This is a genomic window from Listeria cornellensis FSL F6-0969, assembly GCF_000525855.1.
In the GTDB taxonomy this organism is placed as follows: Bacteria; Bacillota; Bacilli; order Lactobacillales; family Listeriaceae; genus Listeria_A; species Listeria_A cornellensis.
In genome coordinates, this window is record NZ_AODE01000019.1 from 173,015 (window position 1) to 230,685 (window position 57,671).

General features: G+C 41.1%; 54 protein-coding genes, 1 tRNA gene, 7 pseudogenes, 1 riboswitch and 1 other annotated feature (2 of these 64 running past the window's edge). Of the genes and pseudogenes, 17 read left to right on the forward strand and 45 right to left on the reverse strand.

Annotation, left to right across the window (positions count from 1 at the left end; genetic code table 11):
- The 9 genes from PCORN_RS08750 to PCORN_RS08785 all read right to left on the reverse strand — a co-directional run.
- Positions 1–281 carry the 5' end (the start) of a PTS transporter subunit EIIC gene (locus tag PCORN_RS08750; RefSeq protein WP_036079446.1) on the reverse strand. It extends 1,183 nt beyond the left edge of the window, so 281 of the gene's 1,464 nt are visible here — the first part of the coding sequence; it begins with the start codon at positions 279–281; its stop codon lies off the left edge, out of view.
- A 15-nt stretch (positions 282–296) separates the two neighbouring features.
- Positions 297–1,184, reverse strand: coding sequence for an N-acetylmuramic acid 6-phosphate etherase (murQ, locus tag PCORN_RS08755; protein WP_036079447.1), 888 nt, complete (start codon positions 1,182–1,184; stop codon positions 297–299).
- A 136-nt stretch (positions 1,185–1,320) separates the two neighbouring features.
- Complete coding sequence (locus PCORN_RS08760; RefSeq protein WP_036079449.1) at positions 1,321–1,830, reverse strand: transglycosylase SLT domain-containing protein; 510 nt, start codon at positions 1,828–1,830, stop codon at positions 1,321–1,323.
- 4 nt (positions 1,831–1,834) lie between these two features.
- The gene (locus tag PCORN_RS20795) at positions 1,835–1,969 is read right to left on the reverse strand and encodes a hypothetical protein (protein ID WP_277620176.1); all 135 of its coding nucleotides are present in this window, start codon (positions 1,967–1,969) and stop codon (positions 1,835–1,837) included.
- A gap of 17 nt (positions 1,970–1,986) precedes the next feature.
- Positions 1,987–3,360 carry a sensor histidine kinase gene (locus tag PCORN_RS08765; protein ID WP_036079451.1) on the reverse strand — a complete coding sequence of 458 codons (1,374 nt, stop codon included), beginning with the start codon at positions 3,358–3,360 and terminating at the stop codon, positions 1,987–1,989.
- Complete coding sequence (locus tag PCORN_RS08770) at positions 3,353–4,000, reverse strand: response regulator transcription factor (RefSeq protein ID WP_036079453.1); 648 nt, start codon at positions 3,998–4,000, stop codon at positions 3,353–3,355. The genes PCORN_RS08765 and PCORN_RS08770 overlap by 8 nt, the downstream gene beginning before the upstream one ends.
- A 144-nt stretch (positions 4,001–4,144) precedes the next feature.
- Positions 4,145–6,559, reverse strand: a complete 2,415-nt coding sequence (gene leuS, locus PCORN_RS08775; protein WP_036079455.1) for a leucine--tRNA ligase — start codon at positions 6,557–6,559, stop codon at positions 4,145–4,147.
- 59 nt (positions 6,560–6,618) lie between these two features.
- Positions 6,619–6,830 (reverse strand) — a binding site (T-box leader).
- Positions 6,831–6,873: 43 nt separating this feature from the next.
- Positions 6,874–7,506, reverse strand: a complete 633-nt coding sequence (locus tag PCORN_RS08780) for a hypothetical protein (RefSeq protein ID WP_149024296.1) — start codon at positions 7,504–7,506, stop codon at positions 6,874–6,876.
- Between the two features lie 88 nt (positions 7,507–7,594).
- Positions 7,595–8,980, reverse strand: coding sequence for an amino acid permease (locus PCORN_RS08785; protein WP_036079459.1), 1,386 nt, complete (start codon positions 8,978–8,980; stop codon positions 7,595–7,597).
- 156 nt (positions 8,981–9,136) lie between these two features.
- Between PCORN_RS08785 and mnmL the strand changes: the two are divergent.
- The 4 genes and pseudogenes from mnmL to PCORN_RS20250 all read left to right on the forward strand — a co-directional run bounded on the left by mnmL (position 9,137) and on the right by PCORN_RS20250 (position 11,836).
- A pseudogene (gene mnmL / locus PCORN_RS08790) lies at positions 9,137–10,106 on the forward strand (tRNA modification radical SAM protein MnmL/YtqA).
- Positions 10,103–10,693 (forward strand): tRNA 5-(aminomethyl)-2-thiouridylate-methyltransferase MnmM, encoded by a 591-nt coding sequence (gene mnmM, locus PCORN_RS08795; RefSeq protein WP_036079461.1) that lies wholly within the window; start codon positions 10,103–10,105, stop codon positions 10,691–10,693. The pseudogene mnmL and the gene mnmM overlap by 4 nt, the downstream one beginning before the upstream one ends.
- Positions 10,694–10,775: 82 nt before the next feature.
- Positions 10,776–11,401, forward strand: a pseudogene (locus PCORN_RS20245) (MupG family TIM beta-alpha barrel fold protein); the annotation flags it as partial.
- A gap of 123 nt (positions 11,402–11,524) precedes the next feature.
- Complete coding sequence (locus PCORN_RS20250; RefSeq protein WP_241433144.1) at positions 11,525–11,836, forward strand: phospho-sugar glycosidase domain-containing protein; 312 nt, start codon at positions 11,525–11,527, stop codon at positions 11,834–11,836.
- An 81-nt stretch (positions 11,837–11,917) separates the two neighbouring features.
- Here the strand turns inward: PCORN_RS20250 and PCORN_RS08805 are convergent, their stop codons facing one another.
- The 7 genes and pseudogenes from PCORN_RS08805 to PCORN_RS08830 form a co-directional block, all read right to left on the reverse strand.
- The gene (locus PCORN_RS08805; protein ID WP_051999339.1) at positions 11,918–13,213 is read right to left on the reverse strand and encodes a nucleotide sugar dehydrogenase; all 1,296 of its coding nucleotides are present in this window, start codon (positions 13,211–13,213) and stop codon (positions 11,918–11,920) included.
- Between the two features lie 84 nt (positions 13,214–13,297).
- Positions 13,298–14,560, reverse strand: a complete 1,263-nt coding sequence (locus PCORN_RS08810) for a glycosyltransferase family 2 protein (RefSeq protein WP_036079463.1) — start codon at positions 14,558–14,560, stop codon at positions 13,298–13,300.
- Between the two features lie 815 nt (positions 14,561–15,375).
- Positions 15,376–17,242: pseudogene (gene asnB / locus PCORN_RS08815) on the reverse strand (asparagine synthase (glutamine-hydrolyzing)).
- Between the two features lie 196 nt (positions 17,243–17,438).
- The gene (locus PCORN_RS08820) at positions 17,439–18,215 is read right to left on the reverse strand and encodes a carbonic anhydrase (protein ID WP_036079465.1); all 777 of its coding nucleotides are present in this window, start codon (positions 18,213–18,215) and stop codon (positions 17,439–17,441) included.
- Positions 18,216–18,373: 158 nt separating this feature from the next.
- A pseudogene (gene metK / locus PCORN_RS08825) lies at positions 18,374–19,587 on the reverse strand (methionine adenosyltransferase).
- 191 nt (positions 19,588–19,778) lie between these two features.
- Positions 19,779–19,883: riboswitch (SAM riboswitch) on the reverse strand.
- A 185-nt stretch (positions 19,884–20,068) separates the two neighbouring features.
- Positions 20,069–20,263 carry a DUF1433 domain-containing protein gene (locus tag PCORN_RS18370; RefSeq protein ID WP_077913837.1) on the reverse strand — a complete coding sequence of 65 codons (195 nt, stop codon included), beginning with the start codon at positions 20,261–20,263 and terminating at the stop codon, positions 20,069–20,071.
- Positions 20,264–20,441: 178 nt separating this feature from the next.
- A complete protein-coding gene (locus PCORN_RS08830) occupies positions 20,442–20,717 on the reverse strand; it encodes a DUF1433 domain-containing protein (RefSeq protein WP_036079467.1) in 276 nt (91 codons plus the stop codon).
- 128 nt (positions 20,718–20,845) lie between these two features.
- On the opposite strand from PCORN_RS08830, the gene PCORN_RS08835 reads away from it, so the two are divergent.
- From PCORN_RS08835 to PCORN_RS20800, 3 genes are read left to right on the forward strand one after another with little or no spacing between them, the layout of a single operon-like run.
- Positions 20,846–21,712, forward strand: coding sequence for an alpha/beta fold hydrolase (locus tag PCORN_RS08835; RefSeq protein WP_036079469.1), 867 nt, complete (start codon positions 20,846–20,848; stop codon positions 21,710–21,712).
- A gap of 32 nt (positions 21,713–21,744) precedes the next feature.
- Positions 21,745–21,981, forward strand: a complete 237-nt coding sequence (locus PCORN_RS08840) for a hypothetical protein (RefSeq protein WP_036079471.1) — start codon at positions 21,745–21,747, stop codon at positions 21,979–21,981.
- 15 nt (positions 21,982–21,996) lie between these two features.
- Positions 21,997–22,125, forward strand: a complete 129-nt coding sequence (locus PCORN_RS20800; protein WP_277620177.1) for a hypothetical protein — start codon at positions 21,997–21,999, stop codon at positions 22,123–22,125.
- Between the two features lie 603 nt (positions 22,126–22,728).
- Here the strand turns inward: PCORN_RS20800 and PCORN_RS08850 are convergent.
- Entirely contained in the window at positions 22,729–23,070 is a 342-nt protein-coding gene (locus PCORN_RS08850) for a thiol-disulfide oxidoreductase DCC family protein (RefSeq protein ID WP_036079475.1), read from the reverse strand.
- A 125-nt stretch (positions 23,071–23,195) separates the two neighbouring features.
- Here PCORN_RS08850 and PCORN_RS08855 point away from each other — a divergent pair, with 125 nt between their 5' ends.
- Positions 23,196–23,477: a hypothetical protein gene (locus PCORN_RS08855; RefSeq protein WP_036079479.1), complete on the forward strand. Its 282-nt coding sequence runs from the start codon at positions 23,196–23,198 to the stop codon at positions 23,475–23,477.
- A gap of 54 nt (positions 23,478–23,531) precedes the next feature.
- On the opposite strand, the gene PCORN_RS08860 is transcribed toward PCORN_RS08855, so the two are convergent.
- Both PCORN_RS08860 and ytkD read right to left on the reverse strand, forming a co-directional pair.
- Positions 23,532–23,774: a DUF2584 domain-containing protein gene (locus tag PCORN_RS08860; RefSeq protein WP_036079485.1), complete on the reverse strand. Its 243-nt coding sequence runs from the start codon at positions 23,772–23,774 to the stop codon at positions 23,532–23,534.
- Positions 23,775–23,779: 5 nt separating this feature from the next.
- Positions 23,780–24,257, reverse strand: a pseudogene (gene ytkD, locus PCORN_RS08865) (RNA deprotection pyrophosphohydrolase).
- Positions 24,258–24,349: 92 nt separating this feature from the next.
- Here ytkD and yidD point away from each other — a divergent pair.
- Positions 24,350–24,586 carry a membrane protein insertion efficiency factor YidD gene (yidD, locus tag PCORN_RS18375; RefSeq protein WP_077913839.1) on the forward strand — a complete coding sequence of 79 codons (237 nt, stop codon included), beginning with the start codon at positions 24,350–24,352 and terminating at the stop codon, positions 24,584–24,586.
- A gap of 187 nt (positions 24,587–24,773) precedes the next feature.
- Entirely contained in the window at positions 24,774–25,724 is a 951-nt protein-coding gene (locus PCORN_RS08870; RefSeq protein ID WP_036079486.1) for a metal ABC transporter substrate-binding protein, read from the forward strand.
- Between the two features lie 45 nt (positions 25,725–25,769).
- Here PCORN_RS08870 and PCORN_RS08875 read toward each other — a convergent pair whose 3' ends face one another.
- The 7 genes from PCORN_RS08875 to PCORN_RS20260 are packed head-to-tail and all read right to left on the reverse strand — an operon-like array spanning position 25,770 to position 31,996.
- On the reverse strand, positions 25,770–27,176 hold the full coding sequence (locus PCORN_RS08875; RefSeq protein ID WP_036079488.1) for an o-succinylbenzoate--CoA ligase: 1,407 nt from the start codon (positions 27,174–27,176) through the stop codon (positions 25,770–25,772).
- A gap of 16 nt (positions 27,177–27,192) precedes the next feature.
- Positions 27,193–28,011, reverse strand: a complete 819-nt coding sequence (gene menB, locus PCORN_RS08880) for a 1,4-dihydroxy-2-naphthoyl-CoA synthase (RefSeq protein ID WP_036079490.1) — start codon at positions 28,009–28,011, stop codon at positions 27,193–27,195.
- Positions 28,011–28,835 carry a 2-succinyl-6-hydroxy-2,4-cyclohexadiene-1-carboxylate synthase gene (menH, locus tag PCORN_RS08885; protein ID WP_036079492.1) on the reverse strand — a complete coding sequence of 275 codons (825 nt, stop codon included), beginning with the start codon at positions 28,833–28,835 and terminating at the stop codon, positions 28,011–28,013. The genes menB and menH overlap by 1 nt, the downstream gene beginning before the upstream one ends.
- 2 nt (positions 28,836–28,837) lie before the next feature.
- The gene (menD, locus tag PCORN_RS08890) at positions 28,838–30,580 is read right to left on the reverse strand and encodes a 2-succinyl-5-enolpyruvyl-6-hydroxy-3-cyclohexene-1-carboxylic-acid synthase (protein ID WP_036079494.1); all 1,743 of its coding nucleotides are present in this window, start codon (positions 30,578–30,580) and stop codon (positions 28,838–28,840) included.
- Positions 30,567–31,577 carry an isochorismate synthase gene (locus tag PCORN_RS08895; protein WP_241433130.1) on the reverse strand — a complete coding sequence of 337 codons (1,011 nt, stop codon included), beginning with the start codon at positions 31,575–31,577 and terminating at the stop codon, positions 30,567–30,569. Before PCORN_RS08895 ends, menD begins: the two co-directional genes overlap by 14 nt.
- Positions 31,483–31,863 carry an isochorismate synthase gene (locus tag PCORN_RS20255; RefSeq protein WP_241433131.1) on the reverse strand — a complete coding sequence of 127 codons (381 nt, stop codon included), beginning with the start codon at positions 31,861–31,863 and terminating at the stop codon, positions 31,483–31,485. Before PCORN_RS20255 ends, PCORN_RS08895 begins: the two co-directional genes overlap by 95 nt.
- Positions 31,817–31,996: a hypothetical protein gene (locus tag PCORN_RS20260; RefSeq protein ID WP_241433132.1), complete on the reverse strand. Its 180-nt coding sequence runs from the start codon at positions 31,994–31,996 to the stop codon at positions 31,817–31,819. Before PCORN_RS20260 ends, PCORN_RS20255 begins: the two co-directional genes overlap by 47 nt.
- A gap of 163 nt (positions 31,997–32,159) precedes the next feature.
- On the opposite strand from PCORN_RS20260, the gene PCORN_RS08900 reads away from it, so the two are divergent.
- The gene (locus PCORN_RS08900) at positions 32,160–33,104 is read left to right on the forward strand and encodes a 1,4-dihydroxy-2-naphthoate polyprenyltransferase (RefSeq protein WP_036079495.1); all 945 of its coding nucleotides are present in this window, start codon (positions 32,160–32,162) and stop codon (positions 33,102–33,104) included.
- Between the two features lie 54 nt (positions 33,105–33,158).
- Here PCORN_RS08900 and PCORN_RS21300 read toward each other — a convergent pair whose 3' ends face one another.
- From PCORN_RS21300 to PCORN_RS08935, 6 genes are all read right to left on the reverse strand, one after another.
- Positions 33,159–34,841: an immunoglobulin-like domain-containing protein gene (locus PCORN_RS21300; RefSeq protein ID WP_420912026.1), complete on the reverse strand. Its 1,683-nt coding sequence runs from the start codon at positions 34,839–34,841 to the stop codon at positions 33,159–33,161.
- 1,240 nt (positions 34,842–36,081) lie between these two features.
- Positions 36,082–36,981: a right-handed parallel beta-helix repeat-containing protein gene (locus tag PCORN_RS08910; RefSeq protein WP_036079499.1), complete on the reverse strand. Its 900-nt coding sequence runs from the start codon at positions 36,979–36,981 to the stop codon at positions 36,082–36,084.
- 82 nt (positions 36,982–37,063) lie between these two features.
- Positions 37,064–39,028 carry an InlB B-repeat-containing protein gene (locus tag PCORN_RS08915; RefSeq protein WP_036079501.1) on the reverse strand — a complete coding sequence of 655 codons (1,965 nt, stop codon included), beginning with the start codon at positions 39,026–39,028 and terminating at the stop codon, positions 37,064–37,066.
- Positions 39,029–39,053: 25 nt separating this feature from the next.
- A complete protein-coding gene (locus PCORN_RS08920; RefSeq protein WP_036079502.1) occupies positions 39,054–39,338 on the reverse strand; it encodes a hypothetical protein in 285 nt (94 codons plus the stop codon).
- 418 nt (positions 39,339–39,756) lie between these two features.
- Complete coding sequence (locus PCORN_RS08925; RefSeq protein ID WP_036079504.1) at positions 39,757–40,143, reverse strand: InlB B-repeat-containing protein; 387 nt, start codon at positions 40,141–40,143, stop codon at positions 39,757–39,759.
- 377 nt (positions 40,144–40,520) lie between these two features.
- Positions 40,521–41,582: a glycosyltransferase family 4 protein gene (locus PCORN_RS08935; RefSeq protein WP_420912025.1), complete on the reverse strand. Its 1,062-nt coding sequence runs from the start codon at positions 41,580–41,582 to the stop codon at positions 40,521–40,523.
- Positions 41,583–41,924: 342 nt separating this feature from the next.
- On the opposite strand from PCORN_RS08935, the gene PCORN_RS08940 reads away from it, so the two are divergent.
- The 3 genes from PCORN_RS08940 (at position 41,925) to PCORN_RS08950 (ending at position 44,309) form a co-directional block, all read left to right on the forward strand.
- Positions 41,925–42,722, forward strand: a complete 798-nt coding sequence (locus PCORN_RS08940) for an LCP family glycopolymer transferase (RefSeq protein WP_241433133.1) — start codon at positions 41,925–41,927, stop codon at positions 42,720–42,722.
- Between the two features lie 159 nt (positions 42,723–42,881).
- Positions 42,882–43,631, forward strand: a complete 750-nt coding sequence (locus tag PCORN_RS08945) for an alpha/beta hydrolase (protein ID WP_036079506.1) — start codon at positions 42,882–42,884, stop codon at positions 43,629–43,631.
- A gap of 69 nt (positions 43,632–43,700) precedes the next feature.
- Entirely contained in the window at positions 43,701–44,309 is a 609-nt protein-coding gene (locus PCORN_RS08950; RefSeq protein WP_241433134.1) for a phosphatase PAP2 family protein, read from the forward strand.
- A 108-nt stretch (positions 44,310–44,417) separates the two neighbouring features.
- On the opposite strand, the gene PCORN_RS19010 is transcribed toward PCORN_RS08950, so the two are convergent.
- The 3 genes and pseudogenes from PCORN_RS19010 to PCORN_RS08960 form a co-directional block, all read right to left on the reverse strand.
- On the reverse strand, positions 44,418–44,579 hold the full coding sequence (locus PCORN_RS19010; protein WP_103034833.1) for a lmo0937 family membrane protein: 162 nt from the start codon (positions 44,577–44,579) through the stop codon (positions 44,418–44,420).
- Positions 44,580–44,644: 65 nt separating this feature from the next.
- Positions 44,645–45,584, reverse strand: a pseudogene (locus tag PCORN_RS08955) (NADP-dependent oxidoreductase).
- 21 nt (positions 45,585–45,605) lie between these two features.
- On the reverse strand, positions 45,606–46,031 hold the full coding sequence (locus PCORN_RS08960) for a MarR family winged helix-turn-helix transcriptional regulator (RefSeq protein ID WP_051999341.1): 426 nt from the start codon (positions 46,029–46,031) through the stop codon (positions 45,606–45,608).
- 165 nt (positions 46,032–46,196) lie between these two features.
- On the opposite strand from PCORN_RS08960, the gene PCORN_RS08965 reads away from it, so the two are divergent.
- The 3 genes from PCORN_RS08965 to PCORN_RS08975 all read left to right on the forward strand — a co-directional run bounded on the left by PCORN_RS08965 (position 46,197) and on the right by PCORN_RS08975 (position 48,383).
- Entirely contained in the window at positions 46,197–47,459 is a 1,263-nt protein-coding gene (locus tag PCORN_RS08965) for a threonine/serine exporter family protein (RefSeq protein ID WP_036079508.1), read from the forward strand.
- Between the two features lie 53 nt (positions 47,460–47,512).
- On the forward strand, positions 47,513–48,244 hold the full coding sequence (locus PCORN_RS08970; protein WP_036079509.1) for a hypothetical protein: 732 nt from the start codon (positions 47,513–47,515) through the stop codon (positions 48,242–48,244).
- A gap of 66 nt (positions 48,245–48,310) precedes the next feature.
- A tRNA-Ala gene (locus PCORN_RS08975) sits at positions 48,311–48,383 on the forward strand.
- A 1,251-nt stretch (positions 48,384–49,634) separates the two neighbouring features.
- On the opposite strand, the pseudogene PCORN_RS18380 reads toward PCORN_RS08975, so the two are convergent.
- The 10 genes and pseudogenes from PCORN_RS18380 to PCORN_RS19815 form a co-directional block, all read right to left on the reverse strand.
- A pseudogene (locus PCORN_RS18380) lies at positions 49,635–51,835 on the reverse strand (putative mucin/carbohydrate-binding domain-containing protein); the annotation flags it as partial.
- 1,247 nt (positions 51,836–53,082) lie between these two features.
- Positions 53,083–53,301, reverse strand: a complete 219-nt coding sequence (locus PCORN_RS08985) for a hypothetical protein (RefSeq protein WP_036079511.1) — start codon at positions 53,299–53,301, stop codon at positions 53,083–53,085.
- The gene (locus tag PCORN_RS19805; RefSeq protein WP_206537435.1) at positions 53,298–53,930 is read right to left on the reverse strand and encodes a hypothetical protein; all 633 of its coding nucleotides are present in this window, start codon (positions 53,928–53,930) and stop codon (positions 53,298–53,300) included. Before PCORN_RS19805 ends, PCORN_RS08985 begins: the two co-directional genes overlap by 4 nt.
- Positions 53,931–53,937: 7 nt before the next feature.
- Entirely contained in the window at positions 53,938–54,417 is a 480-nt protein-coding gene (locus PCORN_RS19810; protein ID WP_206537436.1) for a DUF262 domain-containing protein, read from the reverse strand.
- Positions 54,418–54,747: 330 nt separating this feature from the next.
- Positions 54,748–55,146: a hypothetical protein gene (locus PCORN_RS08995; protein WP_036079513.1), complete on the reverse strand. Its 399-nt coding sequence runs from the start codon at positions 55,144–55,146 to the stop codon at positions 54,748–54,750.
- Positions 55,147–55,193: 47 nt separating this feature from the next.
- Positions 55,194–55,325 carry a hypothetical protein gene (locus PCORN_RS20805; protein ID WP_277620178.1) on the reverse strand — a complete coding sequence of 44 codons (132 nt, stop codon included), beginning with the start codon at positions 55,323–55,325 and terminating at the stop codon, positions 55,194–55,196.
- Positions 55,326–55,401: 76 nt separating this feature from the next.
- Positions 55,402–55,746, reverse strand: a complete 345-nt coding sequence (locus tag PCORN_RS09000; protein WP_051999342.1) for a hypothetical protein — start codon at positions 55,744–55,746, stop codon at positions 55,402–55,404.
- Positions 55,747–55,791: 45 nt separating this feature from the next.
- Positions 55,792–56,103: a hypothetical protein gene (locus tag PCORN_RS09005; RefSeq protein ID WP_036079515.1), complete on the reverse strand. Its 312-nt coding sequence runs from the start codon at positions 56,101–56,103 to the stop codon at positions 55,792–55,794.
- Between the two features lie 90 nt (positions 56,104–56,193).
- Positions 56,194–56,751 (reverse strand): imm11 family protein, encoded by a 558-nt coding sequence (locus PCORN_RS09010; RefSeq protein WP_051999343.1) that lies wholly within the window; start codon positions 56,749–56,751, stop codon positions 56,194–56,196.
- 12 nt (positions 56,752–56,763) lie between these two features.
- On the reverse strand, positions 56,764–57,671 hold the 3' portion of the coding sequence (locus tag PCORN_RS19815; RefSeq protein WP_338151768.1) for a T7SS effector LXG polymorphic toxin. Its footprint extends 382 nt past the window's final position; 908 of the gene's 1,290 nt are visible here — the last part of the coding sequence; its start codon lies off the right edge, out of view; it ends in the stop codon at positions 56,764–56,766.

Below are 57,671 nucleotides of genomic sequence, written 5' to 3' on the forward strand. Positions count from 1 at the left end.
TCTAGATTATCTGGCAATGTTTCGCCAAGTTTCACGCCTGCCATGTCACACATCGCGCCTGCTACTTTATTGACGAATCCAGGTCCAACAATGATTTGTAGCGTGTCATCTTCTACAACTCCAAGTACGCCAGGTGCTTTTTTCAGCCCTTCCACATTCACTTTATCAGTATCCTTAATCCCTAAACGTACGCGTGTCATACAATGTGCGATTTTAGAAACATTTCCGATACCGCCGACTTCTTCAAAAATCTTTTGGCCTAAATCGTGTTCTTTACTCATATTGCTTACCTCCCTTTAATCTAATGTGCGTCTGATAAAACCATCCGCTGCTGCTAATTTTTCCGTGGCTGTCGCAAGGTCTGTATTCGTTAAAATCATGACGATTGCTGGTTTCACGTGCTGTCCTGCTAATTCAAAATGCTTTTCCGCTGTTTCGTAGTCACATTCTGTCGCTTCCATGATGATACGTTTTGAGCGTTCTACCAATTTTTCATTCGTCGGCATCACGTCGACCATCAAGTTCTTGTATACTTTTCCGATTCCAATCATCGAAACCGTTGAAATCATATTTAAAACTAATTTTTGTGCTGTTCCAGCTTTCAAGCGCGTCGATCCTGTCAAAATTTCAGGTCCGCAATCCACTTCGATCGCTGTATCCGCGTGTTTTGAAATCGCTGCGTTCGTGTTACAAGACAAGGCACCAGTTTTCGCGCCAACTTCTTTCGCATAATCAAGCGCACCAATCACGTATGGCGTACGGCCACTCGCCGCGATGCCCAATACATAATCATCCGCTGTCAAAGCAATCCCTTGTAAATCTTCTTTACCCAAAACAGCCAAGTCTTCTGCACCTTCCACCGCTTGTAAAAATGCTTTCTCGCCGCCCGCGATTAGTCCAACAACCATCGTCGCTGGCACACCAAACGTCGGCACACATTCCGCCGCATCCAGAACACCAAGACGCCCACTCGTTCCTGCGCCAAGATAAATCAGACGTCCACCTTTTTTAAAACTCTCTATCACGCCTTTGATAACGGTTTCAATTGAAACAAGATTCGTGGCAATAACAACCGGTACTTTTGCATCTTCTTCATTCATAATCTGCAATGCTTCTTTTACCGTTAGCGTATCTAAAGATGTCGTTTTTTCATTTCGCTTTTCCGTGGATAAATTCTCTAACATAAAAACACCTCTTTCATACGTTTATTGTAACGCAAACGGAATTATATTTCAATAAATATTTTAAAATAATGAAATAAAGTTTCATTATCGAACAAAATAAAAGCAGCTCAACTGTTTCGTCAAGCCACTTCCTATCCTATTCCGATACTGCTAATTCTTTCACCTTAATATGCTTCTTGAAATTTTTCGCTAGTTTTTTATTGTAATTCGTATTTTGATCCGTCCAATCGGTTCCACGTTGGGTTGGCCAGCCAGATGTATTAGCGATATAGGTCAACATCTGAATACCTTCCAACCCTTTCACCTGTGCGCGGTCGTAAGCTCTCGTCATGTTCGTAATCGCGATTTCGATGTTCTCTTCGGGTTTCAATAGCTCATCTTCGGTCATTTCTTCTGGTGCTAACCCGCCACGATGTAACTGAAATAAGCCATAAGAAGTTCCTGCATCACCAATCGTTTTTGGGTCAAATCCACTTTCTGTTTCCGCAATCGAGAGAGGAATCCAAGCTGGTATATCGTGGTCTTTCGCCGTTTCTTTAATCATGTCCATCATTGCCACGCGCTGTTGGTGCTGATCATAGAAGTGAAACACAAGTGCGCCTGCCGCTAATACGCCTAATATAAAAATAAATGTCTCTCTTTTCATAGCCTTAACCTCTCATTGTTTGTATTTTCGTAAACTCTTGTGTCGGCATCGCCTCATGCGGTTGCCAAATTTGCAAAATCAGCAAGATCGCGAGGATGAAGACAAACACGATACTCATGACAATATTTTTTATTTTCATGCTTGCTTTCCCCTCTCTCACTTGGCTTGATCAAAAATAAGATAGAACGTTATCCAGCCATCTTCCAGTTGCGCGCCATACTCAAATTCATGTTGCTCCATCACGGTTTGCACAATCGCAAGCCCGAGCCCAGTCCCCGAAAAATTCTTATTGCGGGAAGCTTCTCGCACATAAAATGGCATCCAGATATGTTCCAATGTCTTCGGATCACGGATCGTTGTTTCATTTTTAATCGCAAAATAGACTTTATTGTCCCGCTCCGCCCACTCGATTTTCATTTGATTCGTCGTTGCATACTTCACTGCATTGGTGATGACATTATTAAACACCATCTCGAGTTTTGCCTTGTCCGCTAAAATAGCGATTTCTGGGCTAATTTCTGATTTTGTCCGAATATCTAGGCCCGTCGTTTCTTGATAGTTTGCGAGCAATTCCTCAAAAAGCATCCGAACTTGGATTTTTTCTAAGTGTAGCGGGTCTACTTCCATTTTCGAAAAACGCAATAATTCTTCGATGATCGCCGATATTTGATTGGTCTGCTTCACGATAGTCGCCATGTATGTCCCATCGTCCAAACCGTCCTGGATCCCCATGGTGTAGGCTTTAATCAGCGCGAGCGGCGTCTTCAATTCATGTGTTAAATCCGCCGTAAAATGCTTCAATTCTTTATTTCGGCGAAGCAAGGCATAGTGCGCCTTCTTCAAATCATCACTCATCACGTTAATACTCGTCGCTAAATCTTGCAATTCATCCCGCGTTTCAATGCTTACCTTCTCAAATTCCAACTTCGAAATCTGGTCGGCAACAATTTTCAGTTCTTCCAGCGGTTTCGTGATTTTTCGAGATAAAAAGCCAGTAAGCGCAACGACTAAGATAGAACCGAACAGCATCAACATCAAGTTAAATTCATTAATGATTTTAGCTGTTTCATCATAGTTGGCAATCGAAATTCCAGCCACGATAAGCAAGCCATCCTTCTCGTTTAAGCTAACTAAAAAACTCGATTTCTGCTTGCCTTGGTCGTATAATTTCGTAATAATCGCGCCTTTTTTGAGATCATCTAACGTTTCGCCAGTCACCCAAAAACGGTTCAGGGCAATGCGTTTTTGCGCCAAATCCAGCCGTAGCATTTCATTCAAATCGTCCACATCGTTGCTCATTTTTTCAGCTACAATCGTCACGTCATACTTTGATTCCAGTATTCCCAGATCATTTTCAATCTGCTCCTTACCCCACTTGTCGACCTCTTTCATTGCCTGCGTCACTTTTTGATTCATCTCGAAATGGTAGTACTTTGGTAAGAAAAATTGATTTACAAGCATCGATAGCGCAAAAACACCGATAACGACTGCCGAAATGCGCCATGTCAGTTTCCGGCCGAGTTTACTCATTGCCGACCCCGATACTATAGCCCATCCCGCGATGCGTCTTAATCAATCCGTCACCCACTTTTTCGCGAAGCCGCCTAATATGCGTGTCCACTGTGCGTTCTTCCCCTTCATAATCAATGCCCCAAACAATATCTAGCAGCTGATTCCGATTCAAAATCGCACCTTTATTTTGATATAAAACGCGCATTAATTCATATTCCGTCTTCGTGGCATTAATATCAATACCATTTTTAAATAATTTCTTGGCATATGTATCAATCGTAATATCCGCCACTTCAAAACAGTTCTGAAAGCCTGTCAAATTCTTCGCGCGCACTAGCAATGCCTTCGGAAAAAACGGCTTCTTGACGTAGTCATCCGCCCCAGCTTCCAGCGCGTAACATTCGTCCTCGCCCTCACTTTTCGCCGTCAACATCATCACTTTCACAGAGCCCGACGCCTTCATTTCCTTGCAAACCTCCACACCATTCACGCCTGGCATCATCCAATCCAACACGGCCAAATCCAACTTCTCACGATAAAATATTTCTAAAGCTTCCTCCCCGTTTTCCGCTTGAAAAACAGTAAAGCCTTCTTTTTCAAAATAAGCACATAAAATTTTCAACATATCTTTTTGGTCATCTGCAATTAATACATTCATTATTCATCATCCTAATGGTTCATTTTTTCCATCATACCATAGATTTATGACGCGAACTTGACAAAAGGCAAACCTTTAAAAATTCTTTAGAAACGAAAAAGTCCACCTAACCATGAATCTAGTTGGGTGGACCGCTTATTAGGTTTAATTAGCTACAATGTTTACCAATTTCCCAGGTACAGCGATGACTTTACGAACTGTTTTACCCGTTATTTCTTCGGTAATTTTGTCATTAGTGCGAGCGATTTGTTCTAGCTCATCTCGGCTCAAATCTTTTGCTACTGTGACCTTAGCTCTCACTTTTCCGTTTACTTGTAGCACTATTTCTACTTCGTCTTCTACCAATTTCGAAGCGTCAAACGTTGGCCATGACTCATACGTTATCGTTTCCGTATGACCAAGACGGTTCCATAGCTCTTCTGCCAAGTGCGGCGCGATTGGTGAAAGGAGTTGAACAAAACCTTCCGCGTATTTTTTCGGAACCGTCGTTGCTTTATATGCATCATTTATAAAAATCATCAACTGCGAAATGCCTGTATTGAAACGCAGATTTTCGTAGTGTTCAGAAACCATTTTCACCATTTGGTGGTAAGATTTCTCAAGGTCCAGATTGGCCTCTGTCGTGATTTTCGCGTTGATTTTTCCTGTTTCTTCCTCGATGAACAAGCGCCAAACGCGGTCTAGGAATTTGCGCGCTCCTTCTAGGCCATTTGCGTTCCAAGGAATCGATGCTTCAAGTGGTCCCATGAACATTTCGTAAAGGCGTAGTGTATCCGCGCCATATTGCTCAACTACGTCGTCTGGATTAACAACATTGCCACGAGACTTACTCATCTTCTCGTTATTATCGCCCAAAATCATGCCTTGGTTAAACAGTTTTTGGAATGGTTCTTTCGTTGGTACTACACCGATATCGTACAGGAATTTGTGCCAGAATCGCGCATATAGCAAATGCAGAACGGCGTGCTCTGCGCCACCGATATAGACATCGACTGGAAGCCATTTTTCAAGCTTTTCTTTATCCGCCAAAACTTCTTTGTTTTCTGGATCGATATAGCGCAAGAAGTACCAGCTAGAGCCTGCCCATTGCGGCATCGTATTCGTTTCGCGAACCCCTTTACGGCCATTGTCATCCACGACATTTACCCAGTCGGTCAAGTTCGCAAGTGGTGATTCGCCGGTTCCAGATGGTTTGATTTCGGTTGCTTTTGGAAGAAGCAGTGGCAATTCTTTTTCTGGAATCGTTGTTGTTTCGCCATCTTCCCAATGAATGACAGGGATCGGCTCGCCCCAATAACGCTGGCGACTGAACAACCAGTCACGCAGACGGAAACTGATTTTGCGTGTGCCTGCCTTATTTTCTTCTAGCCAATCAATGATTTTAGTAATCGCATCGTCTTTGTTTAGACCATTGAGAAATTCGGAATTAATGTGGTCGCCATCGCCGGTATAAGCTTCTTCTTCCACATTCCCGCCAGCAAGAACGGCTTTAATCGGCAAATGGAATTGTTTCGCAAAAGCGTAATCACGCTCATCATGTGCTGGAACCGCCATAATCGCACCAGTTCCATACTGAATCAAAACATAATCGGCGATCCAAATTGGCATTTCTTCGCCATTCACCGGATTAATCGCGTAAGCCCCTGTGAAAACGCCCGTCTTATCTTTCGCAAGATCTGTACGCTCCAACTCGCTTTTAAGCTCGACTTGCTTCTGATACGCTGTCACCGCTTCTTTTTGATCCGCCGTGACAATCTTATCCACCAAATCGTGCTCTGGTGCAAGAACTGCATACGTTGCTCCAAAAAGCGTATCCGGGCGCGTTGTAAATACGGTGAAGTTCGCATCGCTATCTTTCACTTGAAACGCGACTTCCGCACCTTCTGAACGCCCAATCCAGTTGCGCTGCATATCTTTAATGTTATCCGGCCAATCTACCAAATCCAAATCGTCCAGCAAACGATCCGCGTACGCCGTAATTTTTAGCATCCATTGACGCATCGGTTTACGGAAAACAGGATGTCCGCCGCGTTCACTTTTGCCATCGATGACTTCTTCATTCGCAAGCACCGTACCAAGCGCCGGACACCAGTTAACCGCAACTTCCGCCTCATATGCCAGCCCTTTTTCGTATAGTTTCGTAAAAATCCATTGCGTCCATTTATAGTAACTCGGGTCAGTCGTGTTGATTTCGCGGTCCCAATCATAAGAAAAACCTAGCGACTTGATTTGGCGCGTGAAATTCTCAATATTATGCGCTGTAAACTCAGCAGGATCATTCCCTGTGTCAATCGCGTACTGCTCCGCTGGTAGACCAAATGCATCCCAACCAATCGGGTGAAGCACGTTAAACCCTTGCATCCGCTTCATTCGCGAAATAATATCGGTCGCCGTGTACCCTTCCGGATGTCCAACATGGAGGCCTGAGCCTGATGGATAAGGAAACATATCGAGTGCATAAAAGTTCGACTTATCCGCGTCCTCCGTCGTTTTGAAAATCTTCTCGTTTTCCCATTTCTTCTGCCATTTCGGCTCCATCTCTTTGTGATTAAATGTCATAATCCATAACTCCCTTTCTATACTTGCTGCAAAAAAAAAAATCCCACAGCAAAAAAATGCCATGGGACGAGAGTAAAAAACCCCCGCGGTACCACCCAAATTAGTGTCTCCACTCAACTCAAGAATTCCTTAACGCGGAAAAAGGACGGCGGTTTTCACCACATCTATGCGTGCCGAGGCAAGTTCATACATCTTCGCGTGTGACTCGCACCAACCGTCACCTCTCTAAACGCCAAGAACCTGTACTACTGCTCCTCTTCTTTTGCTTCATCAATAGCTCTATTGTAGCTTATAAGGCGCACTTTGACAACCCTCTAAATTGGAGCTTTATCAAGCGCCGTCAACCAAATCATCTCGACTTTGTCATCCCAAAAACCAAAGCGTAATTCAATATTATTATCCCTATCTTCATACACCAGTTCCTGTTCATAACGATCGGATTTCGTTAAATTACGATAAGCTGAGCCATACGTACTCGTCACTTTATCGACAGAATCACCGAATTGGATACCACGACTTGTCGTTAATTTATCGCTACCATATTCGATATGTATCACCCTATTTTTATCGGCGTCTTCGATAGATACCCAGTATGTTGCCTTCTCTTTTTTCTTTGGAATGAGGACTTTTATCTCTTTTTGGAGACTTTTATCCGTGACTTCCTTCGATTTAAAATCTTTTTTCTGCGTCTCGGCGGCTAGCACCTGATCGATTTTAACCCCATTCACCGACTCCGAAGAAAGATCCGTTGAGGCAACCTGTTTATGAATTTCATGATACGGACTGCCCGTTACGAAAAACGTTTGCCTGAAAAAAATCGCCATCATTGCAATCAACAAAACAAGTGCTGCAAAGCCAATCCAATGTTTTCGAATGTTTATTTTCCCATAAAAAGCTGTGATGACCATCAAACAAATAATCGCCAGCACAAGATACACTATTATCATTTCCCCACTTCTTTCGTTTTTCCAAAGTAACCTAAAGATGTCTTAAAAATAGCATAAATACGCGGATAAAGCAACGATTGTCATACACCTATTTTGCCAATGGCTTGTATTTCATCAGTGGATATAATAGGAATCCTAGGAAGAATAGACCTAGACTAAGAGCGAACACGCGCCAATCCTCTGTTCCACTTTTGATAATCCAACAGGCGTATGTTAGTGCAAGCGCCGCGATGAAGCCGTCGAACCAACGTTTTCCAAGTGAATTTGTCTCGTATGTTGCGCCGGTTAGCGTCAATTTTAGCTGGAATAACGGCGAGATAAAATATTGGACGAGAAACGCGAGTGTCGAAACTTTGACCACGAAATCGTAAGCTGTTGCGATATTGCCAGAAAGTGTGGAAAGAATAAATAATTGGGACGCGCAACATGTCAAAATGAGGACAAGGACTGGCGTACCATTTTTATTCGTTTTAGCCAGAAACGGGAGGAAAAGTCCATTTTTTGCGGCTTGGTACGGCGCTTCGGAACTCATCATAATCCAACCGATTGCGGAGCCAAATAAGCAGACTAGTGCGAGTAAAGCCATGACTGCCGAACCACCGCTCCCCGTGACAACGTTTAGCGCATCGGCTAACGGACTCGCGGAATGTAATAGTTTGGATTTAGGGATGAGTCCAAGTGCAAGAATGGTAATTGTTGTGTAGAGACAAACCGAAATGATAAGGCCTGAAATGGTTGCAGCACGAACGGTTTTACCGGACTTAGCGCGTCCTGCAAACATCATGGCCGACTCGATTCCGATAAATGCCCAAAGCGTCACGATTGCCGCGCTGTTGACTTGGGATAACAAGCCTTGTTCTAGCCCACTCGTGTCTACAACCGGATGGTACCACTCGCCCATCACGGAGGATTGGAAAGCGAATAAACCGACAACGATAAATAGAAAGAAGCCGACGATTTTTGCAGCCGTGGCGATGAAATTAATCCGCCCAGCCCCGTTTACACCTTGAATGATGATTAGGCAAACACCCCATAAAAGCAGCGAGCAAATGATAAATGTCAGCAATTGGCCTAGCCCTAGTTGATAGGAACCCATCGTGAACACGACCTTTTTACTATTAAGTACTGGGAAAAAGACGGATAAGTATCCTGCAAATGAGGTGATGATGGACACATTTCCTGCCCAGTTAGCGACCCAGTAACTCCAAACAGCAATAAATCCTGCGAGCCGTTTTAGTTTTGGATTGCCAAATAATTCGAACGCATGGCTTTGCGCACCACTTGTTAAGTCTGGTCGTCGCACAGCCAAATTTCCGAATACGAGCGCGATCATTAAAACGCCGGTTCCAGTTAAAATCCACGCTAGCATAATCCCAAGCGGGCTTGCTACGGCCGCCATTTGCCGTGGTAACATGAAGATTCCTGATCCAATCATGTTCCCTACTACTAAAGATGTTAATACGAGATAGCCCATTTTTTTTGTTTGTTTTGTTCATTTTCTCTGCCCCCAAGTCAATTTAGCACATTACCAAGTTAAAGTATTTTTATATCATAGCATAATGATAACTCCTCCGCAACCCTGAAAAATATGATAAAATAGCAGGGATGATTATTTCAAGTTTGAAGGAGTTTGACAAAAATGAACCCATTTCCATATACGAACGATAATAAACGATACCACACGTGGAATTACTGCTTGCGTGACCATTTTGGCTACAAGGTTTTTAAAGTAGCGCTTGATGGGGGCTTTGATTGTCCAAACCGCGATGGTACAGTGGCGCACGGTGGTTGTACTTTTTGCAGTGCGGCGGGGTCTGGTGATTTCGCTGGGGATCGGGTGGATGATTTGCAAACCCAGTTCCATGCGATTAAGGACCGGATGCACACGAAATGGAAGGACGGCAAATATATGGCCTATTTCCAAGCGTTCACGAATACGCACGCCCCTGTTGCCGAACTGCGCGAAAAATACGAATCCGTGCTGACCGAGTCAGGCGTCGTGGGACTTTCAATTGCTACGCGCCCTGATTGCCTTCCTGATGACGTTGTAGACTACTTAGCCGAGTTAAACGAGCGAATCTACCTCTGGGTGGAACTTGGGCTCCAAAGTGCGCACAACGAGACTGGCGTGCTGATCAACCGAGCGCACGATTACGATTGCTACGTGGAAGGCGTTGAAAAATTACACGCTCGCGGCATTCGCGTTTGTACGCACATTATCAACGGCCTGCCCCGCGAAACACCAGAAATGATGATGGAAACCGTGCAAAAAGTCGTGAAAAGCGGCGTTGCAGGCATCAAAATCCACTTATTACACTTGCTAAAAGGCACACCAATGGTTCAGCAATACAAAAATGGTGAGCTGAAATTTTTTAACGAAAGACGATTATGTCAGCCTTGTTTGCGACCAGCTCGAAATTCTGCCTCCGGAGATGGTCATTCATCGCATTACAGGAGACGGTGCTATCGAAGACTTAATTGGCCCGATTTGGAGCTTGAATAAATGGGAAGTATTGAATTCGATTGACGCTGAACTCGTCAGGCGCGATAGTTGGCAAGGAAAATTTCACAAAATAGCAAAGGCTGGTAATGAAGCATGAACTTAAAAAGCATTTTACCATTCAGTCACGACCTGCTGACTCGTATTATTTTGCCTGGTGATACCGTCATCGATGCCACGATTGGAAACGGCCACGATACAGCTTTTTTAGCGGATTTAGTTGGCGTAAATGGTCACGTATTTGGCTTTGATATCCAGCAAGAAGCCATCGATACCACGACACAACTGCTCACCGAGAAACATGTTGCCGACCAAGTTACACTTCTACGCGAAAGTCACGCAAATATGGCGGAGCTCCTGCCACAACAAACCGAAATCAAAGCAGCTATTTTCAATCTCGGCTATCTTCCGGGCGGCGACAAAACAATCACGACACTCGCCGGCTCTACTTTAAAAGCCATTGATGCCGCCCTATCTCTACTTACCGTCGGCGGCATCGTGATTCTAGTCATTTACCATGGACATCCCGAAGGCCAAACTGAGAAATCAGCCGTGCTACATTATGCCGAAGCGCTTTCCCAAGAACAGTTTCACGTCTTAGAATACCGCTTCATCAATCAACGCAATAACCCACCTTTTGTGATTGCCATCGAAAAACGACAAATAAAACCAGTTTCCGCGAAATAAGGTGGGAACTGGTTTTTGTTTGAAATGAAATTTCACTAACTGTATACTTAACTTAAAATATCAAGAAAGTAGGGTGGTTCACATGTTCGGTATCTCGATTTATTTATCCAGCGACCATGATTTTGAAACAACAATCCAGCAAGCATCCAAAAACGGCTTTTCGCTCATTTTCAGTTCCTTACATATTCCGGAAGAAAATCCTGCAAACTATCGCTACCTGCTCACACGACTAGGCGCTGCAGCAAACGCGCATGACATGCAATTAATTCTCGATATTTCTTCTGAATCACTGGCGCACATCGGCCTCAAGATTGACAATGCCGACCAACTACCGAACTAGGCGTCACTGGTCTACGCGTCGATTACGGCCTCACCACAGCTGAAATCACAAAACTCGCCGAGAAAATCAAAATCTACCTCAACGCCAGCACGATTGACAGCACATTTTTAGACGCACTTATACAAGCCGGCGTCGATATCTCGCAAGTTGAGGCCTTCCATAACTACTATCCAAAACCGCACACAGGTCTCGATATTCCCTTTTTCAAGCAAACAAATGCATTTCTACACCATCATGGCTTAAAAATTGCAGCTTTCGTGCCCGGCGACAGTGAAAAACGCCAGCCCTTGTTCGAAGGCTTACCTACACTCGAAAAACACCGTTACAGCCACCCGTTCGCTGCAGCACTTGAACTAGAAACACTCGGCGTTGACAACATCTACATTGGTGATCCATCACTACAAACGCAAACTACCGAGCAATTCGCCGCCCTCGCCAAAGATGGCACGCTTTTACTTAACTGTAAACTAGCTCCAAGCCTTGACCCACACATCAAAAAATATCTACTAAACCCAGATAATAACCGCATGGACCCAGCACGCGATCTCATTCGCTTAGAAAAATCCCGACCAGCTTTAGCAAAACTCGACATCTCACCCACATTATCAAACACACGTCCAATAGGTAGCATTCTCATCGACAACAACCTATTTGGACGTTATCAAGGCGAAATCACGATAGCCCTCCGCGACTTACCCGTTGAACCAAAAACAAATAACATCGGTCACGTCACGCCAGAATCCATTGGCCTACTCCCCTTCGTAAAACCTGGACAGGCGCTCCAATTAAGACAACATCACTAGCCGATATAACCAAAGAAGATTCCGCTCACTTTAACAAGAGCAGAATCTTCTTAGCTTTATAAACCTTTACAGCGTCAACATTTACTGCGCGGTTAAAGTTTTTTCAACTTCTATGGCTGGCCCACCACCGAAACGAGCAACTTTACTCGAACCAAATGGAGACATCACATTTTTCGTATCTAAAATTAAAGCACTGTTCGCAAGTATCTGTTCCTTATCAAAAAGGTCGTGGCACGTCAACATGATAACAAGGTCATAAGACGCAAAACTACTGTAATCGAGTGGAATCGTCTCCTTGATCACACCGTCATAATTCCTGTACTTCGTTGCTAAAGGATCGCAAAAATCCACGCTAGCCCCGGCTTTTACAAGATTTTCATAAACCGAAATACTTGGCGATTCACGCAGATCATTAATATTCTCCTTATACGCCATACCTAGCAATAAAACACGCGAACCACTTAATGCTTTTTGTTTACTGTTCAAAGTCTTCATCGCCTTGTGAACAACATGCTCCGGCATTTGATGGTTTGTTTCCTGGGCCAACTCAATAAAACGACTGAAAAAATTAACTTCTTTCGCTTTCCAAGACAAGTAAATTGGATCTAGTGGAATACAGTGTCCACCAATTCCTGGGCCCGGATTAAATCGCATAAATCCAAATGGTTTTGTGCTAGATGCTTCAATTGTCTCCCAAATATCAATATCTAACTTTTCGCACAATAATGACATTTCATTAATAAAAGCTATATTGATACTGCGGAACGTATTTTCAAGAAGCTTACTCATCTCTGCAACTTCTGTCGATGCTACCGGTACCACATGATTAATAACCTGTTCGTATAAAGCCGTCCCAACTTGCATCGAAATAGGTGTCATACCGCCTAATACTTTCGGTGTATTTTCTGTTTGGTATGTTTTATTGCCGGGGTCCACTCGCTCTGGTGAATAACATACATAGAAATCCTCGTCTAGCTTCCAACCATCTCTCTCAATCGGCGCATAAAGTAATTCCTTAGAAGTACCTGGATATGTCGTGCTTTCCAACACCACAACCGTATTAGGCGTCATGTTCGCGCGAATCATATCCACAGCACTCACAATGTACGAAATATCTGGCTCATACGATTTGGTAAGCGGTGTCGGTACACAAATAATGATGGCATCTGCTTTTGCTAAACTTTCAGAATCTGTAGTAGCAACAAATCGTTCCTTTCCAATCAATTTTGATAAACGTTCCGATGTGATATCCATAATATCAGATTTACCTTGATTAACAAGCGTTACTTTCGGCTCGCTCGGATCAAAACCAATCACCTGAAAACCCGCTTCGGCAAAGGAAATAGCTAGTGGTAAACCAACATAACCTAGTCCCATAACCGCTATAACCGCTTCTTTTTTTATTCAAACTATTTTTTATTTTCTCAAAATTATTCATCCCATCACTCCTTTTTATATACCTTAACGTGTTCCCCATTTATCGACACGTAACGTTGCCAACGCAGTTAAACGAACAATATGAATAGTAAAAAAATGGATAAGTCCATAAATCGGTGCCATTAAATAACAGAGTGGATATTTAAACATATAATGCACATTCCTTGCATAAGCAGATAGACAAGCCAGAATTAAGTAAAATACCCAATCGACCCATGTCAAATCCCAGAAATGCCAAATAATATTATAACCAACAGCGGCTAGGAAAATAATCCATAGCACAATCTCAACGAAAGACCATAAAAATACAATTGGATGTGAGAAAATCATACGCATCGATATAAATGTCTCCCTAAAAAACGATTTACTCCATCGTGTTTGCTGTTTTAAAAAGACACGCATCGTATCCGGAACATCCGTGATACACTCTGCCGTTGATTGATAAATCGTAGTGCCTTTCTCAATCGCATAGTTTGTTAGACAACGATCGTCTCCAACAGATGCAGGGACGCCAAGAACTGTCTGGTTCAAATATCGCTGTAGATTATCCATCACAACCTCGCGTCGATAGCAACTAATCGGACCTGAGCAAACAAGAATGTGTCCAGTCACTGACTGTGAGGCACGCTCCACACGAAAAGCATTATCATAACGCATATCCAAAAGTCGTGTTAGCAAATTAGTATCACGATTACGAGCATTAATATGGCCTGTCGCTGCCATCACTTTTTCATCAGCAAATGGCCTCATTAATTCATAAAGTGTGTCTGGAAAAATCTCTCCATCAGAATCCATTGTAAAAAATATGTCCCCTGTAGAGTGTTCAAAAGCGTAGGCCTGTGCATGCCGTTTTCCTTGATTCTTCTCCATCTCGTGAATAATGATATTCTTCGTATTTGGCAAATCAGCTTCTGCTACGTATTTCCGCAAAGCAATCACTGCCTCTTTCGATTTACTACCGTCATCCACAAAAAAGATTTCATGTATTGGATAGGTTTGTTTCTGAATCGTCTCCATCAACCGTAGAATTGCATCACTCGACTCATTATAAGCTGGAATAACAACCGTTACTTTCAAATTTGGTGGTTCATTTTTCTTCGGTTTGTAGAACATAGATAACGTCATTTTAATAATAAGGTAAATAACCATACCCCATCCATAAATACTAAATGACGTCGAAATATTCCCCGTTCTCCAAAAACCAATCATCTCTAGCATCGCTACACAAAGTACAAAACCAAATAGCGAGATAATAAAAGATGACTTCTTCCGTCCCTCTTCAAACATTCTGCCAACTCCCTCATTTAGTTGCGAAAAATCGCAATACTCTTTTTTACACAAAAAAATAATTTAGACTAACTATTCAGAAAATATTTAACGATATATAATACTTATAGCCTAAATTTAGTACTCATATTAAATTATATTCCCGCACACAAATATACTGTTGCACTATACTTATTATACATATCCATCCAAGTAGATTCAATAGGCTCAGAAATGTTTCACACTTTGTACATATCCTAGTATTTTTTGTATAGATTTCCCCATAAACTATGCAATTTACCATCTCTTTTTTAGAATACTTTACTTTCCCCCATTTGTAAAAATTAGTATATTCGCAATAATTTATATATTGATGTATCTTGTTAAATTAAAATAGAACAGTTAACGCTATGGCACATAGTTATGTTACTATTTTGCAATTCGCATGAATATGCTTCGTTTTTACTATCAAGCTTTTCCTATACGTACATTAGCATAGATTTAACATCACTCCTTTTTACCGAATAATAATTTTCATCTGAAGATATGCACCTAAAATGATCACTTCAGCAATTAAAAATGCAATATCTATTATCTACAAGCATTCCATCAATATTTTTATATCAAATATTTACTATCTTAGCTTAAGTATACATGCAAGGTTCCACATATTCAAGCTTTCATAAAAAGATTCACCATACGTTCACAAAAACCTCTTGAACATTGGATGTTAGCCCTTACATCGTATGGTTTTTTTTTGGAATTCCGCTCAAATTCGCATCAAAATTGCAAAAAGCACCTCGCCCAAACGGCTCGATGCTTCTACATTCATCTTATTATTTTCCAAAATCATACTTATTTTCTACATACACATCATACCAAATCATGAAAATAACAACCGTCCAAATTTTGCGGCTATAGTCGTGTTTTCCAGCACAATGATCGTCTAGTAATTGCAAGACATATTTTTTATTAATGAGGTGATCTGTTGGTGAATCGCGGATGATATCTTTGACCCACTGATTCATCTCATCTTTTAACCAATGACGAATCGGTACTGGGAATCCAAGCTTACGACGATTTAAAACGTGTTCTGGTACGAATGCTTCTGCTGCTTTACGCAACACGTATTTCGTTGTACCATTCGTTGTTTTAAGCGACGCTGGGATGTCTTTTGCGACACGGAAGACTTCTTTATCCAAGAACGGTACACGTACTTCTAGCGAGTTCGCCATCGTCATTCGATCGGCTTTTAGCAAGATGTCGCCGCGCATCCACGTATGGATATCAATATATTGCATCCGCTCCACAGGGTTGTATCCCACTGTTTCCGCGTACAACGGATCGGTAATTTTTGTGTAATCGTGGCCAGCTTGATATTTCGGTAACAAGATTTTTTTTCTCGGCTTCTGTAAACATCTTTGCGTTACCAATATAACGTTCTTCCATCGGCGTTGTTCCACGTTCCAGGAAACTTTTACCACGCATTCCCTCAGGCATAACATTTGCGACACCGCGAAGCATTGATTTCAAAACAGCTGGCATTTTGTTAAACATCGACAGCGAATTCGGTTCATTATAAATATTATACCCACCGAAAAGTTCATCCGCGCCTTCTCCTGATAAAGCAACCGTCACATGTTTACGCGCTTCACGGGATAGGAAATAAAGCGGAATCGCAGCCGGATCTGCCAACGGATCATCCATATGCCAAACAATTTTCGGTAATTCATCCATGTATTCTTGCGGTGTAATAATATAACTAATGTTCTCCACGCCTAATTTCTCAGCCGTTTCCTTCGCTACGTCAACCTCACTGAAGCCATCACGTTCAAAACCAACAGAGAACGTTTTAATCGCGGGATGGTATTCTTTTGCAATCGCAGCAATAATCGAGGAATCAATCCCACCCGACAAGAACGAACCGACTGGCACGTCACTGCGCATATGCATTTTTACAGAATCATACATTACGTCGCGAATTTCTTTAATAAACGTATCTTCTGATTTCGCAACTGGTTGGAACTTCGCCTTCCAGTATTGACTAATTTGCATCGATTCGCCGATTTTCTTCGTGAAATAATGACCCGGCTCTAAGCGCTTGATACCTTGCGTTAAAGAATCCGGTTCTGGAACAAACTGGAATGTCATATAATTTTGCAAAGATACTTCATCCAGTTTTGTCGATTTCAGCGCATGCAAGATTGATTTTTTCTCGGAACCCATGTAAAGTTTTCCATCTTCTTCTGCATAGAAAAATGGCTTGATACCGAATGGATCGCGGGCACCGTAAATTTTCTCCTCTTGCTTATCCCAAATAACAAAGCCAAACATACCGCGCAATTGTTCCGCCGTTTTTTCCTTATATTTGGCATATGTAGCAATAATAACCTCTGTATCACTGCTCGTCTCAAACGTCATACCTTCGTTCACCAAGTTCTCACGCAGTTCTACATAATTATAAATTTCACCATTAAAAATTATCCAATAACGTTCATTCTCATACGTTAGCGGCTGATGACCGTTCTCCACATCAATAATACTGAGGCGACGGAAACCAAACTGAACATGCTCATCCGTAAAATAACCCTCATCATCCGGGCCACGGTGTGTAATCATGTCGTTCATTTGCTTAAACGTTTCCTTCTCTTCGCCAGTAATTTCAGCAATGCGGTCATGTACGCATCCAATAAATCCACACATCGTCACATTTCTCCTCTATTTTTAAACTATTTATGTCCATTTTTTCAACAACGTCTATCATATCATAAATAGGCTTTGTTTGAACAGCATCCCGCAAAAAAAAAGACCCAGAAAAATCACGTAAACATGAACTTCCTGAATCTCTATTTGATTTATACATGCACCTGTATAGCATCATGCCTAAGCAAGTACAAAATTAATTATCTGTATGCTTCAATACTGGACGGTCATGTAGTGGTTGAACTTTACGATTGTTTCCATCATAGTATTTGTTGAATTCTTCAATTTGTTCTTTTGAAACTTCTACTGGGGTGGACATAACATACCATTCCACGTTTTCAGACAGTGGTGGTGTTGTTAAAGAACCTAGATAGTGATAGTACGATTTATTAGTTGGTAGTAAAGCTGCTACGTCAATTGGCTCGCTAACTGCTGTTTTTTCGCCTTTTTTAACATTGTTTAAAATGCTTTGGAAAGCTGGATTTGCTTTACCTTCTGTGAAGAAAACGCCGATAACTGCTAGACGGCTATCTTGATTTTCATTTACAAAGTGGGCTTCGATTGGATAATGTTTACCATCCACTGTGTGCTCACTTTCTGCGTGAAAATGGAATTGATTTAATTCAAATTTGCGTCCGTTGATAGTCGCTTGTCCACCGTCATCCACTTGGATACTATGGCCGTTGTCAACTTCATCGGTCACTTTTTGATTGTAGTTTAATTCAATAGTCCCTGTGTCCTTCATCGGCTCTGTTTTTGCTGTTTCAATGTTGATTGGGGACTGCGTATCGCCTGCTTCAAATTGCCACGATTTTTGATCATGGTAGTCTAAATGATCCTCATGTTTTGCTGTTGTTTCTGTTTTTGCTGTTGTTTCCTCTTTCTTCGTGTCGCTTGTATCGCTATTGCCACAACCTGCCACAAGGATAAGTGATGCCGCGATTGCTGAAGCTGCTAATAATTTTGTTTTCATATTGAAAACTCCTTTCGTTAAGTAACTTAATTATTATATTACATAATGATTCATTTGTGTGTGTATTTTTTGTGACGAAATCATGGTCTTTTTGCAAAAAAACTAGTAAAAATGTAAAAAACCTAGCTTGAATGGCTCCAAAGCTAGGTTTTAAAATATTAATTTATGTTTGCAGTTTCTAATAAAAATTCTTTCATCTGTGGCGCTTTGTCCACTTTTTCCCATGGCAAGTCTAAATCCAATCTTCCAAAATGACCAAATGCCGCGGTTTGACGGTAAATAGGACGACGTAGATCAAGCATCTTGATAATTCCAGCTGGACGTAGGTCGAAAAATTTATTGACCGCATTGATTAAGTCTTGCTCACTGTAGTTACTCGTTCCGTATGTGTCAATCGAGATGGATACGGGATGTGCTACACCAATGGCATAGGCTAGTTGTACTTCTACCTTTTTAGCAAGGCCGGCTGCGACGATATTTTTTGCAACGTAACGTGCGGCATAAGCGCCTGAACGATCCACTTTTGTCGGATCCTTACCAGAAAAAGCTCCGCCGCCATGACGTGCGTAACCACCATATGTGTCTACGATAATTTTGCGACCTGTTAAACCAGCATCCCCTTGAGGTCCACCGATAACGAAGCGGCCTGTTGGATTGATGAAGTATTTGGTTTCCTCATCAAGGAGCCTTGCATCAATCACTTCTTCTATCACTAGCTTGTGCAAGTCTGTTGCGATTTGTTCTTGTGAAATGTCTGGATGATGTTGTGTCGAAATGACAATCGTATCCACGCGAATTGGTTGATTATTATCATCATATTCCACGGTCACTTGTGTTTTCGCATCTGGACGTAGATAGGTTAACACATTATTTTTGCGTAGTTCCGCGATTTTACGGGATAATGCATGTGCCAATGAGATTGGAAGTGGCATCAATTCCTCCGTTTCATCTGTTGCAAAACCGAACATCAACCTTGATCTCCTGCACCAATTGCATCGATTGCCGCGTCTTCAGCGGAACCATCGCGGGATTCTAAAGCGACATCCACACCTTGCGCGATATCTGGTGACTGCTCATCAATAGCTGTCAAAACAGCGCACGTTTCTGCATCAAAACCATATTTTGCACGTGTGTAACCAATTTCTTTAATCGTATCGCGCACGATTTTTGGAATATCCACGTAAGTAGATGTTGTTATTTCTCCCGCTACGAGTACCAATCCTGTCGTTACTGTCGTTTCACAAGCTACGCGAGCATCGGCATCTTTCGTTAAAATTGCATCCAAAATCGCATCTGAAATCTGATCTGCAATCTTGTCTGGATGTCCATCAGAAACAGATTCTGACGTAAATAAATGACGGTTTCTTGCCATTCTTTGTTTCCTCCTTTTTCTTCTCCATCGCGAAGTGGTTTTGCAAAAATGCGAACTTATCGTCTGTTTCCTTGTAGTCTCGTTCACGCTTTCATGTGACATGTTTTAGCATCATGCCAACAAAAAAACCTTCTCCCTATTTGCCAATTGCGCGCGGAATAGAGAGAAGGCTATTATTTACAATACCTTCGCTCTCATCGATCAGGAAATCACTTCCTGCCACAGGTTAGCACCTTACAATACATGTAGGTTGCCGGGTTTCAAAGGGCCAGTCCCTCTACCGCTCTGGATAAGAGTTTAATTTAGTTTTCTACTGTTTTTCACTTTGTTTCAAAATGCTGATATATCGATATTCTCAATTATTTGCTTGTCATTGCTTTTCTCTCTTTTTCAAAAGTTAGTGGCAATCGGTGGGCAGATAATCCATACAACTTATCGACTAAATACCATTATAGAATTAAATTAGATATTTAGCAAGGATTTATTTCGCTAACTCATTTAATTCTGATGACACTCTAAAGCCGTTGCTATTATATGTGCCGTCTTCCTTCTTGTTTAGTGGGGCGCTAAAAGAAATATCTTTGTCGCCGTTCACGTAGCCATGTAAAATGATAGTCCCCATAGGCGTAACTACATAATCAGTAAAGTCTATTTTTTTCAACATTGTAGTGGTCATTTATTTCTTTTACTACTAAGGGTTTGTAAATCTCGGTTGTTTCCTCTGTCTTCACCTTTTCGTGATATTTCATCAACGCTATTCCCCCAGTTAATGTGGCAATCACTAATACTACAACCACTATTATTCGTATCATTTACACACCTCGCCATGTCTGCCCTGATGCTTTTTATTGCATTCAATTAATATTCAATGAATTTAATTCTTTAGAGACAACCATTCCCCCAGAATCATAATTTCCATCTTTATCTTTATGTAATGGTGCATCAAATAAATACGACTCTTTACCATTCACGTACCCGCTCAGGTAAATCGTATCCATAGGATTATTTTTCCAACCTTTGAATTCAACGCTATTAACACCCTCAAAATTAGCCTTCACAAAATCTTCTACTATCGGTTTATATTCATCCACGATAGCTTGATCTTGTTTTTTCTCTTCGTGTTTTTGCAAAAAAAATTCCCCCCACAATAACCAAAATAATAATTACCACACCTATTAATATGTTTTTGGATTTTCTTGCCATAAGTAACCCCCGCTGTTATAATTATTTTAAAATTAGTATAACATAGGAGGAAGAAATGACCAAAGAAAAATATACGCATAAAGAATATAACTGGTTGGATCAAGCTGCATACTCGGATGAAGTTCTCCATAAAGAAAGATTGATTTACGACCCTTCGAACTCGAAAGTCGCTAAATGGGAAGTGAAAGACTTTGTTAACAATGACGGGAAAAACGGAAGAAATAGCAGCGGCTTGCAAAGCATTGTTGTTGAAGATGTGAAAGACTTTAAAACAAATAAGAATAGCGACACCGTAGAATTAACTATAGCTTATCGAGGCACGCAGTCAGATAAATTTGCAGATTTAGCCACTGATGTGAATATACATACTGGTAGCGTTCAAGGCGCCCTGAAAAACAGTCAGTTCGATCAAGCTGATAAACAAGTCAAACTACTAAAAGAACAATATGCAAAGCAGGGAAAAAAATTAGTGGTTCATGTTACAGGTCATAGCTTAGGTGGCGCTATCTCATCTTATGTTGCTTATAAAAACCCTGACACTGTAAAGTCAGCGATGACCTTCTCAGCTCCAAACGTATACAGTATGATGTCTCCTGATATTCAAAAGCAAATCCGTGACGGCTTTTTTAAAGATCGTATGCAAAATATCACGAACAAGCATGACATCATCGGCAGGATGAATGAAAAAGCGCCATATGGCGGGCGCCAAGTCGTCATTGACAATAGATTGATGGGCGCATTAGGATTCTTAGGTGCTCACGATATTAAAAGTTTCGTATTTAATAACGGCGGTTCCATCGATACAGAGCCTATAAAAATAACGCCTCACCTAATAAAGAAAGCTATTGGGCAGTATAAACAAGTAGCATCCATGTATGAAGAAAAATTGAAAAGCACAAACAAAAAATTGCGAACGACCTAGAAGATGCAGAGCGCAGAATAAAACACGAATTCATGGCGAAAGTTGGTACTGAATATCGCGGTATCACACAAGGAGAAGTCGAACAACTATTCGTCTATACCACACAAGGGAAAGGAACATTTTTCGACCGCACCACTTCAAACGATTTTCAAAAAGAATTTAAAAAAGCTATCGATGAAGCGAACGATTTCGCAAGCGCCTTAGAACATGCTTTATCACAAATGAACGAAACAGACCATCTGCTTAGTCGTGTATCTTATATTAATTAAAGGGGATGTTGTACAATGTCAAATCAAGCGTTTGATGCTGGGGGCTTAGTATCAGAACGAGGCGATAGCTTATTGCGTTGTCAAAGAGATTTATTCCAAAAAATCAGTCATGAAATTGAAAGTATTGCACATCAAAAAAAATAAAATAAAAGAACTTGAAGAAGTCGAAAGCAAGGCGATAGAAGCGCACACAACTGTCTGGCAGGGATTCGAAGGAAAGAGTGGGAAAGCCGCCGTAAAGGACGCGCTTGATATTTATAAAAAAAGTAAGCACGCATAGAGATATCGCTGAAACCTTCATAAAAAGCATCGTAACGCCCGCTAAAGGCAGGTTTTAATTATGTAACCCCCAATCAACCGACTGGGGGTTTTGTTCATGTTATTTTTTCTTAGGATACCTTTCCACACCAAGTAAATAGCCGTATTGCATCCCTAGTGTGCATTTCAATCAGCCGTTAACTTTCCCTACTACATTGATTGTCTCGCCTTTTTTACGTGCGAACGAAGGTTTTCCGCCCTATTTATAGGGTCAGCTCTATATATTGGAAAATATATGTTGTATTAGGATTTACAGTGTCAAAATAGTTTGCAACCGAAGCTGAGTAATAACCAGTCTTGCCTAGATAATTAATCTTGAGGCAGCCATTTTCAGGTTGTCCCAATCCACTTGTACTGAGGCGTGCTACGATAAAGTAAACGTTAGCTTTCATTCTTATTGTCACGCATAAAAATTTTTCATATCTACTCCTACTTCTTTTTTCGAATATCACATGTACGGTTATCCGCAACGACACTGTACCCAAAACGTCCAGCTGGCTTGAGAAATGGCAGATACATAATTAAGCCAATGAGTCCTGTTAGTGGAAAACGCAACAACATCCGACGAATCGCGAAAAAGCCTTTCTTGGCGCTTCCATCTGGGGTAATGAGATGAATTTCGTGCATTAATGCTTCTTGTGAAAACCCCATATCATCTGCTTCTTGAAGTGGCCTCCAATCGATGACGTGCATCCAGTCCAACCTTTCAAATACTCGTTTCGTAGCTTTGCAAAATCGGCAATTCTGATCATATAAAACAATATCCTTCATCCTTCATCATCTCCTTAAATTACGTTTCCTGCTTACCATTCTCGCCAAACTATGTTAAAATGAATTTTATACATTGGAATTTCCCATATTGTATGAATGCTTGGTTCACCAAAGGAGAAGAAACTATGATATTTTCGACGTTAACTTTGATTATTTTTGCGATTTTTATTATCGCTGTGTGCATTTTTGAATTTGTTTTGAAATGGCGCTGGTTCAAGTACTTTTTAGCAACAATGGGCTTGATTGCAAGTGCAGTTATTTTCTTTATTAGCTTTTACGGCGGCGGAGTTTCGCAAGCAGAAATCGCGATTTCGATTTTCATCGCTACACTTGGAGAGTATATTTTCTCCCTAATTATTAGTATCGTTGCTTGGATTCGTCGCATGTCAGATAAGAAAACCGTTTAAATTATCATTTGGAAAAAGTTGAGCCTCACGCGTTACCGGCTCAACTTTTTTTGTCTAGTTACTGGAATTCAGCGATACTAGTTCATATGTAATAATCGTCGTATCGTTCTCCCAGATGAGCTTAAGCGGCACCGCAATTCCGTTTGTCTCGCTCTCTTTTGTCGTACGGACTTCCACAGGCACATCGATTGGATAAATACGGTATCCTGCTTTCTCCAACTCAAAAAAGTTATCTGAAATCCGCTTCTCTTTCCCTTTTGTTACAATCATTGTATTGACTTCTAATGGCATTCCCATGCGTCTTACCTCCAATTATTTGATTTTAGTTGTCGCAATGCTTCTTGAATCACGACCTGCATTCCTTCATCGCGCATAAAAAAAACTGAACGACTCCTGCTGGACAATGCCCGCTAAGTCCCCTGCAATAAGCTTTGGACCTAACGTTTCCATATAATCCACCTGGTTCACAAAACTTGCTACCTTCGCCAAATAGACGCGTTTGCTGAAAATTCTCTCTACCGTCTTTACTTCATATTGCGCTATTACATGTAATTTGTCTAATTTTGCGCCTGTTTCTTCCATTGTTTCGCGTCTTGCCGTTTCTGCATTTGTCTCCCCAGGTTCACCTTTTCCACCAGGAAACTCGATGCCACGGCTTTTATGCGTCGTAAACAGCCAAGCGTCATGAAATTGTGCGATGACGAGCACATCATCTGCTTCTTGCTGGATATCAAAAGAAATCGATACCGTATTCCCAAGCGAATCCTGATACGTATACATGCCTATTCCCTTTCTTTTTTTCGAATTTGTGGTACGATAAAGAGGTTAAAATTCCTAAAAAATGAAGGTGAGTCGCAAAATGAAAAAAAATCATGTTAGGCGGTATTCGTCTTTATCGTAAATATATATCACCGCTAAAACCTGGAACTTGCCGGTTTTACCCTACTTGCTCGCAATATGGTATGGAAGCAATTACAGAGCATGGCGCTTTAAAGGGCGGTTGGCTAACACTTAAACGGATTTCTAAATGCCATCCTTTCCATAAAGGCGGTGTGGATTTAGTGCCGATTAAGTGCGAGCACCATCACCACCATTATAATGAAAAATAGGAGTAGGTGCAAGAAACGCGTGCTTGTAACCACTCTTATTTGCTGATTAAAAAAAGTATAACAAACTACTTGCCTTTTCGTGAGATATGCGGTATTATGGATTTCTAATGTTAAATCGTAATGGCTACGATTTATTATTTTTCAACATCAAATAAGAATCATTTCGATTTAGGGGGTTTCCTTTTTCATGAAAAAAATAGTAATGTTACTTAGTACAGTTCTGCTGATTTCTGTATTCATGGTCGGCTGTGGTAATAGCGACGCGAAGACGAAAGATGCGGATAAGTTGACAGTTTACACGACGGTTTATCCATTACAATACTTAGCGGCCCAAATTGGTGGCAAATATGTCGATGCGCATTCGGTGTATCCTGCTGGTTCCGACGCCCACAGCTTTGACCCCTCACAAAAAGACATGATGAATATTGCAGATAGCGACCTATTTTTCTATATCGGACTGGGTATGGAAGGTTTTGTTGATAAAGCGAAACAATCACTTAAAAATGAGAACGTGAAGTTTGTCGTGACGACAGATGGGTTGAAATTGCCTACTGTCGCGCATGAAGAGGAAGAACATGACCATGAGGACGATGAAGACGACCACGATCATGGCGATGTGAATCCACACGTTTGGCTGGATCCCAATTATATGGTGACGATGGCTGGCGTTGTACGGGATAATTTAAGCAAAGAACTTCCTGCGCAAAAAGCAACATTTGAGAAAAATTATGAGGATGTTGTATCGCAACTAAAAACATTGAATAACGATTACAAATCGATGGCTACGAGCGCGAAACATAAAGATTTCGTGACGGCACACGCGGCGTATGGCTACTGGGAGCAAGAATATGGCTTGAAACAAATCCCGATTGCTGGCATTTCAACGAGCGATGAGCCTTCTCAAAAGAAATTAACATCGATTGTGAACACGATTAAGAAAGATAAGATTCCATACATTTTATTGGAGCAAAACACAAATTCCAAGATTGCCGATGTTATCCAGAAAGAAACGGATACAAAGACAATGAAGCTTCATAATTTAGAGACGTTGACGCAAAAGGATATCGATGCGAAACGTGACTATATGTCGATTATGAAAGATAATTTAGCCGCGTTAGATAAAGCGTTGAATTATTAATTATAGGAAAGGCCGAGTGTGCGAAACACTCGGCCTTTTTGTATGCTATCGTTTTAAACGATGACGCTGAATTTTTTGTGATGCGGTTCTTGGGAGCGAATCTAAAAAGTGAAATTGGCGTGGTATTTTAAACTTCGCGATTTTCTGCTGACAAAATTCATAAAGTAGCGCGGTATCCATCGCCTCTTTTGCCACGATAAAAGCTACCGGTACCTCGCCCCATTTTTCGTCCGTTGCACCGACCACAGCCACCTCCAAAACATTCGGATGCGCAATCAAAACATGCTCGATTTCTGTTGGATAAATATTTTCACCACCAGATATAATCAAATCGGAACGCCTATCCAGCACGAATAGGAAGCCATCTTCATCTAAGTACCCGACATCACCAGTCTGGAACCAGTCATCCCCATCAAACGAAGCCTTTGTTGCGGATTCATTGTGCAAATATCCAGCCATGATGGAAGGTCCTTTTAGCAAAATTTCGCCATGTGCACTAATCTTGATTTCTGCTGGAAACAAGGGCTTTCCTGCCGATCCAATTTTCAGAAGCGCCTCTTCCGGCGGTAGCGTCACGATTTGTGAAGCCGTTTCCGTCATGCCAAACGATTGCACCAGCGGAATTCCTTTTTCAAAACAAGCCTCAAGCATCGATTTGTTCGCAGGACCTCCGCCAAGTAGCATGCACCGGAAGTTCGGATGATATCGCGTCGTAAAAACGTCCAGCAAACGCTGCGCCATCGTCGTTACCACTGAAATCATCGTCACCTCGCCACTCCGCAAAAATGCATCGACCCGAATCTCATCGAAATGTTCCTCCAAATAAACCGGAATCCCGTAAATCACCGAACGCATCAAAATCGATAGACCACTAATGTGGAATATCGGCACCGCACAAAGCCAACCATCACCGGCCTGCAAGCCAAGATTTAGCATCGATCCAGTCGCGCTCCACCAATGATTCCCGAACGTCTGCATCACGCCTTTAGGCTGCCCAGTCGTGCCCGACGTGTACATGATCGAAGCCACGTCCTCCATCGCAAAATGGGAAACGAGTGGAGCATCCAAAATCGGCGCCTCCATAACAGACGTAAAGGAAATCGCTAACATCCCGTTCACTTTTTCCGCAAACCCATCCACATAAAAACACCGCTCCACCTGCGCATCCCGCGTTTGAAACAAAATCTCCGTCGCCGTCAACCGATTATTCAGAAATACCGTCCGCGCCCCCAACTGCTGCAAGGCGTGAATCATCAAAAACGTCTCCCGATCATTCCTGCCAAGTAACGCGACATACATCTCAGCCCGAACACCGAACGACGCCAATTTTCCAGCCACTTCTTGCACTGCTTCATATAGCTCTAAAAAAGTTTCCTGCTTATCCTGAAAAACGAGCGCAGTCTTCCCGGGAGAAAGCCGCACTCGTTTTTCCAACCAATTGGTTAGTTCCATCATTTTTCACCAACAATCAAGGGAATTTCGGGAATTGATCGAAGTCTGGGTCACGTTTTTCTTTGAACGCGTCACGTCCCTCTTTCGCCTCATCCGTTGTGTAATAAAGAAGCGTTGCGTCACCAGCAAGCTGTTGGATACCAGCCAAACCATCCGTGTCCGCATTAAACGCTGCCTTAATAAAACGAAGCGCCGTCGGACTTTTCTTCAACATTTCCTTCGCCCAAGCAACCGTCTCTGTTTCCAAATCAGCAAGTGGTACAACCGTGTTAATCCAGCCCATTTCAAGCGCTTCAGCAGCCGTATATTGACGACACATGAACCAAACTTCCTTCGCTTTCTTATGACCAATCACGCGCGCCAAGTAGCCAGACCCATAACCCGCGTCAAAACTACCAACATTCGGCCCCGTTTGACCAAATTTCGCATTGTCCGCCGCAATCGTCAAGTCACACACGAGTTGCAACACGTTTCCGCCACCAATCGACCAACCAGCAACCATCGCGATCACCGGTTTTGGAATCACACGAATCAAGCGCTGCAAATCAAGCACGTTGAGGCGCGGAATATTGTCCTCGCCAACGTAACCACCATTTCCACGAACCTTCTGATCTCCACCAGAACAAAACGCTTTGTCGCCTTCTCCTGTTAAAATAATCACGCCAACCTTCGAATCCTCACGCGCAATCGTAAACGCATCAATCATTTCCATCACCGTTTTTGGTGTAAACGCATTGTGCACTTGCGGGCGATCAATCGTAATTTTCGCGATTCCTTCGTATGTTTCGTACTTAATTTCCGTATAATCCTTCTCTTTCTTCCACTCAAAACCCATTATTTCGTTCCTCCTCTAATTCGTAACCAATTGCGGACCGCGTAACCAAAAGCCTCCGGTTGCTCGATATGTATCGTATGCCCCGCATTTGAAAAAGTAATATATTTTGCATCAGGAAGCGCCATTTTCATAGCCACCGCAATCCCGCAAAATTTCTGATCCTCTTGCCCTGCCAAAAGCAATGTCGGTACGTGAAGCGATGGCAAATCCTCCCAAAAAGAAGGCTGCACACCCGTTCCCATTCCGCCAAGACTTCCAGCCAAACCTTGCGCACGCTGATTCAATCGTTCCCCGCGTATCTTATCCTGCACATTTTCCGAGAGATAGCGCTGCGTCGCAAAAAGCGGCAACTTCTCCCAATCCGCGACGAAATCCGCCACACCCTGCGTTCTAATTTTATCAGCAAGCGCCGTATCTTTCAACATTCGTGCCGCGCGTTCTCGCTCCGATTCCAAGCCCGGTGAACCACTCTGCAAAACGAGCGTCCGAACTCGATCAGGATATAGCGTCGCAAGCCCTAAAGCCAGCCGGCCCCCCATCGAATACCCGAGCACCGAAGCTTTTTGTATACCCATCTGATCCAAAATCGCAATCAAATCCGCTGTCTGCTCCTCCATTTCGTATCGCGTAACATCAAGCGGCGCATCCGTCTCACCATGCCCCAACAAGTCCACCGTCACACAATGCCAATCCTCAGACAAAATCGGCAAAATTGCATCATACGTCGCATGCGATCCCGTAAAACCGTGTAGCAACAACAACGTTCCCCGTCCCGCTCCAGCATCCGTCTCCACAACATGGTAATCCACGCCCCGAATCCGCATTCTTAAGCTAACTCCGAACGAATCGCCGTCTTAATCGCTTCCCACAACGTCCGGTGAGCATCCACATTTTCATACCGATTCGTCTTCACCTCAATAATATCCAGTCCCTTATGGAAATGAGCCTGATCAAGCGCATCATGGAACTCATCCCAATCTGCCACCTCATGAAAATCACCCTCATAAAGCGCCGCCGTATAGCGAAAATCAAGATCCGTCCCCGTTCCAAACAACGACTCAAAATACTTCGGATCCGACGCCTGCGGTAAGAACGAGAAGATCCCGCCACCATTATTATTCACCACAATAATCGTCAAATTCAGCCCATATTTTTTCGCCATCAAAAGACCGTTCATATCATGATAAAATGACAAATCACCAATCAGCAAATACATCGGTTGCTCCGTCAAACTCGCACCAAGCGCCGAAGAAACAACACCATCAATCCCATTAGCCCCACGGTTAGCAAGCATCCGAACCTGTTTATCTACCTGCGCAAAATACGTATCAACATCACGAATTGGCATACTATTTCCGATAAACAAACCAGCTTTTTCAGGAATCCACTCGCGAAGTTCATACACAAGCTTTCCTTCATCCAACTTGTCTAGCGTCTCCATATGCGCTCCGATGACCGTCTTCACTTTTGCATTCAACTGTTGCCACGTTTCCATCCAGTCAGGCGCTGTCTTCTCCTGCCAACCATCCGTAAGCGCGCCAACCAAGAAATGTTCATCACAGTGAATCATGTTCGTCACCGCTTTAATTGGGTCCTTCCAAGCCGCACCAGGGTCAACAACGTAGAACATCACGTCCTCCAAAGCCTCCAACCACTTCATGAGCGGCTTCGAAACCGGCATCGCCCCAAAGCGAATCACGACTTCCGGACGCAACGCCGCACGCGCCACTTCCTCCTGCAAAATCGCATCATACTGGTCAATCACCGCATCACTCAGCGCGCCATAACTCCGCAACTGCGATAACGGATCCGCCAAAATAGGCCAACCAATCTGTTCCGCGAGCGCCACCAATTTCGGCGAAAATGCCTTTTTATCCAAAGGTCCCGCCACAAAAACGCCACGTTTCCCCGCACAAGCCTCGATAATCTGCGCAATCACTGCATCCTCCAACACCTCGTGCGTATAATAAATATGCACATGACGCCGTTTCTTCTCCGTAACTGCAAAAGGCGACGGCTCCAAAATCGGCATCAGCGGCTCCCGCAATGGAAAATTCAAATGAACTGGTCCACGTGGCGCATTCATCGCAATATCCACAGCCTTCGAACCATGCCATTTTGCAAAACGCAACATCTCCGTCGAATTCTCAGGCAAGGCCATATCCGTAAAATCCTTCACATGCGATCCGAACAAGCGAACCTGGTCCATCGCTTGCGGCGCCCCAACATTACGCAACTCATGCGGCCGATCCGCCGTCAAAACAAGCAACGGAACCTGCGATAAATTAGCCTCAGCCACTGCTGGAAAATAATTCGCCGCCGCCGTTCCCGACGTACATAAAAGCACAACCGGTCTTTTCGAAGCCTTCGCAATCCCCAGTGCAAAAAATCCTGCCGAGCGCTCATCCACATCCACATAAATTTTTAGCGTCGGATGTTCTGCCATCAATAAAGCAATCGGCGTCGAGCGCGAACCAGGACTAATAACCGCCTCTTTCACGCCAGCCTGCACCAATTCCTCCACAAAAGCCGCCAAATATTCCGTCATGATCTGTCTATGTTCGTTCATGTACCTTACCTCCTAATACCCGTAACATCGGCTGAAACTTAATCGCCGTTTCCGCAAGTTCCTCCGCTGGCACCGAATCCGCGACAATCCCGCATCCAGCATACAGCAATGCATTTGCATCTATCGCAAGCGCCGAACGAATCGCGACCGCAAACTCACCACGATCAAGCGGATCAATCCAACCAATCGGAGCCCCATAAAAACCGCGATCCATCCCTTCTTTCAAACGAATCACCGTCATTGCCTCCGCTTGCGGCCAACCACCAAGCGCCGGCGTTGGGTGAAGTGCGCGTAACACGTCCAACAACTTCGCCTCACCTCGGCGTCCCGAAACTGTCATATACAAATGCTGTATATCCCGATTCCTAAGCAATACCGGACTCGCCGAAACCTGCACATCCTCGCAAAAACGCGCCATCGTACCCTGGATCATCTCCACAACAAAGTGATGTTCCGCCAAGTTTTTCGCATCACTAAGTAGCGTCTCCCCAAGCATTGCATCCTCACTCGCCGTCTCACCACGCCCAATCGAACCAGCCACACAAGCCGACTCCAAATGAGACGCATCCGCCATCAACAACCGTTCTGGCGTGGCACCAAAGAAAGTACTCGTCCCATTCTCCAGTACGAAGCAGTAACTATTTTCCTGTTGCTCTTCCATATGGTCGATAATCAAACTACTCGAAAGAAAACCATCGAATCCCAGTCGCATCCGCCGAGCCAATACCACTTTTTGCATGTTCGGCGACTCCTGTAACAACGCGACAACATCCGTCGCAGCGCTCAACCAAGCATCCTCCGCCAAGCGCTCCTCCAAGATACAAGCCACTTCCGGATCCTGTACAACTGGCGACGCAACAATCTTATCCCACTGCGCCATCACAGCCTCGACTTTCGAATAGTCATCCTCCTCCGATAGCCACAGATTCACCGATAAATAACAACAATCCTCTTTCTCCGTCACCAAGAAAAGCGGTAAATAAAAAAAATCCTTCACCAAACCTTTCCCATTCCGGTGACGCATCATGCTGATCATCGAAACTAAATCCACCAAAATAAACGGCCCCACAAGCAGTTTCCTCACTGTTCGTTACCGTCCGTTCAAGCACCTGCTCTTTTCTCGTATGTAACGCTAAAAAACGGTCCTGCCCCTGCTCGACTCGTAACTGATCCATCGCGCCAAGCCCCGCAAGTCGCAACGTCCGCTCTTTATTTTGCCAGAAAAAACGTTCACCTTTAAAAAAACTCGTTGCCCTGATTAAAAATATGTTTTGCCGCCCCATCAGGAAGCTCACAAACCCAGCTTAATAACACGTCTCCCTGTTGCATAATTTTTCTACGCTTTGCCTGCTGAAACAGCTCTATTGGCAATGTTAAAACCATATAACTCATCTCTCCTTCATCGCCTTCATTCACCTACCCATTATAACAAAAGCCATCTAGTTTTACACCTCTAGACACTTTAGAAAAACCGTCCCCCGAGCCAATCAAAAAAGAAATCATCTATATTCATTGACTAATAGACAAACATTGCCTAAAATTGTACAAGTACAAAGCTTTTATAAAAGGAGAGAAACTAATGGCACACGGCACAAAATCAGCTATTGTAAGACATTCTGGATTCCATAAATGGTGGATGTTACTCCGTCCGCACACACTGGTCGCATCTTTTGTCCCAGTATTTTTAGGAACCACCGTCGCAATGAGCTACGAAAGTTTTCATTTTACACGCTTTTTAGTCATGCTACTATCGTGTTTCCTCATTCAAACCTCTGCCAACCTATTTAATGAATACTACGACTTCAAAAAAGGGCAAGACGATGAGCATACAGTAGGAAACGGCGGCGCAATCGTTCGAAATGGGATGAAACCAGGTTTTATTTTATTCCTAGCTATTTTTCTATACGTATTAGCCATTCTAGGCGGTATTTACTTATGCATGGACGTGAATAATTGGTGGATTGGTTTACTTGGTATTATATCGATGGTAGTCGGTTACTTATACACTGGCGGTCCATACCCAATTGCTTACACACCATTTGGCGAAATCATGGCAGGCTTTTTCATGGGAGGTATTATCACATTCATTTCCTTCTATATTCAAGCCGGATTTATCAGCTCCTTCATCGTCTACGTTTCGATTCCGGTGATGGTACTAGTCGGTAACTTATTGCTTGCCAACAGTATCCGCGATTTAGAACCTGATAAAGCAAACGGACGCCTCACACTCGCAATTTTACTAGGTCGAAAAGGCGCACTTGTCCTCTTCACGTTAGCCTTCATTTTCGCGTACGTTTGGGAAATCGCACTAATCTTTACGGTTGAGGCAACTCCATGGATTCTGATTATCCTACTTAGCGTTCCAGAAGCAATCAAAGCCGTTCGCCGCTTCATCGGAAAAAGCGTTCCAATCACGATGGTTCCAGCGATGAAAGCAACGAGTAAAGCTTTAACATTCTTCGGAATACTACTAGCTATCGCATTTTTGATCAGCTTACTAAGCGCAAATATGGTCGATTTTTAAACACAATAAAGCGAGGCATCCGAACTAAACCGGGCACCTCGCTTTATTTGTGTACTATTTCGGAATAACCGTAAACGCTTGTCGACTGCGTATCTGATCGTCTTTATCAAAGCCAACCAGTTCATATACTTGCGTCGCACTGCTCACGGACTTCACATGAAGCGGAAGATATATTTGGAAACCATCGCCCGTGTAACCCGCATTCCGCGTCGTTTTCTCCCCATTAATGAACAGGAAGATTTTCACGATATCTTTCCCATGACTCCCCGTCAAATAGTTCGGGCTTCCTAATATATAGGTCGCTGTCGCAAGCCTCAGGTGGTAATCCACAATCGGCACCACGCGGCGTGCTAGCTCCACATAATTACTATTCACGCCCACGATTTCCAGCAACACCCGGTCGTTCTTAATCACATCTGGCACCAAACCTGAAAATGTAAACGTCCCCTGTGATGTTTGCGCTTGTTGCTTCACGCCGCCATCCACCCACAAACGTACCTTCGAAATAGCTCCACCAAACGTTCCCTGATATGTATCCTCACCTAAAACATAGTCTGATACCAGTAGTCGTTCGTCTTTGATGCTTAACGGATATGTTTTACGTACCACGCCTTGCGCGTCAATTCCTACAATTTCAACCATATCCTCGTTGTTTTTTATCCATGCTGCCATATTTGTAAAGGTATACATGCCATTGCCTTTTGTCGCCGTAGCTTTTTGTACCTTATTCACTACAAGAGCAACCGTTTGAATATGCTCGCCGTAACTTCCAGCGTAAACCGCCTGATCCAACACGTACGTCGATCCAGATAGGGAGAAATCATACACCAAAACAGGCACCCGATAACGCTCGATATGCTTCTCTTGTTGGACCGCAATGACATCGACGGTATCCTTCGTTTGAATCCTATATTTTTTCAACCCTGTAAAAGTATACACGCCGCCTGCTGTGGTCGCTTGTACAGCCGTACCATTGATCAGGATGCGCACTTTATATACATCTTTTCCATACGTTCCGCTGTACGTATCTTGACCCACTTCCAAAAATGGCGCCGTCACTGTGTAATCAAGAATAGAAAGCGTTTGCTGATTTTGTACCTTGCCAAGCGAATCGAGCCCTTGAATCATCACGTCACTCGTTGGTTGAATATCTTGCAGGAGCATCCTTGTAAATTGGAACGACTGATTCCAGACATCCACCGTTTTCGGAGCGCCACTTCCATTGACAAGCTGCACCTTCACAATGTCTTTTCCGACAACGCCATCCAACTGCACTTTTCCCATTTCGTAAGCCGGTACTATCAATGTATAATCCTTCACATGAATGGTCATCGTTTGGCAGATATCCCCGTCGCTGTTCCGCGCCTCCAAAAGGATTTCTTCCTTCAGATTATACGCTGTCATATCCGAAAAATGGAAACGACCTAGGTTTGCGTCGATGATAGCGCTTAACCAGATGCCGTCACGCGTTTGGAAATCCACACTAACAATATCCTGTCCACATGTCCCAACCAGCTCCCTTTGCCCTACTTGATATGATTCCACCGACAAACGATAGTCACGAACGGTGACAATCGCACTTTTTTGAATGATGTTGTCTTTATCTAGACCTGAAACCCGCACATCACTTCCCGCTACCAACAAATCCGCCACATTGATGAATTCAAACGTGCCATCCCCTTTTGGCGCGACTTCCTTCACGACGTTATCCGCTATCCTTAATTGGATCTTATCCATGCCTTTTCCGACTTTCCCAGTGAGGCTAGCAGTTCCAACCAAATATAGATCCGCAGATAATTCATAGCTATATATCCCCAGCGCGACCCGATTCAGCTCCCGATACGCCTTATCCACACCAACGATTTCCACGTTATCCGCCAAAGTGAGTTTGTAGTTCACCATATTACTAAACGTAAAGACACCATCTTTCGTCGTTGCCTGCCCCACAGCTTTTCCATCTTTCCAAATCCGAACATAGGCGATGTTTTCACCATACTTCCCAGAAAGCGATGTGGCATCGAGCATATAATCTCCTACCGATAGACGATAAAAGACAGACAGCAATTGCAGTGGTAGCGTTTGCAAGGTATAGCCTCTTGCATCCAATCCTTTGATGACATAGTTACTATCCTTTAAAGCCGTGAGCGTATGCATCCCCGTAAACTGAAAAGTATCCGATTGAATCCTTGCTTCCTTTATCGATACACCATCGCGATACAACACTACTTTCGCCACTGGCGCTTCGTGATTGCCTTGGTATTCTGATTTCGCAAGGATATCGTCATAGACGGGAGCGGTTAGCAACGTGGAGAAAAAATCCAGTATATTTCCTCCAGATTTACTATTTAAATTCTTAACTACAGCATCGTCCGTTTCCACTGTATTCCCAATTGTAACGAGTCGATTTAATATAGGTTTAACTCTTGTTGGAGCTGTGGTTGCGGTTACTTCTACCTTCGTCCAAAAAACATCTGAATTTTGTATCTTCTTATGAACAATCCAGTTATTTATCAAAACAACCTCTTCAGAAGGCTTTACAAGTTCAATTCGGTCGTCTTCAAACTTTCCTAATCGAACGGTACAAAAAGCAGGTTTACTTGCTTGGTCTGGTTTCCCAACAATACCGCCATGGTTGATGCAACCTTCCATTGTAAACGTATTATCATAAAATTCTATGCCTACCCCGTTTTCTTTTCCGACGCTAACAAGTCGAAGTGGGAAACGTAATTCACCATTTATTTCCATATCGTTGTTTCTAATGATGATATTGGAGGGCGTTCCGATTTCCAGGCCTCCCTTAGCACTGCCAAATTCACGTTCTGCTATAAATAAGAAACTAAAGGCATGAATACTCTTGATAATTGCTCTATTATTTTCCATCACTACATTTTTGGCACCGCTTAGACGGTATGGTTGATAATAAACATGTGGCGTTTTAAGCAGTGGCTTACCTTGATTGTTCTTAGTGATTAAATCATTAATTTTTTTTGTTACAAGGATTTTCGTCCATGTACGCATCTCCTACTTGAACCATGTTGTTTAGAATTTGAATACCATCATTATGTGGCCCATAGCTATCAATTCCAGCATCAAACATTTCCGTTACTTTCTCCTCATTATTTACATAAAAGTAATGATACACACCATAACGTTGCATCCAGTCCGTTACACGGTTTCCTTCAACTACAACATTTTTATTACCGCGATATAGTTGGACACCTGCACGGCCTGTGTTGTGTACAATATTATTTTTAATTGATACCCCCTCACTATATTCAACACCGATACCATTCCCATAACCAGACCCCTCAACTCGACAATTTTCGACTATTAGATTCTTAATTCCCCCTAAGTTAAGCGCCACATGTCCACGTTCATTTGCGTTTATATGAACATTTGTGAAACTAATATTGGATAAGCCACTATACTCATTGTAACTATGTCTGTATGGTCGTAATAAGGTGATTAGGGAATAGTTTTTGGCAGGATCCTCCTCCTCATAGGTTAGAGCAGGAACAGTATCGTCGAATGTGGCGTATTGTATTTGAATATCTTTGAACGATACATTAGTAAGGGTATCACTAACAACCCCCTCAATCGGTTGTATTTTTAATCCTGTTACTATTCCAGAGCCAGGATGAATGAAGGTTAGAGTGGTCATCTTTTCACCATTCATAATAGCTCCCTTTATAGTTATATTGGAGATAACCTCGATAGCCTCATTGAAAAAATATTCCCCCTCTCCAAACTGAAGGATGACTTCCTCTTCGCTTGATTTAAGTGTTTCCATCAACGCTCTCCAAGATTCAACATTTTCACTAGCATATTCCCCTCTATTAACGCTTGCTTTAAAGTTAGTCATAACTGCTTTTTTCATCCATTTTCCTCCTCGTATTTTCTTTATTCATTTTTTGTCAATATGCTTTTCACAATCACCTCCTTCTATACCCAATCTATTATTAGAATCTCCTTCTAATAATGAGATATGCTAATCCGCCCATCGCCAAAATGCCACCAATCATCGTTATCGGCGAGTTAGAAGATTCTCCAGTCGGAGGTAATATACTCTGATTTACTGCATCTTTTATGTTCGTTTTCACCTTTGTTTTTGGTTCTACTTCTACTGATAGTTTACTTGCATATTGTACCATTGATTTACCATTATCCCCTGTTGTAATCTGATCATTAGGGAGCACCGATGCTACTGGAGTATTAGGGGAAACCGGAAGTACAGGTGTTACTGGAATACTTGGCGTAACAGATGTAACCGGGTTTATTGGAGCACTATTTTCTTTCTTCCATACCGCCGTTAAGATCATATCTTCATCAGATACCGTACCTTGGTTGAAATTCCACATGAGTTCTTTGCCATTTTCCATTCCTTTCCAACCTTGGAATTCGAAGCCTGCTCTTGTTGGGGTTGCTGGTTTTTCTATATATTCTCCCATATTTAATATTTGCGCTCCAGGGATCTCTGAATCTCCACCATTTAGCTCAAACTGAATCGTATATGTGTTGGCCTCCCACTGTGCGTACAGCATTATATCACTTGCTTCCGAAATAGGTTCGCCAGTCGCATAATTTTCTCCCGTTCCATCCGCTTTCGAATTCCATTCTAAGAAATGATATCCTTTCTTTGTAAGTCTTGTTGGCTCAACTACTGTTGCTACTTCTTCTACTGTGAATGTTTGGCTACTTGGTAGAAGGCTATTTTCGTCTGCTCCATTACCATCATAGGCCAACTGGTACTTATTTAAGCTCCACTTTTCTTGTAATAAGACATCATAATCCGGCATCACCGTAGTCGCAAAAACCCACACCTTTTCTATCCCATTTTCTTCCCAAGTCCATCCTTGAAAGGTGTACCCATTCTTTGCCACTGTCTCTGGTTCTATAGCTTTACCACCTGACACAAGAGCTTGTGGGGCCACACTATCACTATCAAAAGTAAGCATCCTTTTTTCAACTACCTCATAGGGCGCATATACGAAACCTGAAAATAAATGGCTCTGATTACTCCCCCTAAAAACATAGTAGACAGAGCCTTCGCCATCCAACCCATTCCATGTAATCGTATTCGTGCTCTCATAAAAAATCCCTTCACTCCGCGGTGTAATATTGGTTACAAGTATATTTTCCTCATCAATAACTGAGTTTATAACCGTTAGAGAGTCTCCTTTACCTATGCGTTGTTTAGGTAAGTTTAAAAATTGACTACCAGCATCCCAATTCACGGTGTCAGGGATATCCCTAAATGGAGTTATATTTGAAATATGATTAACTGCTACAGAAAATTTCTTTAACGCCGTAAGATTTGTCACTGGCATCACTTCCGTTAACTCATTATTTGTCAAACTGAGTTCTTGAAGTCCCGTCATTTCATTTATACCTTCCATTGTTTGAATCTTATTTCTCATGGCGATTAACTCTTGCAAGCCTGTTAATCCTCGTAAAGGCGCTAATGTTTCTATCTGATTATCCATAATCGATAGCCTTATTAACGCATCTAGTCCCTTTAAACCCTCGACAGACTTAATCTTATTCTGGTTCAGTGACAAATAATATATCTGATTCGAGTTTTGTAATGTTGGTAATTCTTCTATCTGATTCCCCTCAAATCTCACATAACCTAAACTAGGCATCTGGTTCATGACACTGATATCTTTCACTTGGGTTTTGAGTACAGCTAAATTTCTCACACTCTTCAAGTTTGATAAATCTGAAATATCTATAATAGGGCTGTCATAAATGGAAAGATATTCTAATTGTGTCAACTCTTTAATACAATCTAGATTCATACTATTAAATTTGCCCAAAGATAAATTGGATAATTTGTGTAATTCTTTTAGTGGGCTGTAATCCTGTACATCTCCACCAGTAAATGAAAGTCTAGTTAAATTCTTAAAATTTTCAAGCCCTTTCATAGACTTAATTTTAGTGGTATCATATTCATCCGATATTATCAGCGTTTTTTTTACTCTCTATACTAGCTCTTGAGACTTGACTTGTATATGAAATTCCAAGAGTCTCACAGATATATATCGCAAGCCAAGGGTCCTCTACCCACTCAGATATAAGTTTTCTCTCAGTAGGATCTGTTTCTGCACCTAGCTTCGCCGACTTCGCACTTCCTTCTACCATTGTTTCTGCGACTACTGGCATGCCAATCACGACGCTCGGCAAACATAATCCCACGATCGATAATACCGCGATGCTGCTTTTTAGTTTCTTCACTTTGTGTTCCTCCTAATTATATGTATTTTCAAAACGGTTACATTGTTAATTTTGTTACATTTTATAGTATTAAGTATAACACAGCTAACACGTTTCAATTGTGGCATTTTTGTGAATTTTATTATGCTTATTTTACTATAAAAATGCTACTTCTAAAAGCTTACAAACGTTGCTATAGCTACATTGTGTAATTTTATACTCCAATAAAATCATAGTATAGTTTTTCACATTACGAAATTATTTTTTGTATTATACATAAAAATGGTAGTTCAATCTCTTCTTCTAACGACCAAATGTACCAAACCACTCATTATAAATAGAACCCCTATCATTAGCGATGCTATACTCGATGTTTCTCCTCTCTTGGGTAATCTTTTCGAGTTGCTTGTGTTTGTTTTTGATTTTTTTTGCGGGTTGTTTACTTATTTTTTTGTACTGTTTGATAGCCTTTATTTTCTACTGTATGCTGATGGTTTGGGAGTGCTGGCGTCACTGGGATACTTGGCGTCACCGGTGTAACCGGATTGACTGGATCGACCGGGATACTATTCGCTTGCTTCCAGACCGCTGTTAACGTCATATCTTGGTCGGATACTGTATCTTGATTAAAGTCCCACATAATTTCTTCTCCATCTACACTTCCCTGCCATCCTTGGAATAGATAGCCCGCCCTTTTTCGTACGGCTGGCTCAGTTACGTATTCTCCCACGCGTAATACTTGGGCTACTGGTATCTCGGAATCTCCACCATTTAACGTAAATTGAATGGTATAGCTATCCGCTGCCCATTGCGCATAGAAATTCACATCATTCGTGGAATGGCAACTTGACCAGAAAGAATACTATGCGCATTGTTCGACACGCTTCATCCCTAGAATGGCAACGTCGAAATGGTGCGCTTCAAAAAGAGCACGCGGTTATTCTCCTGCAAGATAGCGCTCCACGAAGATATGCTTGAAAGCGTCAGAGTATGTGATGGCACGTGGCGAGACGTTTCTTACATTGGAATTTTGTTTTAGTTTTTGGATTTCAATATCTGAGAATAATTTTTTGCTCATGGTTTCTTCCTTTTCTGGTGGATATATTCCTTTATTTAAGTATACAAAAAATACCTATAGGTTGGACACTCCTTTTTTTGAAGTGTCCAATCTATAGGTACCATTTGTAATAAGTTCTTTACGCATTATTCCTGTTCCTCTTCTCGTTCAATCCGTTCGATTCGCAAAAGTCGCATCATTGGTCGATAATTCTGGCTTACTAAGCCTAACACTTCCACGAAAAACTCCACAATCACGAGCAGTACCAAGATGAGTAGGAACGATCCCCAGAATGTCGACATTGTGAAAATAAGCGCGAAAAGCGAGAATAGCGCCGAAATCGCATAAATCAGGATCACGGTTTGGCGATGCGTAAACCCGAGCTTCATCAAACTATGATGCAAATGCGATTTATCTGCCATCGCAATCGGAGTCCTGTGTACAATCCGTCTAATAATAGCCAAAATCGTATCGAAAATCGGCACGCCTAGAATAAGTACCGGTACAATCAACGAGATGAAAGTAACGTTTTTGAAACCCATCAACGAAAGAATCGCGATGATATATCCTAAGAACAATGCTCCCGTGTCACCCATGAAAATTTTGGCGGGGTAGAAATTATATGGCAGAAATCCGAGTGTCGAAGCTGCAAGCACCGCTGTAATCATGATAACAAGCGGATCGCCCATCACGAAAGCCATGCCCATGATGGTTAACAGCGCAATCGTCGAAACACCAGCCGCCAATCCGTCCAGCCCATCAATCAAATTAATCGCGTTCGTAATCGCCACAATCCACAGAATTGTCAGCGGAATCGACAGGTAGCCGAAGTAAACCTCACCGCCGAATGGCAAATTAATAAACGTAATGTTGATTCCACCCCAGAAAACGATAATACCCGCCGCGAGAAGCTGACCGATCAACTTGTACCTCGCTTTTAATTCAAAAATATCGTCCAGAATACCGGTCATTGCAATCACGCTAGCGCCAATAACAAGCGGCCATAATAGCGTTCTATCGATTGGCAATAAGAACATGCCGATGAGAAAGGCGATGAAAATAGCCACCCCACCCAAGCTCGGTATCGGAACCACATTAATTCTTCTTTTATCTGGTTTATCCGTAATATCAAATTTAAGTACAATTCGTCTCACCACAGGGGTTAACAGCAGCGAGGCTAAAAAACATATTAAGATAACTGTCAACATAATTCCTCGTGCTCCCTCGTACAAATTTTATGTATAGACTCATACTTCTACCAGTATACCCACAATCCTGAAAAAAAAACAATGAAAATCCATAGAGATCTATTTATTTCTAATCAAAAACTAATGGACTTATCAGTGACTTATTTAACAGTATGTAGTAAAATGGGAGTTGAGAGAAATTTCATTTAGAGAGGTTGAGACGCAAATGCGCGCTGAAAAACGCACAGCTACAAAAAAAGAAAAAAACGCACTGGTCTAAGAATTTTCCTATGGTCTATTTTAGGTATATTCTTAGTTTTAGGAGGCATCGTTGGATATGCCGTGTTCCAAACAAAGTCGACCATGGATAAAATATATGAGCCTGTAGAAGGCAGAACTGCAAACCCCGTCAAGCTAGATGGGGGCAACCCATTCTCCGTCTTGATTTTAGGTATTGACCAACGCGAAGGCGACGTTGGGCGTTCCGATACAACAATTGTGGCAACGGTGAATGGCACAGCAAACAAGGCACAAATGTTGAGTATCCCGCGTGATACACGTACCGAAATTATCGGACATGATTCCACGAATAAAATCAATGCTGCCTATGCTTACGGTGGCGTGAAGATGGCAGAAGACACGGTAACGAACTTTTTAAATGGTATTCCGATTAACTATTACATCAAAATCAACATGGAAGGCCTGAAAGATTTGGTCGATGCTGTTGGTGGCGTTGAAGTTTACAATGATATGGATATCAGCCTGAAGGATAAAGAGTTCAAAAAAGGCAATGTAACGCTTAATGGTACGGATGCTTTGGCCTATGTTCGTATTCGTAAAACCGATGCACGCGGTGACTTTGGTCGTCAAATGCGTCAACAAGAAGTAATCCAAGCCGTTGTTGAGAAAGTCGCAACGACGCAAACACTCTGGAACTTTGATGAAATCTTGTCCGCGGTCGGCAAAAATATGCAAACCGATTTAACAATGACCGATATTACACGTATCGCCAAAAACTATATTTCCGCGCGTAATAACGTAGAAAATATGTCAGTTGCTGGTGAAGGTGGTAAGATGGACGGCATTTGGTATTACAATGTATCCGATGCAGAACGTCAGAAATTACATGATTCTTTAGCGAAGAACTTGGAGTTGAAATAAGCGAAAAGAGGTGCCTGTCAATCAGGTGCCTCTTTTCATTTTAAACAGCGTACTTTGAATAACTTACTGCAAACAGAACTTTTTTGATAATAATGTTTTTAACGCATCACCTAGAAATCGTTTATGTTATACTGATAATAAAAAAGGAGGCTGATTCACATGGCTATTTTCTCAACACATTTTGTATCACGTGCGTTGCAATTACGCACGTCTTTGCAAGTCTTCATTCCCGACCAAATCGACGCGACACAACCAATGCGCTTATTGTATTTATTGCACGGTTTATCCGATGATGACACGGCATGGCTCACAAACACATCGCTTGTCCGTTACGCTGAAAATCGTAATATCGCGATTGTGATGCCACAAGTCCACCGTAGTTTTTACACAGATATGCAGGTAGGCAACAAATACTGGACTTTTTTGAGTGAAGAGTTGCCAGAAACGATACACAGCTGGTTCAAATTACCGACCGATCCGAAACATACATATGTCGCTGGACTCTCGATGGGCGGCTATGGTGCATTCAAATGGGCACTTCACTACCCTGAGAAATTTGCAGGCATGGCTTCTTTGTCTGGCGCCCTGGACATTGTAGGATTACGCGAAGCACGACCTGAAGGTGAAGCTGAGATGCAAGCAACATTTGGCGCCATCGCAGAACATCGCGGGTCTTCTAACGACTTACTCGCCCTACTCCATAATCTCACGGCCAAACCACGCGTCTTGCAACTCTGTGGTACGGAAGATTTCCTCTATAGCAATAACCTTCATTTCAAAGCACAAATAGAGCAAACTGATTTGCCGTATATCTATCAAGAAACACCTGGTGAACACAACTGGGAATATTGGGATCGCGAAATTCAGACCGTACTCGACTGGATCGATCAAAAAGGAGACTTCACATGACTCATCCGAAAAAAAAACGCCTACATCTTATTTTTACTTAGTACGATTACTTTGCTCGGCTTTCTAATCATGCTACTGGGTGTGGCGATGAATGCCCGCTTCATTACCAATTTCGACACCTATTGGATTGACATGATCCGCGTTAATATCTCAACATCAAAAACCGATCTTATTGCGTTCATCACCAACTTCGGCGGGGTTGCCGCGATTGTCTTCATGACGATTGTACTTCTAGTCATTTTCCTTGTACTAAAACGCTATACCATCGCCATTTGGTTTGGTGGAGTCGTGTTAATTGGCGGGGCTCTATTACCGTGGATTATCAAACAAATTATCGCCCGTCAGCGCCCAAGTGATATGCTCATCGCACAAGGCGGTTATAGTTTTCCGAGTGGTCACGCGACAGGTTCTACAGCCTTTTACGGCATGATTGCAGCGCTTCTGATTATTGCCCTATCGAAATTCTGGCAGCGCGCTGTGATTGCACTAGTTGCCTTCTTGATTATTTTGACGATTATGTACACACGCGTCTACCTTGGCGTCCACTATCCATCCGACGTCACAGCAGGATTCCTACTTGCTCCACCGCCGTTTTTTCCGGAAGCGCCTTGTTCTTGCTGTACAGCCAAGCATGCCATCGCTACTTACTGGCACGTGACTGGAAAGACGTTTATTTGAAGAAATTAGAAGGATAGTCGAAAAAGCGAACACAAATAAGCAGGAATCACGCCTCCCTTTTTTGGGTAAGACGTGATTCCTGCTATTTCGTGTTTTGCGTTGTCGTCCTTATTTACGCTTATTTCTAGCGCTTTGAATCAAGTTCCAAATAACCAATACCAGAACGACCACCAATAAAATATTGATCAACGCCCCACCGATATGAAAAATTAATCCAATTACCCAGAAGGCAAACAGAATAACGATGATTCCCCAAATAATTCCTAACATGTATAACCCTCCTTGCTTTGTGCCATCTATATCTTTACCACAATGAAAAGAGAACAAACATCCATTTATTTGAAACTGATGACGATTTTCCCTTTTGCATGGTGGGTTTCACTCAAGGCATGCGCATCATAGACCCCTTGTGCCGAGAATGGGAATGTCGCACCAACAATGGCTTTTACCTTGCCAGCCGCCATTAAATCCGCAAATGCTTGAAGCTGGTCCCCATTTGGCGCTAACCAAATACTTTTCGCCACGACATTTTTTTTCCTTAGCAATCTCTTGGTCCGGTTCCGAAACGATTGAAATCAAACGCCCCGTTTTCTCTTTCAACACTTTGAAGCTATCCTTCTGAATGTCGCCACCCATCGTATCAAAAACAACATCCACATCCGTCAAAACATCCGCGAAATTCGTTGTTTTATAGTCAATCACTTCATCCGCGCCAAGCTCCTTCAAAAAGGCCGCATTCTTCTCGCTCGCCGTCGTAATCACGTGCGCGCCAGCATTTTTCGCCAACTGAATCGCCAATGTCCCAACGCCACCAGCACCCGCATGAATCAAAACTTTTTCGCCAGCTTGCAGGTTTGCATGATCAAACAACGCTTGCCAAGCCGTCAATCCAGCCAGTGGGATCGAAGCCGCTTCATCAAATGACACATTGTCCGGAATTTTGGCAAGTAAAGGCGCATCAATCAGCGCATATTCCGCATACGTTCCAAAACGCGTGGTTTCAGGGCGCGCAAACACTTTGTCCCCAACTTTCCAATCTGTCACGTCCGCGCCAACTTCCGAAATCACACCTGCCGCGTCCCAGCCAAGAATAATCGGAAACGGCCAATCCATCATTTGTTTTAAGTATCCTTCGCGAAGTTTCCAGTCAATCGGATTAATCGAAGTCGCCTTCATTTCGACAACCACCTGCCCTGCTCCAGCTTTTGGCGTTGCGACCTCCGCTTCTTTCAATTCCTCTTTACCACCATAATTTTCAATAACAACTGCTTTCATTATTCATTTCCTCCTCTAAATTTAACGCGTAATATTCGCTGACATCCGTTCTAAAATATCCGCAAAACCCGCCAATTCTTGTTTTGATAAACCATCTAGTAACTGCCTCTGAAAAGCCTCTTTTTGCGCTATTAATTCGGTCAATCTCGTTTCCCCAAGTCCCGTCAACTTAATAAAAGTTGCCCGACGATCCGGCGCCCGCTTTTCCCGAATGAGCAGACCATCCTCTTCCAGCTTCCGCAAATGCCTTGTAATCGCAGCAGCATCAAGATTTAGAGCCTGCTGTAACGCCTGCTGATTTTGCTCGTGCGCACAAGATATTCGGTAAAGCAATTCCACTTTTGTCCCACTCATTTGCAGCGTTGCCTCGAAAGTTTGATTCATATTTTTGCATAAACCATGCATTTTCGCGACTAACAGCGCACGTTCCGAACAGCCATCATCCATGCCAATCCCCCCGATTCACCAATTAATTGACCCATCAATTGATATATCAACTATCTTACTCTTTTTTGAAAAATTGGCAAGGCATCTGCTCAAAAGGTATTTAAGACTGCATTATGGTATAATTTTTAACAACGTATTATTTCATATTAAAAAGGAAGTGGAAAAATGACAACGCAAGATCAAACATTTATTTCACTTATTTCGACGATGGGACGCGTCTTACTTGTCGAAAGTGGCGAAGGGACAATCATGATAGAAAGACAGTTACACCAAGTGGCTGAAAAATATGGCTATCAACTGAATATCCTTTGCTTGAGTGAGTATTTAGAAATAACGACCTATCGTGACGGGGAGCAGATCGATCATTCGACAGTACAAGCAACACCAGGAATCGCCTCCCTATCGCGCATATCCTCCGTGAAAACATTACTTCATCGGGTGGAACAAAGCCTGACACTAGAGGAAGCCGACGAAAAAATACAGGAGATTGCAACGGCGCCCGCGGTTTATCCCGCTTGGTTACGCGTCATTGGCACCTCTTTTTTCGCGATGGGATTCGCGCCACTCGTGATTGCGACGTGGACAGAAGTGTGGATTAGTGGTGTTTTAGGACTCCTTTCGGGACTTCTGTGCGTCATTCTGGAGAAAACACGATTCGGCATGCTGTTTCCACTCATCGCGTCCTTTTCAGTCGGCATGATTACGCTGACCTTTTTCCATGACACCGCGATTAGCTATGGGCCAGTCTTTCTGATGATTCCGGCGCTCTTCATCTGCATACCAGGAGATACGATGTCCGCAGCGGCTGGTGAAATTTTTTACGGAAAATTAACGGCTGGTTCGGCGCGATTAGTTTATGCATTTATGTGTTTGCTGCAAATGGTGATTGGTATTTTGTTAGCCATGGAAGTCGCGAATGCCACATTGCACACGCTAGAAAAAGGCGATATTTCAAATACCATGAATCCGTTCGTGATCTTGCTCTTTGTCATCGTTTTCTGCCTCGGATTATGTTTAACATTTAACGTTCCAATGTCCTATTTGAAGTGGTTAGCCGTTTTTGCCATCCTGACTTACGCCGTACAAATCCTCGTAAGCCTGTGGACCGGAGATTTAATTGGCACTTTTGTTGCAGCGATTGTAGCAGGCATTTTGGCGAATCTTGCCACCCTGTCCCCGTCTCAACCGCCACGCGTCGTCCTTTTCATCAGTAGTTTTTTCATTTTGACCGTTGGCGCGAAAGGCATCGAAGGGCTATCAAGCATCATTGGCGGGTATGTTGTAGAAGGCTCGCGCGAAATAATGGCGATGATCATCCTCTTCCCGACCGTGACCATTGGCATAGCGCTCGGCTACTTAATTTCGACACAAAAGAAACAATTTCCACAAAAAAAACTGAAAATCCGCTTTTCATCTAGCTTGCAATGATTATATAATGGAGATAGCTTCACAAAACAAGGTAAGAGGAGAGAATCAAAGAAATGAAAAAAGGCATCGGGATACTGCTTTTAGGCTTAGTATTACTTTTAGCCGCATGCGGAAATAACGAAAAAAACGCAGAAACCCCCAACGATAAAATGATAATTCAATTAGATGAAAAAAACGTAACGGCGGACGCCAATGACATCTTCACAGTCACAGGAAAAACAACACCGAGCGCTACAGTTAGTATTGGCGACGTTTCCGTTGATGCAGATAAAAAAGGCAAATTCGAGTTAATGCACGTCTATGAAGGCGATAAATCCTATGAAGTTGTAGCGAGCAAAAAGGGCATGACTGAGGCCCGCGCAACGGTTCAAGTGACACAACCGACCGCGGTTAAAGATGAGAAGAAAGAACAAGAAGAAGCCGCGAAAGAAAAAGCGCAAAAAGAAGTGACAGAAAACGCGAAACCGAACGCGGCCAAGATATCTTTTGCAATGTTGAGTGGAAATCCTGATAAATATGCGAGAGAATCGTATTATTTAAAAGGGCAAGTAGCAGAAGTCATCGATGGCGGCGCGACCAAATATTTGAAGGTAAATATGACGCAAGCTGGCAGTACGTGGAAAGATACCGTGATGGTAATTCACACGGGGACTACCGACGCTAAAAAAGGCGATATCCTCGAGATTTATGGGACGATTTACGGCACGTATGCGTTTGATGACGCGAATGGTGCAACGATTGCGATGCCAGGTATTACGGCTAGTTCGATTAATGTTGTAAAATAAAGCATATCGAATCACTTTTAAATTGACACTCTCAAAATCCCTGTGATACAATGTTTCTATCGTCACGGGGTGTTAGCTCAGCCGGGAGAGCGCTACGCTGGCAGTGTAGAGGTCAGGGGTTCGATCCCCCTACGCTCCATAATGGTAAAATCAAAAAGCAGCACTTGTTAAATTCAGGCACAACGAATTTAACAAGTGCTGCTTTTTGATAAGAGTAAAAGCTGCTTCTCTGCTACGAGTCAAACAATAAATGATTATGAAGAATCTTGCGTATTGCAAGTAGAAACATAGCTGCGTTGATAAAGAGTATGCACGGAAAATTAACAGTGAACGATCTATACGTCATGTTTATATTTCTACTTCCACTCTTGTAATACAAAGCCCTATAGATTACATTAGTTATCGCAACAAAAATTAGACTACGAACCTCCGATAGAATATCAGCAATTAGCAGTCTAATTAGATGTTTTTTTATGTTGCCCATTAACTAGGATCAGTTACACTTCTTTATTTACCTTGTTACTTTTGATGACCTATTATTTCAGATTTCTATTCTTTACTAACATTTATTTTGTATTTGTAGCAAACGTTCCAATGCTTTAATAAACCTATAAAAAATAGCCTAACATGCTTATTCATTTCCCATTACAGTTACCTCTTTAGCGCCTGTGTATGAACCATTGGCTTTCATCTCAACTCTAATCACATCACCCACAATGAACTTGCTACTGTTATAGGTGAACATTCCATTTTCATCCGTTGTTACAATTGTTTTGGCAATACCATTGACACTAATACGGATAGACGTATTTGGTAACTGTGTAGTTCCCACTATTTTTTTATCTTTTGTACTCACTGGTTGAAGTGTTAATTCATTATCTACAGACCCAGTTACAACGATTTCTTTAGCTGACGTATATACTCCATCTATTTTCATTTCTACTCGAACGATGTCACCAGCTACTAATTTACTGTTTTTATACGCAAATTCACCTTCATTATCGGTTGTTATAATTGTTTTAGCGATACCATTGACACTAATACGAAGCACCGTACCTGGCAAAACGGTGTGCCCTACTACTTTTTTATCTTGTGTACTCACTGGTTGAAGTATTAACTCGTTACCAGATAATCCCACTATCAAAATTTCTTTGACTGCTGTGTATATTCCATCTATTTTCATTTCGATTTGAACCATATCACCCTTGGCTAGTTTACTATTTTTATAAGTGAACATACCATTTTCGTCTGTTAAAATAACAGTTTTGGGCTGACCATTCACTCGCATACGAATCATTGTTTTAGGTAGTCGCGTCGTACCCGTTATTTTCCCGTTACCTTCATATTTGACCGTAATATCATCTTGTCCACTGATATCTGGAAATAAAATCTCATATTTCTTTAAATATTCTGTTTGATACGAAGGACTCAATGACTTAATCGCAAGAAGAAAATGTTTTTTATCCATAGAATCTTCTAAATCTGAGGCTTTAATTGTACCGTCATTTAATATTCTATCACCTTCTAAGTCGATACTTTCTATAAGCTTCTGTTCCACATCTTCTTTCAGAGACTGATTCTGCAATCCCCATTTCGTCATAACCCAGGTATTTATCTTCTTAGTAATATCAATACCAACATTAGTTGAACGAAGTCTGTTCTTAGTTTCAGCATGATAAATTTGGACACTATCTCCCACATCCATCGTGAATTCATCTTCACCTTTAATAGCATCCTTGCCCTCTATCTTTTTTTCATAACGTACTTCGCCTAATGAATTTTTCACAATAATCTCCGCATATAATTCGCCTGCATAGTAATTATGGGGATTAGTTAATAACAAAGAAAAAGTACCTTTTTTTCTCATTTAAATTCGTTGAAAACATGCCAAATGTGTAGCTTAACCCTACAAATTGGATCTTTTGATTCGTTAAATTACTTACATTAATTTTTTGAACTGTTATTGTGCTTTCATTCTGAGCCTCTTTAACATATACGTACGCTTTGTCTTGCGTAAATTGATAACTTTTCTCACCCGTTAGCATTACTGTATAAACACCATTTGGAACTTGTTCAAATGTTACGCTGTCTCTTTGGATGATTTGCTTTTGAACTACTTTATTTCCTTCTTTTAGTTGTAGTGTCATTCCTTTAAGCTCTTTGATATCTCCTGATTTCAGTGAAACGCTAAGTTCGCCTTTCAAGCCTAATTCAACAATCTCACTATTTGTAACCATTTCAAAGTTGGAGTTAATCAAGACGGTTGGATCAATTAAATCACGCGCTCGTTCTAACTCACTTTTAGGAACTACATCTACCAATGAAGCGACTGCTGGATAAGCCTTAGAACGATTTATTTCTGCTTGATTCCCAGTAAGCTTCAACCCTAATCTCTCTAAACTTGGCGTAAAATCTTGTTTGCTATTTTCACTATAATATTTATTCATCAAATCAGGTAGCTGATAATCTTTCTTATTGAAATTTGGTTGACTTGCCAACTTCCGATAACCTTGATACATTTTAGAAAATCCATCATTGCCTGCTTTTTGCTTTAGCATTGTTAGAATAATAAGTTGACTACGTAAGTCCAGCGTACTATAACTTCCATTTTCCTCTATCATTTTCGTATATAGATTTTTTTCGACTGCTACTTTTTTGCCGAAATTAAATAACCAGCCGAGTTTATCTGCATCTTTACCGTATTTTTCGTATTGATATTGAACAGCAAAAAGATTATTTGAGACTTCTCCAGTGTACATTCCCTGTCCATCAAAACCAGTTTGATAACCATGGGCGATTTCATGGAGGGTTCCCCAACCTAATTTCGTTACCCACATATCTATTGATTCATAACTGTTAGCTGTCCACCTATCATTATAGTAGGCTCCACCAGCTCCATTTTTGTCTGCTTTTAAGAAATAGCGATTTTCTCCATTTTGATTCGTTTTTGAGGAACCATCAAAACCAGCTATTTGATTAAATATAGAAAATAAGTCCTCATAATGTTCTATCAAGGCATCTATAGAAGTATAGTCTTTTAAATTACTGACTAGTTTTTTATCTTTTTTGGGAACTAAAAGTTGAAAGTCTTTACCTTGAATTAGTGCATATTCTCCATCTTGCGTATTCCAAGTATCAAAAAAAAGTTTCTTCGGCACTTTGATAAGTGTAGATTGGAAGAGGCTTAGATGATAAATCTCCCTCCACTTTATATTCTAACTTTGCGCCAGATGCTCCATATGGGGTATCTACAAAAGGAACTAGTGTCTCTGTTCCGCTGATAGACGTCCATTCTGTACCCACGCTTACCGTTTTTTCATTATTCTTATCATTTCCCAACAGTTGAACAGTCAGATTCGCCTTATAATCTGGGTTGGATTGTCGGACTTTCAACACTGTGTTAGCCTGTAAGATAAAACCTAAGTCCTGACGATCATGATATCGGCCTTTACTCATGCCTGATTTATAAACCCATGTTGGTTCTTCAATACTGAATATATCTTTTTCTTGCATTTCCTCTGCGCTTGTTTTGATTCCTTCGCCTACCAGCATTAGCAATACTAGCAGTAGTCCTAACATTAATTTTTTCATTAAATATTCCTCTCTATTCTATAATTATATAAGCGTCCCTTTTTTAATGACAAAAATTACAAAAATAACTAACTAATTCATTGTAACAAATTCATTATTATTTTTCTATACTATCACAAAGAAAAAAAAATTTTTTTTAAAAATTCGTCATTTTTTCGTCACAACTCTTTTATATAAGCCAAAAATTAACTTCACCCAGAAGCGTATACTTGCTCACATTTTAAAAAAAAAAAGAAAAAGAACTTCTCTTTCCTTAGTTTGATGCGTAATTAAAAAGTTATAAATTTAACATATTCACAAAAACATCTCCGTCTCGACTACTATTAACCCTTTTAATATTTTTGCTTCACTTTATTATTCAAAGTTACGGTATTTATAACGAAAGTTATCAAGCGTACTTCTTATGGCTATCAAAATTTTTCACGATTCCGCGCCAAAATACTTGCCCAGCACTTTATCGAAGATTTTGACATTTCTGTAGGCTAAAAAGAGGTACAAGCTAAGGATTCCCTAGCTCGTACCTCGATATTTCACCCCAACAATTGACACAGAGCCGAAATTTTAAAATAACTCATTCCAGAAACTACTTTGAGATACAAAAAAAACTTGCAAACCTGACGTAAACACCAGACTCACAAGTTTATTCATATTCTAATCGATTTCATATTCACGTACGTTCACATGAATATTAGGGTTGTAACAAGCCAAGATGGAACAACCCCAACAATGCGGCCGAGAGGACTTGAACTTCCACGGGTTTTACCCCACTAGGCCCTCAACCTGCTCTTTTTTGGAAATTAAGATACTGAGCTTATACCAATAGGTTTGGCTAAATGAGCTGAATTAGCAGTATAAGACTATATTAGATTGAGGGGGAGGTTTTGTCAACATTATTTAATAAACTTCTCGTTTGTTAATATTTTTTTGAATCAGTAATCATCAGTATCGTACACTTAATGTATTTTGAATCTCTAAAATCAAAAGCAAACAACTATCTAAGTAACCTGTTATGTCAGAAAATACTGTTACAACCCGATCTCCATGAGCTATTTGATTTCTTAAGTTTCTTAACGACTCTAGCTGCTGAAACGTAGCTACTAAATTAATTGTACACAAATTTTTTCAATTCGGTTTTAAATTTTCTACTATCATCAAACATTTTAATAGTCTCAGTAACCATTTTTTCAGAAGGATTTTTACTATTCTTCGTTATTAAAGCCTGTTCTAAATAGTTCAAGACAAATTGATTAGTAGTCCCATTCTTGAAGTGACAAAAAAAAGAGCATTTTTAAGCATTGTTCAATCGTTCCACAGGCTCTGATAATAAAATAATTTGTCAAATGACTACTTTGTTCCATTTTTTTATTATCAAACTTTTGTTCCAATAGCTCCTTGATAATAGTTTGAAGCGAATTCAAATCACTTAAATTTTCATACAATAGATCTTCAAATTCTGCATATATCATTGACTAACATCTCCATAAAGATATTTATATGCTAGTTCTATTCTACCTGTGATATGTGCTGTATTAGTCGTTCTCATTGTAATGTACTCTATATATTCAGTATCACTGACTAGTTTCTTTTTCCTCCTATCAAATTCTTCTCTATTATCCAACCAAGGAATTTCTATATTACTCTCAATTGCTCTTATAGTTGCAACCGCTATTGAATCAAAAACTGTAGGATGAAACCTCCCCATTGGGTGACCAACACTATTTAAATTTTCAAAGGAACTGGTGTTTATCTTTTCAAGGAGAGTCATAGTCTCTATAAACTGTCGTCTATATAGTTCTAATTTAGAACCATTTATATTATTTTTATTAGTATCCATAAATAAATTAAGTTCTTTTTTCAGAGAGATTGCTGTGGTTCCTTGAAAATTTTCATTGCTAAACATCAAAAATCTTAGAATATACTCCATGTCTTTCATTCTTGGCTCGTTATTAGCTTGCTTAAATAATATTCTCCATTCCTTTAAATTATTTAATTCAAATAATAAATTATTGATTTCATTATGGTAGACACAGTTCCTAATTTCCTGAGGTGATAACGATCTTCCACCTGTATTAATCCTTTCAAATATCTGATACATACTAGTATCATCGTATTCTGGTTTTTTTTTGTTCAAAGATAATAGAATGTATTGTTGTTCTCTTTATCCTTTTCTGCTCTGTCACTGACAATTGCAAAAATGTTTTATTTTTCCATTTTTTATTCACGTTGGTAGTTAATTTAAAAACTGAGTCATCTTTTGTAAAAATGCCGTTGATAAAATCATAAACAGTCATTATTCTTTGGTACCCATCAATAATTAAATAATTTTCCTCAATAGTTCTTGCCAAAAATATACTTGGAACCGGAAGGCCCAATAAAATAGATTCTACAAATCTACTAGCTTCTCTCTTATCCCAAACATAATTTCGTTGTAATTCTGGTTTTATTAACTCGTCCTCATCATACATATTCTTGAGCTCCCTAAACGATAAATCTGCTCCCCAAGAATTTATTGAAAATAACTCGTCATCCCCATAAATATCATCATTACTCTCATTTTCTTTAATTTCAATGCTTTTTTTCAATTTCGATAGTTTCGTCTGACGATTCGTTCACCATAATAATTTCCTCCTATAATGACAACTATAAATCACACTAGCATCACAACCAATATATGCCTATTTCCAATTCTCTAATTTAAATCATTTTCTAACTTCTAATAGTACAATTATCTTAGCTTTCAGCTTCTTAATGCTCTGATAAATAATGAAGCCAATACCCAAAACATAATTTATGCGTCAACTAATCAATTTCTTTCTATCTTATAGTTACTTTAAATACCAGATATTCACCTCTCTATTTTGCTAATGGGGTTATAAAATTGCTCCCAAGTTCTTAAACACCCCCAAATTTTTTTATTGCATCGAAGATTTCATTTCCAGCAACCGTTGATATGCCTCCTCCTTTTGAAGCACTTTATAGATTTCAATATCTCTTTCAATAGCTAATTCACTTTCACCTATCTCATTTTTATTCTTCACAATTGATTCAATGGATATTTTAGCGATTTCCGTCAATGGTTCTCCCAATGCTTTTTTGAAATTAAAACCTATTAATTGCAATATAGTTAAGGTTTCTTGAGAAATAAAAGCCTTCACAACATCCATTTGTTTTTTTATCTTCAGTTTTTCTTCCTTATTTTCTTGATTTTCTGTTACTAGTTCAATTAGAGGAATAAGGTTATCAGTAATATAATCAATATTTTCTTTTGTTAGCTGTTGCGCAACAAACTCTTGTTCATATGTTGTCGCCACGCCGATTAAATCATTTTTATCTTCAATAAGCGACTGGATAATCTGTTCTAGTTCAACAACTGCTTGCTTATCATTTTTCTTCCTTTTATGCTTCTAATCTGTTCGAAAACTACTTCTGCTGAATTTTTGACTGCGATTTCAGAAACAATCATACCTAATTTCAATATTTGATCATCCATATAAACTCCTCTTCTCTATTTGTTACTTTTACACTAATTGTAAACCACGTTTAACTTCCACTATTAGGTGTTTTAGCTAAGCAGCCTCTGAACTCTTTTCTACCTCTTTCCTTACACCTGCCTCCAAATAATCATAAAATGTTTCAAAATCCAAATAAGCAATCTGCTCAGTTTCAACTGCTGGATAACCCAATTCTATCAAAATATGCTTCTCATCTAGAGGTCTTGGTAATTGTGCCATATCATAATCGTCTAAGTCTGATTGAAAATAAACAAAGACTATCTCCTGTCCGTATCCCTCCCTCTTAGCAAAGTTTTTTAATGCATCTTCTAGATATCTCCCATTTATGAAATTAAAATAAGTACTTATTAATTCATCAATATTACCTTTATTCTCAATCACTTGGTATTCTCTGCTCATTTTAGTCCCCCAATCAACATACAACCAAGTAATTAAGATACCTTTTTAATTCCCAATATAGCTTTCTGCGATATCAATATCTTGTGTCATATCCAACTCTGGAAATTTTTTATCAAGTTTTCTCAAACAGTTGATAAATTGCTCACTTTGAAATCTCTCAGATACATCTTCAAAAATCTCACTGATATAATATAAATCCTTTTCTGTACTTTCTTCAAGATAATTTATCGTCTCCATCTCATTTTGAGATAATAGTTCTGTCATCTCGTTCCAACACTTCTCGATTCCAAAATCGTCATTTATGTTTAAGCTCTTTCTTTTCTCTAAAATTATTTCCATTTGTTTTTTTAATTTCATTTTTCTGCTCCTTATGATGCCTTCACTCCTGTGTATTATTTGGGTAAATCCAATCTTTGAGTTGGACTTTCAGAAACACCTTAAACTACCTTAATCTCTAAAAATTCCATACCTGTCAAACTTTTTTTTACTCACTTCATCTTTAAATATTTCTGATACGAATGTTGGAATCTCTTGCCTATTAGGTAATTTAAACATATTCTTATCTACTAATTTATCACCATAAACAGCATATTTTTGAATGGTATAAATGGTTCCTGCTTTCTTCGTAACTGTCTCAAAATATTCTGATTCGGGAAGACACAACGCATCAACTGTTTCAATTATATTAGTAACATAGTAATTATTGAGCTTTGTCTTAGTCGTTTTCTCTCTAATATTAACTGCAAAAAATTCTGCTTGAATTCCTAGATCTTCCATCACTTTTTTAAACTTACCAGAAACAACTAACCACCCCATATCATTAGCCAAATAATCCGTGGCTACCTCTCCTTCTGTTATATCATAATAAAATTCAAAGTTATCATCCCAGCCATCAAATTTTTTCCCCATTTTCAAGTCATATTGCTGAATACCATAATTATTTTCATAATGGCAAACAATATCATTCTCACCACTACTATCCATAAGCAATTTATAATATTTCAATGTTTGCTCCTCCTATTTTAAGTTCAACCAGTACTCTTTATAAAGCATATCTGGATTAACTCGAATCTTAAATTTCAATTCCTCGTATAACTCTAAGAATAGTTCTCTATCACCTTGTGCGATGGCATCATACGTATTCAGTTTATCTAGAACATACTCATGATACGCATTTGGATGCCTGCCCTGATGAGGTAATAATTCTTTATTCCAAGATTCATCTAAATCTAAGCCATATTTTTTAGTCACATTTTCCATTTGATGCGTGTAAGTCTTACTTTTATTTGTAGCGTAATGATGCATCTGCATAGGCTTACTTTTAGGTATCAGATTAGCTTCAGCATTTTGCAGAACAATCTTTTCCTTCGTTGCATATACGCTAAAATTAGAACTCTCTCGTGCTGCCTTGCTTTCCTCGATATTCCTCAACACAACGTTCTTATCAAACGACGCCATTCTAACTACCCCAGCTCGCGTTGTAAAGGCCTTAACACCGAAAGCGCTACTTGCCAATACTAACAGATCAAATGCTAATCTCGAGTCTGTCACGTGCTGTCCCGTCACCGCATCGATACCATATAGCACACGATATGAAGACCCCACCAAGAACAGTTCTCGGAAAGTTGATTCATTCTGCCAATAGATCATCTGCTCATTCACAAATCCAAGTGTAGCCGTCGTATTCAGGTGCCCATCATGCATCATAAATCCAGCACTATTCCCATTCGGAATCACAGGCGTCAAACCAATGTCCTCGATTTCCTTTATTTTATCATCAATTGCTTGCTGACTGGCGTATAATCTAGAAAGTTCTTTAAAATTAGTTGGATTTAATTTATCCACACCATACGTTCCTGTCGCTCTATCAAAACGAATATTTTTCTGAATATCCCGCAAAGCTTGCTTAATACAATGCGCTAATT

What these genes read in the sequence shown, in the direction of transcription:
- PCORN_RS08950 (WP_241433134.1), top strand. Translation starts at nt 43,701, where the DNA reads ATGCTACTGGGTGTGGCGATGAATGCCCGCTTCATTACCAATTTCGAC.
- PCORN_RS08935 (WP_420912025.1), bottom strand. Translation starts at nt 41,582, where the DNA reads ATGTTGACAGTTATCTTAATATGTTTTTTAGCCTCGCTGCTGTTAACC.
- PCORN_RS08770 (WP_036079453.1), bottom strand. Translation starts at nt 4,000, where the DNA reads ATGAATGTATTAATTGCAGATGACCAAAAAGATATGTTGAAAATTTTA.
- PCORN_RS08875 (WP_036079488.1), bottom strand. Translation starts at nt 27,176, where the DNA reads ATGGAACTAACCAATTGGTTGGAAAAACGAGTGCGGCTTTCTCCCGGG.
- PCORN_RS08910 (WP_036079499.1), bottom strand. Translation starts at nt 36,981, where the DNA reads ATGAAAAAAGCAGTTATGACTAACTTTAAAGCAAGCGTTAATAGAGGG.
- PCORN_RS08945 (WP_036079506.1), top strand. Translation starts at nt 42,882, where the DNA reads ATGGCTATTTTCTCAACACATTTTGTATCACGTGCGTTGCAATTACGC.
- PCORN_RS08805 (WP_051999339.1), bottom strand. Translation starts at nt 13,213, where the DNA reads ATGGGACTAGGTTATGTTGGTTTACCACTAGCTATTTCCTTTGCCGAA.
- menH (WP_036079492.1), bottom strand. Translation starts at nt 28,835, where the DNA reads ATGCGGATTCGGGGCGTGGATTACCATGTTGTGGAGACGGATGCTGGA.
- PCORN_RS08760 (WP_036079449.1), bottom strand. Translation starts at nt 1,830, where the DNA reads ATGAAAAGAGAGACATTTATTTTTATATTAGGCGTATTAGCGGCAGGC.
- menB (WP_036079490.1), bottom strand. Translation starts at nt 28,011, where the DNA reads ATGGGTTTTGAGTGGAAGAAAGAGAAGGATTATACGGAAATTAAGTAC.
- PCORN_RS08965 (WP_036079508.1), top strand. Translation starts at nt 46,197, where the DNA reads ATGACAACGCAAGATCAAACATTTATTTCACTTATTTCGACGATGGGA.
- PCORN_RS08970 (WP_036079509.1), top strand. Translation starts at nt 47,513, where the DNA reads ATGAAAAAAGGCATCGGGATACTGCTTTTAGGCTTAGTATTACTTTTA.
- PCORN_RS08810 (WP_036079463.1), bottom strand. Translation starts at nt 14,560, where the DNA reads ATGTTTGAAGAGGGACGGAAGAAGTCATCTTTTATTATCTCGCTATTT.
- yidD (WP_077913839.1), top strand. Translation starts at nt 24,350, where the DNA reads ATGTTAGGCGGTATTCGTCTTTATCGTAAATATATATCACCGCTAAAA.
- PCORN_RS08870 (WP_036079486.1), top strand. Translation starts at nt 24,774, where the DNA reads ATGAAAAAAATAGTAATGTTACTTAGTACAGTTCTGCTGATTTCTGTA.
- PCORN_RS08855 (WP_036079479.1), top strand. Translation starts at nt 23,196, where the DNA reads ATGATATTTTCGACGTTAACTTTGATTATTTTTGCGATTTTTATTATC.
- PCORN_RS20255 (WP_241433131.1), bottom strand. Translation starts at nt 31,863, where the DNA reads ATGGGGCGGCAAAACATATTTTTAATCAGGGCAACGAGTTTTTTTAAA.
- PCORN_RS08780 (WP_149024296.1), bottom strand. Translation starts at nt 7,506, where the DNA reads ATGATAATAGTGTATCTTGTGCTGGCGATTATTTGTTTGATGGTCATC.
- mnmM (WP_036079461.1), top strand. Translation starts at nt 10,103, where the DNA reads ATGAACTTAAAAAGCATTTTACCATTCAGTCACGACCTGCTGACTCGT.
- menD (WP_036079494.1), bottom strand. Translation starts at nt 30,580, where the DNA reads ATGAACGAACATAGACAGATCATGACGGAATATTTGGCGGCTTTTGTG.
- PCORN_RS08960 (WP_051999341.1), bottom strand. Translation starts at nt 46,031, where the DNA reads ATGGATGATGGCTGTTCGGAACGTGCGCTGTTAGTCGCGAAAATGCAT.
- PCORN_RS18370 (WP_077913837.1), bottom strand. Translation starts at nt 20,263, where the DNA reads ATGACCACTACAATGTTGAAAAAAATAGACTTTACTGATTATGTAGTT.
- PCORN_RS08835 (WP_036079469.1), top strand. Translation starts at nt 20,846, where the DNA reads ATGACCAAAGAAAAATATACGCATAAAGAATATAACTGGTTGGATCAA.
- PCORN_RS19805 (WP_206537435.1), bottom strand. Translation starts at nt 53,930, where the DNA reads ATGTATCAGATATTTGAAAGGATTAATACAGGTGGAAGATCGTTATCA.
- PCORN_RS09000 (WP_051999342.1), bottom strand. Translation starts at nt 55,746, where the DNA reads ATGAGCAGAGAATACCAAGTGATTGAGAATAAAGGTAATATTGATGAA.
- PCORN_RS09005 (WP_036079515.1), bottom strand. Translation starts at nt 56,103, where the DNA reads ATGAAATTAAAAAAACAAATGGAAATAATTTTAGAGAAAAGAAAGAGC.
- PCORN_RS08840 (WP_036079471.1), top strand. Translation starts at nt 21,745, where the DNA reads ATGGCGAAAGTTGGTACTGAATATCGCGGTATCACACAAGGAGAAGTC.
- PCORN_RS19010 (WP_103034833.1), bottom strand. Translation starts at nt 44,579, where the DNA reads ATGTTAGGAATTATTTGGGGAATCATCGTTATTCTGTTTGCCTTCTGG.
- PCORN_RS08850 (WP_036079475.1), bottom strand. Translation starts at nt 23,070, where the DNA reads ATGAAGGATATTGTTTTATATGATCAGAATTGCCGATTTTGCAAAGCT.
- leuS (WP_036079455.1), bottom strand. Translation starts at nt 6,559, where the DNA reads ATGACATTTAATCACAAAGAGATGGAGCCGAAATGGCAGAAGAAATGG.
- PCORN_RS08900 (WP_036079495.1), top strand. Translation starts at nt 32,160, where the DNA reads ATGGCACACGGCACAAAATCAGCTATTGTAAGACATTCTGGATTCCAT.
- PCORN_RS08785 (WP_036079459.1), bottom strand. Translation starts at nt 8,980, where the DNA reads ATGGGCTATCTCGTATTAACATCTTTAGTAGTAGGGAACATGATTGGA.
- PCORN_RS08820 (WP_036079465.1), bottom strand. Translation starts at nt 18,215, where the DNA reads ATGAAAACAAAATTATTAGCAGCTTCAGCAATCGCGGCATCACTTATC.
- PCORN_RS08765 (WP_036079451.1), bottom strand. Translation starts at nt 3,360, where the DNA reads ATGAGTAAACTCGGCCGGAAACTGACATGGCGCATTTCGGCAGTCGTT.
- murQ (WP_036079447.1), bottom strand. Translation starts at nt 1,184, where the DNA reads ATGTTAGAGAATTTATCCACGGAAAAGCGAAATGAAAAAACGACATCT.
- PCORN_RS08940 (WP_241433133.1), top strand. Translation starts at nt 41,925, where the DNA reads ATGGATAAAATATATGAGCCTGTAGAAGGCAGAACTGCAAACCCCGTC.
- PCORN_RS08985 (WP_036079511.1), bottom strand. Translation starts at nt 53,301, where the DNA reads ATGATATATGCAGAATTTGAAGATCTATTGTATGAAAATTTAAGTGAT.
- PCORN_RS20795 (WP_277620176.1), bottom strand. Translation starts at nt 1,969, where the DNA reads ATGAAAATAAAAAATATTGTCATGAGTATCGTGTTTGTCTTCATCCTC.
- PCORN_RS20805 (WP_277620178.1), bottom strand. Translation starts at nt 55,325, where the DNA reads ATGGATGATCAAATATTGAAATTAGGTATGATTGTTTCTGAAATCGCA.
- PCORN_RS21300 (WP_420912026.1), bottom strand. Translation starts at nt 34,841, where the DNA reads ATGGATAAGATCCAATTAAGGATAGCGGATAACGTCGTGAAGGAAGTC.
- PCORN_RS20800 (WP_277620177.1), top strand. Translation starts at nt 21,997, where the DNA reads ATGTCAAATCAAGCGTTTGATGCTGGGGGCTTAGTATCAGAACGAGGC.
- PCORN_RS08860 (WP_036079485.1), bottom strand. Translation starts at nt 23,774, where the DNA reads ATGGGAATGCCATTAGAAGTCAATACAATGATTGTAACAAAAGGGAAA.
- PCORN_RS08915 (WP_036079501.1), bottom strand. Translation starts at nt 39,028, where the DNA reads ATGAAAGGGCTTGAAAATTTTAAGAATTTAACTAGACTTTCATTTACT.